Source organism: Flavobacterium sp. (assembly GCF_044360715.1).
Classification (GTDB): domain Bacteria; phylum Bacteroidota; class Bacteroidia; order Flavobacteriales; family Flavobacteriaceae; genus Flavobacterium.
In genome coordinates, this window is sequence record NZ_JBIKJY010000001.1 from 1 (window position 1) to 57,671 (window position 57,671).

At 32.5% G+C, this 57,671-nt stretch carries 46 protein-coding genes (1 of these 46 running past the window's edge); 8 read left to right on the forward strand and 38 right to left on the reverse strand.

Annotation, left to right across the window (positions count from 1 at the left end; translation table 11 throughout):
* A partial coding sequence (locus ACIQ16_RS00005; RefSeq protein WP_396147969.1) for a choice-of-anchor L domain-containing protein occupies nt 1-2,730 on the reverse strand: 2,730 nt, incomplete at its 3' end.
* 98 nt (nt 2,731-2,828) lie between these two features.
* On the opposite strand from ACIQ16_RS00005, the gene ACIQ16_RS00010 reads away from it, so the two are divergent.
* Nucleotides 2,829-3,725, forward strand: a complete 897-nt coding sequence (locus tag ACIQ16_RS00010) for a NifU family protein (RefSeq protein ID WP_396147970.1) — start codon at nt 2,829-2,831, stop codon at nt 3,723-3,725.
* A gap of 66 nt (nt 3,726-3,791) precedes the next feature.
* Here ACIQ16_RS00010 and tsaB read toward each other — a convergent pair whose 3' ends face one another.
* From tsaB to ACIQ16_RS00025, 3 genes are all read right to left on the reverse strand, one after another.
* Nucleotides 3,792-4,457, reverse strand: coding sequence for a tRNA (adenosine(37)-N6)-threonylcarbamoyltransferase complex dimerization subunit type 1 TsaB (tsaB, locus tag ACIQ16_RS00015; RefSeq protein ID WP_396147971.1), 666 nt, complete (start codon nt 4,455-4,457; stop codon nt 3,792-3,794).
* 80 nt (nt 4,458-4,537) lie between these two features.
* Nucleotides 4,538-5,863, reverse strand: a complete 1,326-nt coding sequence (locus ACIQ16_RS00020; RefSeq protein ID WP_291242272.1) for an efflux RND transporter periplasmic adaptor subunit — start codon at nt 5,861-5,863, stop codon at nt 4,538-4,540.
* Nucleotides 5,864-5,867: 4 nt separating this feature from the next.
* Entirely contained in the window at nt 5,868-7,229 is a 1,362-nt protein-coding gene (locus ACIQ16_RS00025) for a TolC family protein (RefSeq protein WP_396147972.1), read from the reverse strand.
* Between the two features lie 156 nt (nt 7,230-7,385).
* On the opposite strand from ACIQ16_RS00025, the gene ACIQ16_RS00030 reads away from it, so the two are divergent.
* Nucleotides 7,386-8,777: a DUF4403 family protein gene (locus tag ACIQ16_RS00030; protein WP_396147973.1), complete on the forward strand. Its 1,392-nt coding sequence runs from the start codon at nt 7,386-7,388 to the stop codon at nt 8,775-8,777.
* A gap of 179 nt (nt 8,778-8,956) precedes the next feature.
* Here ACIQ16_RS00030 and ACIQ16_RS00035 read toward each other — a convergent pair whose 3' ends face one another.
* The 14 genes from ACIQ16_RS00035 to ACIQ16_RS00100 all read right to left on the reverse strand — a co-directional run bounded on the left by ACIQ16_RS00035 (nt 8,957) and on the right by ACIQ16_RS00100 (nt 26,108).
* The gene (locus tag ACIQ16_RS00035; protein ID WP_396147974.1) at nt 8,957-9,115 is read right to left on the reverse strand and encodes a hypothetical protein; all 159 of its coding nucleotides are present in this window, start codon (nt 9,113-9,115) and stop codon (nt 8,957-8,959) included.
* A gap of 109 nt (nt 9,116-9,224) precedes the next feature.
* Nucleotides 9,225-9,806 carry a DUF420 domain-containing protein gene (locus ACIQ16_RS00040; protein WP_396147975.1) on the reverse strand — a complete coding sequence of 194 codons (582 nt, stop codon included), beginning with the start codon at nt 9,804-9,806 and terminating at the stop codon, nt 9,225-9,227.
* A gap of 81 nt (nt 9,807-9,887) precedes the next feature.
* On the reverse strand, nt 9,888-10,514 hold the full coding sequence (locus ACIQ16_RS00045) for an SCO family protein (protein WP_396147976.1): 627 nt from the start codon (nt 10,512-10,514) through the stop codon (nt 9,888-9,890).
* Nucleotides 10,515-10,547: 33 nt separating this feature from the next.
* Nucleotides 10,548-11,240, reverse strand: a complete 693-nt coding sequence (locus ACIQ16_RS00050) for a hypothetical protein (protein ID WP_396147977.1) — start codon at nt 11,238-11,240, stop codon at nt 10,548-10,550.
* A gap of 86 nt (nt 11,241-11,326) precedes the next feature.
* Nucleotides 11,327-11,677, reverse strand: coding sequence for a cytochrome C oxidase subunit IV family protein (locus tag ACIQ16_RS00055; RefSeq protein ID WP_396147978.1), 351 nt, complete (start codon nt 11,675-11,677; stop codon nt 11,327-11,329).
* 22 nt (nt 11,678-11,699) lie between these two features.
* Nucleotides 11,700-12,686 (reverse strand): cytochrome c oxidase subunit 3, encoded by a 987-nt coding sequence (locus ACIQ16_RS00060; protein WP_353078300.1) that lies wholly within the window; start codon nt 12,684-12,686, stop codon nt 11,700-11,702.
* Nucleotides 12,687-12,730: 44 nt separating this feature from the next.
* A complete protein-coding gene (locus tag ACIQ16_RS00065) occupies nt 12,731-13,315 on the reverse strand; it encodes a cytochrome c oxidase subunit 3 (protein WP_353078298.1) in 585 nt (194 codons plus the stop codon).
* A gap of 64 nt (nt 13,316-13,379) precedes the next feature.
* On the reverse strand, nt 13,380-14,273 hold the full coding sequence (gene cyoE, locus ACIQ16_RS00070) for a heme o synthase (protein ID WP_396147979.1): 894 nt from the start codon (nt 14,271-14,273) through the stop codon (nt 13,380-13,382).
* Between the two features lie 84 nt (nt 14,274-14,357).
* The gene (gene deoC / locus ACIQ16_RS00075) at nt 14,358-15,101 is read right to left on the reverse strand and encodes a deoxyribose-phosphate aldolase (RefSeq protein WP_396147980.1); all 744 of its coding nucleotides are present in this window, start codon (nt 15,099-15,101) and stop codon (nt 14,358-14,360) included.
* Nucleotides 15,102-15,137: 36 nt separating this feature from the next.
* Nucleotides 15,138-15,560 carry a VanZ family protein gene (locus ACIQ16_RS00080; RefSeq protein ID WP_396147981.1) on the reverse strand — a complete coding sequence of 141 codons (423 nt, stop codon included), beginning with the start codon at nt 15,558-15,560 and terminating at the stop codon, nt 15,138-15,140.
* The gene (gene gcvH, locus ACIQ16_RS00085) at nt 15,499-15,879 is read right to left on the reverse strand and encodes a glycine cleavage system protein GcvH (RefSeq protein WP_396147982.1); all 381 of its coding nucleotides are present in this window, start codon (nt 15,877-15,879) and stop codon (nt 15,499-15,501) included. The genes ACIQ16_RS00080 and gcvH overlap by 62 nt, the downstream gene beginning before the upstream one ends.
* Before the next feature lie 147 nt (nt 15,880-16,026).
* On the reverse strand, nt 16,027-23,166 hold the full coding sequence (gene sprA, locus ACIQ16_RS00090; RefSeq protein WP_396148099.1) for a cell surface protein SprA: 7,140 nt from the start codon (nt 23,164-23,166) through the stop codon (nt 16,027-16,029).
* A 55-nt stretch (nt 23,167-23,221) separates the two neighbouring features.
* Nucleotides 23,222-23,803, reverse strand: coding sequence for a Holliday junction branch migration protein RuvA (gene ruvA, locus ACIQ16_RS00095; protein WP_396147983.1), 582 nt, complete (start codon nt 23,801-23,803; stop codon nt 23,222-23,224).
* A gap of 4 nt (nt 23,804-23,807) precedes the next feature.
* Nucleotides 23,808-26,108, reverse strand: coding sequence for an NADP-dependent malic enzyme (locus tag ACIQ16_RS00100; protein ID WP_396147984.1), 2,301 nt, complete (start codon nt 26,106-26,108; stop codon nt 23,808-23,810).
* A 298-nt stretch (nt 26,109-26,406) separates the two neighbouring features.
* Here ACIQ16_RS00100 and ACIQ16_RS00105 point away from each other — a divergent pair, with 298 nt between their 5' ends.
* Nucleotides 26,407-27,171 (forward strand): prohibitin family protein, encoded by a 765-nt coding sequence (locus ACIQ16_RS00105; RefSeq protein ID WP_396147985.1) that lies wholly within the window; start codon nt 26,407-26,409, stop codon nt 27,169-27,171.
* A gap of 162 nt (nt 27,172-27,333) precedes the next feature.
* On the opposite strand, the gene ruvB is transcribed toward ACIQ16_RS00105, so the two are convergent.
* Nucleotides 27,334-28,356 (reverse strand): Holliday junction branch migration DNA helicase RuvB, encoded by a 1,023-nt coding sequence (ruvB, locus tag ACIQ16_RS00110; RefSeq protein WP_353078414.1) that lies wholly within the window; start codon nt 28,354-28,356, stop codon nt 27,334-27,336.
* 299 nt (nt 28,357-28,655) lie between these two features.
* Here ruvB and ACIQ16_RS00115 point away from each other — a divergent pair, with 299 nt between their 5' ends.
* From ACIQ16_RS00115 to mgtE, 3 genes are read left to right on the forward strand one after another with little or no spacing between them, the layout of a single operon-like run.
* The gene (locus ACIQ16_RS00115) at nt 28,656-28,982 is read left to right on the forward strand and encodes a DUF4286 family protein (protein ID WP_396147986.1); all 327 of its coding nucleotides are present in this window, start codon (nt 28,656-28,658) and stop codon (nt 28,980-28,982) included.
* Between the two features lie 54 nt (nt 28,983-29,036).
* The gene (gene rsmA / locus ACIQ16_RS00120; RefSeq protein ID WP_396147987.1) at nt 29,037-29,813 is read left to right on the forward strand and encodes a 16S rRNA (adenine(1518)-N(6)/adenine(1519)-N(6))-dimethyltransferase RsmA; all 777 of its coding nucleotides are present in this window, start codon (nt 29,037-29,039) and stop codon (nt 29,811-29,813) included.
* Nucleotides 29,803-31,155: a magnesium transporter gene (mgtE, locus tag ACIQ16_RS00125; RefSeq protein WP_353078408.1), complete on the forward strand. Its 1,353-nt coding sequence runs from the start codon at nt 29,803-29,805 to the stop codon at nt 31,153-31,155. The genes rsmA and mgtE overlap by 11 nt, the downstream gene beginning before the upstream one ends.
* 341 nt (nt 31,156-31,496) lie before the next feature.
* On the opposite strand, the gene ACIQ16_RS00130 is transcribed toward mgtE, so the two are convergent.
* The 8 genes from ACIQ16_RS00130 to ACIQ16_RS00165 are packed head-to-tail and all read right to left on the reverse strand — an operon-like array spanning nt 31,497 to nt 43,045.
* Nucleotides 31,497-33,263, reverse strand: a complete 1,767-nt coding sequence (locus ACIQ16_RS00130) for a cbb3-type cytochrome c oxidase subunit I (protein ID WP_396147988.1) — start codon at nt 33,261-33,263, stop codon at nt 31,497-31,499.
* Between the two features lie 29 nt (nt 33,264-33,292).
* Complete coding sequence (locus ACIQ16_RS00135; protein ID WP_396147989.1) at nt 33,293-34,453, reverse strand: cytochrome c oxidase subunit II; 1,161 nt, start codon at nt 34,451-34,453, stop codon at nt 33,293-33,295.
* 23 nt (nt 34,454-34,476) lie between these two features.
* Nucleotides 34,477-36,024, reverse strand: coding sequence for a quinol:cytochrome C oxidoreductase (locus ACIQ16_RS00140; protein WP_396147990.1), 1,548 nt, complete (start codon nt 36,022-36,024; stop codon nt 34,477-34,479).
* Nucleotides 36,025-36,050: 26 nt separating this feature from the next.
* A complete protein-coding gene (locus ACIQ16_RS00145) occupies nt 36,051-36,611 on the reverse strand; it encodes a c-type cytochrome (RefSeq protein ID WP_396147991.1) in 561 nt (186 codons plus the stop codon).
* A 5-nt stretch (nt 36,612-36,616) separates the two neighbouring features.
* A complete protein-coding gene (locus tag ACIQ16_RS00150; RefSeq protein WP_396147992.1) occupies nt 36,617-37,141 on the reverse strand; it encodes a DUF3341 domain-containing protein in 525 nt (174 codons plus the stop codon).
* A gap of 11 nt (nt 37,142-37,152) precedes the next feature.
* Entirely contained in the window at nt 37,153-38,592 is a 1,440-nt protein-coding gene (nrfD, locus tag ACIQ16_RS00155; RefSeq protein ID WP_396148100.1) for an NrfD/PsrC family molybdoenzyme membrane anchor subunit, read from the reverse strand.
* Between the two features lie 24 nt (nt 38,593-38,616).
* Nucleotides 38,617-41,682, reverse strand: coding sequence for a TAT-variant-translocated molybdopterin oxidoreductase (locus ACIQ16_RS00160; RefSeq protein WP_396147993.1), 3,066 nt, complete (start codon nt 41,680-41,682; stop codon nt 38,617-38,619).
* A gap of 31 nt (nt 41,683-41,713) precedes the next feature.
* Nucleotides 41,714-43,045: a cytochrome c3 family protein gene (locus tag ACIQ16_RS00165; RefSeq protein WP_396147994.1), complete on the reverse strand. Its 1,332-nt coding sequence runs from the start codon at nt 43,043-43,045 to the stop codon at nt 41,714-41,716.
* Between the two features lie 208 nt (nt 43,046-43,253).
* Between ACIQ16_RS00165 and ACIQ16_RS00170 the strand changes: the two genes are divergently transcribed.
* The gene (locus ACIQ16_RS00170; RefSeq protein WP_396147995.1) at nt 43,254-43,646 is read left to right on the forward strand and encodes an SPOR domain-containing protein; all 393 of its coding nucleotides are present in this window, start codon (nt 43,254-43,256) and stop codon (nt 43,644-43,646) included.
* 51 nt (nt 43,647-43,697) lie between these two features.
* Nucleotides 43,698-45,896 (forward strand): TonB-dependent receptor plug domain-containing protein, encoded by a 2,199-nt coding sequence (locus ACIQ16_RS00175; RefSeq protein ID WP_396147996.1) that lies wholly within the window; start codon nt 43,698-43,700, stop codon nt 45,894-45,896.
* 71 nt (nt 45,897-45,967) lie between these two features.
* Here the strand turns inward: ACIQ16_RS00175 and ACIQ16_RS00180 are convergent, their stop codons facing one another.
* From ACIQ16_RS00180 to infB, 11 genes are all read right to left on the reverse strand, one after another.
* Entirely contained in the window at nt 45,968-46,717 is a 750-nt protein-coding gene (locus ACIQ16_RS00180; protein WP_396147997.1) for an Asp/Glu racemase, read from the reverse strand.
* 106 nt (nt 46,718-46,823) lie between these two features.
* Nucleotides 46,824-47,732, reverse strand: a complete 909-nt coding sequence (locus ACIQ16_RS00185) for a fumarylacetoacetate hydrolase family protein (RefSeq protein ID WP_396147998.1) — start codon at nt 47,730-47,732, stop codon at nt 46,824-46,826.
* 236 nt (nt 47,733-47,968) lie between these two features.
* Complete coding sequence (locus ACIQ16_RS00190) at nt 47,969-49,144, reverse strand: retropepsin-like aspartic protease (protein ID WP_396147999.1); 1,176 nt, start codon at nt 49,142-49,144, stop codon at nt 47,969-47,971.
* 15 nt (nt 49,145-49,159) lie between these two features.
* Nucleotides 49,160-50,269, reverse strand: a complete 1,110-nt coding sequence (locus ACIQ16_RS00195; RefSeq protein WP_396148000.1) for a cupin domain-containing protein — start codon at nt 50,267-50,269, stop codon at nt 49,160-49,162.
* 48 nt (nt 50,270-50,317) lie between these two features.
* The gene (locus ACIQ16_RS00200; protein ID WP_396148001.1) at nt 50,318-51,298 is read right to left on the reverse strand and encodes a carbon-nitrogen hydrolase family protein; all 981 of its coding nucleotides are present in this window, start codon (nt 51,296-51,298) and stop codon (nt 50,318-50,320) included.
* A 124-nt stretch (nt 51,299-51,422) separates the two neighbouring features.
* A complete protein-coding gene (locus ACIQ16_RS00205; protein WP_396148002.1) occupies nt 51,423-51,785 on the reverse strand; it encodes a WG repeat-containing protein in 363 nt (120 codons plus the stop codon).
* A 10-nt stretch (nt 51,786-51,795) separates the two neighbouring features.
* Entirely contained in the window at nt 51,796-52,212 is a 417-nt protein-coding gene (locus tag ACIQ16_RS00210; protein WP_396148003.1) for an acyl-CoA thioesterase, read from the reverse strand.
* A 23-nt stretch (nt 52,213-52,235) separates the two neighbouring features.
* The gene (locus ACIQ16_RS00215; RefSeq protein ID WP_396148004.1) at nt 52,236-53,813 is read right to left on the reverse strand and encodes an AMP-binding protein; all 1,578 of its coding nucleotides are present in this window, start codon (nt 53,811-53,813) and stop codon (nt 52,236-52,238) included.
* A 76-nt stretch (nt 53,814-53,889) separates the two neighbouring features.
* On the reverse strand, nt 53,890-56,226 hold the full coding sequence (locus ACIQ16_RS00220; protein ID WP_396148005.1) for a bifunctional salicylyl-CoA 5-hydroxylase/oxidoreductase: 2,337 nt from the start codon (nt 56,224-56,226) through the stop codon (nt 53,890-53,892).
* Nucleotides 56,227-56,266: 40 nt separating this feature from the next.
* Nucleotides 56,267-56,869 carry a flavin reductase family protein gene (locus ACIQ16_RS00225; protein WP_396148006.1) on the reverse strand — a complete coding sequence of 201 codons (603 nt, stop codon included), beginning with the start codon at nt 56,867-56,869 and terminating at the stop codon, nt 56,267-56,269.
* Nucleotides 56,870-57,060: 191 nt separating this feature from the next.
* Nucleotides 57,061-57,671: the 3' end of a translation initiation factor IF-2 gene (infB, locus tag ACIQ16_RS00230; RefSeq protein ID WP_396148007.1), read on the reverse strand. 2,215 nt of this gene lie beyond the right edge of the window; only the last 611 of its 2,826 coding nucleotides appear in the window; the start codon falls outside the window, past its right edge; it ends in the stop codon at nt 57,061-57,063.

Below are 57,671 nucleotides of genomic sequence, written 5' to 3' on the forward strand. Positions count from 1 at the left end.
TAAATTTGTTGAACTTCCTGAACAAATAGATGTAGTACCCGTGAAACTAGTTACGGTTGGTTGCTGATTAACCGTGATTGTTCCTGTAGCAATTCCACCACATCCTCCAGTTAATGGGATACTATAATTAAATGGACTTCCTAAAGTAGTAGTTGGTGTACCACTAATAGTAATAGTATCTGCTGACCAACTAGCAGTAACTCCTGGTGGTAAACCATAATTATTAGTTGTACTTGCTATACCTGTTGCTCCTGTAGTAGTATGAGATATTGGTGTAAAAGTAGAACTTAAACATAATGTTGGTGAAGAAGTTGCAGCAGTAACAGTATTAGCTGTTGTTACTGTAATCGTACCAGTAGCATTTATCGAACCACAACCTCCCGTTAACGGAATGCTATAGTTAAAATTTCCTGAAGCGGTTGGTGTGCCACTAATCGTAATAGTATTAGCTGCCCAAGTAGCCGTAACACCTGCTGGAAGTCCTGTTGGAGTTCCTATACCTGTAGCGCCTGTAGTGGTGTGAGTTATAGGGATTAATGCAACATTAGTACATAATGAAGGCAAAGAAGAGGCGATGGTAACTGTATTATCCATATTGACAACCAAAGTTCCTGTAGCATTAATAGTTCCACATCCTCCTGTTAATGGAATTGAATAAATAAAAGTACCAGATACAGTTGGTGTTCCACTTATTGTAATTGTGTCTGCTGCCCAATTAGCCGTAACTCCTGCTGGAAGTCCTGTTGCAGTTCCAATTCCTGTAGCGCCTCCTGTGGTATGTGTTATTGGCAATATAGGTGAATTTAAGCAAAATGACGGATTGGTAGTGCCCGGAGCAACAGTATTAATAGAAATAACTGTGATTGTTCCAGTAGCGCTAATTGTACCACAACCACCAGTTAAAGGAATAGAATAATTAAAAGTTCCAGTTACAGATGGCGTTCCGCTTATTGTAATAATATTAGATGCCCAAGTCGCCGTAACACCCGCAGGTAATCCTGTTGGAGTACCAATATTTGTAGCGCCTGTTGTAGTATGAGTAATTGGTATTAAAGTAGTTGTTGAACATAATGTTGGAGTCGATGATGCAGGTGAAACTGTATAACCAGGTGTTACAGTTATCGTACCGGTGGCAGTAATTGTCCCGCAACCTCCAGTTAAAGGAATGGAATAATTGAAAGTACCTGATGCGGTTGGCATACCACTAATAGTAATGGTATTTGAGGCCCATGCTGCCGTTACACCAGCTGGTAAACCCGTAGCTGTTCCTATTCCGGTTGCACCTGTAGTGGCATGAGTGATTGCTGTTAAAGGTGTATTCTGACATATAGTAGGTGTTGAAGATGCTGAAGCTACCGTATTATTATTAATATAAGTAACATTAAAAGTAGCATATTCCGGACAAGCTGCAAAAATATTTGTAACTCTAGCAACTATTGGAATAGTAGCACCTAAAGTTATTGCAATCGGAGCTGTAATTGGATTATTCTCAGCTTGTGCATCACCCATTGAAAAATAATATTCCACATCATGCATTGTAGGATCTAAACCAGCTAAAATAATGCTATTTTGTGCTGTTAAATTTGCAGGTGAGCTACAAACAACCAAATTTTGTGGTGTTTGATTAATTGGAAAACCCGTAAAATACTCCACTATAATACAGTCTGTTTGTGAACAAGCACCACCACCTGTAACACTCGCGCTTACGCAATAAGTACCAGGCGAACTAACCGTAATAGAAGGGGCATCTATATTCATATCTACTCCGTTTTTTTTCCAAACAAAATCAAAATTAGCGGCATTTAAACCTGTGCTAATAACTCTAGTTTGACCTGGACAAATAGCTTGCCCATTAGAAACCAACATGTTTTGCGTATATGCGCCCCCTAAGCCAATTGGATATGTTATATTAGCTACCCCAACATTAAAACTCCCTCCTTCAATAAAAACTGCAGAATCGAAAGCCGTATCATTATAATCTCCAATTACTAATTTTATGGTATAAATATGATTTGGTATAACGGTTGCAGAAGCTGTCATAGGAACTGTATATCCTCTCATATTCATCACTGTGTTAGAAGCAGGCGTTATAATTGGGGTAAACACTGAAAAGTAAGTAGGATTTACAGAAGCACATGTAGCATTATAAGCACTATTTCTAATATTCGTAACAGAAACAGGCGTAGTAGTTCCTGGAATTACCGCTAAATTTTGTGGTGCAGTTCCAGCAGTAACATCCGTAAGTATAAAGGCAAAAACATCACTAAAACCACATTGGTAAGTACCGTATTCATTAGAAGCAAAAATAAAATTAAAGCTAAAATTATCTGTAAAAGGTGTAAAATTAAATTTAACATAAGAAACGTCATTGATAGGGCCAGCATTTCCGTTTGCAACGCTAATTGCTGAAAGTTGTGCGTCTCCAGCTCCAGAACAGACACTAGTGTCTGTGGTACCATTAAAACTACCTGAAGAAAGTCCAGCATTTCCACATCTTATAATTACACCATCTTGAAAGGGAAAATTTGCAGGAGAGCCTCCATAAGAAAAATAACCAATTCCACAATTCCCTTGAGAAGTAAAATTACTTACTTGAGCACACGGTGAATCAATTAATACATCCTGAACCAACTGAGAAACAGAATAAGTAGTAGTATTAACATTTATTGATTGTGAGAATAATATCCCACTAAAAAATAATAAAAAAATAGATATTGTAATTTTCTTCATTTTGAATATATCGTAATTGTGTTAACAAAATTATAATCTTCAAATATATAACTTTACTTTAATGAATGTTTATATCTTTGTAAAAAAATTGAAATAAAATGAGTAAAATATCGATAAAAAGCACAAATAACCTATCAATTGTAAAATTTGAATTAGAAGAATTTATCACTAGAAATCAAAATTTCGAATTTAAAAACATAGATGAAACTACAAATTCACCTTTAGCCAAGCAATTATTTTTTCTTCCTTTTGTAAAGTCCGTTTACATTTCAGGAAATTTTATTGCAATAGAAAAATTTTCAATAGTAGAATGGGAAGACGTTCAAGAAGAAGTAGCAAAACAAATTGAAGATTTTATAGCAAAAGGAGAACAAATTCTTATAGAAGATACAATTGCGAAAAAAAATCCAATTACGATTTATGCTGAATCTACACCAAACCCTGCGGTTACTAAATTTGTAGCAAATAAAAAACTTACAAATACTGCAGTTGAATGTAAAAACATTGATGAAACAAAAGCATCTCCTTTAGCTAAAGATTTATTTAGTTTCCCATTTGTTAAAGAAGTTTTTATTGATGAAAATTACATTTCAATTACAAAATATGATATTGCCGAATGGAATGATATTACATTAGAATTAAGAACTTTTTTAAAACAATATCTAGAGCAAACCGATTTAGTTGTAGACGAAAGTTTAATTGAAAAAACAGATAATTTCAAAATTAAACAAGAAGAATTTTTTGATAATTTAGATGTTACCTCTCAACAAATCATCAATATTTTAGAAGAATATGTAAAACCTGCTGTTCAAAGCGATGGTGGAAATATTACTTTTAACTCGTATGACGAAAGCACAAATGTAGTAAAAGTGACGCTTCAAGGCGCTTGTAGTGGTTGTCCGTCTTCAACATTTACTTTGAAAAACGGAATTGAAAATATGTTACGCGATATGTTAAAAAATAATTCAATTATAGTAGAAGCTATGAATGGCTAATTTTTTCTTACAATAAAAAAAGGGCTGTTTATATTATGTAAATAGCCCTTTTTTAATGTTTAAAATTTATTTTTTTGTAATTAAAACAAAATCTTTTAAATAAAAAGGTTCGAAATAGGCCACATCTTCAAATTGTTTATTTTGAAATTTTTGAAAAGAAATTAAACTCATTTCTTCAGAAGAAGGAAATTGAATTTTTGGATAATATTTAAATTTTTCATCCGTTAAAATTTCTTTAAATTTCATCGCGCCATCGCCAATTAAATGTAATATTTCGGATGTTTCTTGAAACGAATTTTCATCAATAATTTCCGCTTTTGTTTCTCTAATTTTAGCATAATTACTATCAAAAAACGCACTGTATACTTCTAATCTTCTGGCGTCAATCATAGGTAAAATAGTTCCGTTTGATATATTTATTTTTCTCGCCAAAATTTCTAAAGTATCAATAGCTATTAACGGAATAGATAATGCATAGCACAAACCTTTTGCTGCAGAAACTCCAATTCGTAAACCTGTATAAGAACCTGGTCCTTGACTAACAGCAATAGCTTTTACTTCTTTTAATGTTACATTGGTTTCTAAAAGGAGCTCCTCAATAAAAACATGTAATTTTTCAGCATGTGAAAAATTTTGTTCTGCTATTTCTCTTATTGCAAGCGTTTTACCGTCTTTTGACAAAGCAACTGAGCAATTTTTTGTAGCGGTTTCTATATTCAGAATTAATGCCATTTTTATTTTAAATTTAATACACAAAGAAACAAAAAAAGACACAATTTCTTGTGTCTTTTCTAAAATCAAAACTATATTAACTAACTTTTTTGTTCTTTAGCTTTTTTATCTTGGTCAGATTTGGTTTCTAATCTTACTTTATCATTTGGCAGTAAGTCTTTTGAAACTAAAGTGTACGGTCCAATTATAATTTCATCTCCTTTTTTCAAGCCAGATAAAATTTCAATATTGGTATCATCTTGAATCCCGGTTTTTACGACTCTAATTTTGGCTTTATCACCAACTTTTACAAAAACACATTCAAATTTAATATCTTTTTTAGGCGCATTTCCTTTTTTCTCTGCTTCTTCTTTTTCAATTTCGGCTACAATATCTTTTTTGGTTGATGTAGTATCATCTTTAATTACGATAGCACTAATTGGAACTGCTAAAACATTTGTACTTCTTTTTGTTTCGATATCAACAGTAGCCGTCATTCCTGGTCTAAAAGGAGAATAACTAACTGGTTTCCCTTCTAACAAATCTTGGTACGATTCTTTTACTAATCGAACTTTTACTTTAAAATTCGTTACTTGATCTGCTGTTAAACCTGTTGTAGCTGAGTTAGAAATACTTGTAACTACACCATCAAATTTTCTTTTTAAATAAGCATCAACTTCAATTTTTGCCGAATCGCCAATACTTACTTTTACAATGTCATTTTCATTTACATCAACTTCAACTTCCATATTATTTAAGTTGGCAATACGCATCATTTCTGTACCAGCCATTTGTTGTTGTCCCAAAACTCTTTCGCCTAACTCTATATCTAATTTAGAAATGGTTCCGTCAGCAGGTGCAAAAATGGTTGTTCTTTTTAAATTATCACTTGCTTCTGTAACGTTTGCCGAAGCCGATTTCATTTGGTAATATGCCGATTGCTTACTGGCAACTGCCACTTCATAAGCAGAAACAATTCTGTCCCATTCTGCACGAGAAATTACGCCTTTATCGTACAGTTTTTTGTTTCTGTCGTAATTGGCTTTTGCTTCTTTAACTTGAGCATCAGCTTGACTTACACCAGCTTTTGAAGTTGATAAAGACGCGACAGTTCGGTCAACTCCAGAAGTATAAATATCTGGATTTATTTTTACCAATAATTGTCCTTTTTTAACTTCCTGCCCTTCTTTTACGTTTAAGGCAATAATTTCACCTGAAACTTCTGGCATAATTTTAATTTCAACTTCTGGTTGAATTTTACCAGTTGCCGAAACGGTTTCAATAATCGTCATCGTTTCTGCTTTAGAAACTTCTACAATTTTACTGTCGTCGTTATTTCCAATTTTTCCTGATTTTTTAAGAATAATTAATAGTACAATCACTGCAACTACACTTCCTAAAATGATAAATAATTTTTTTCTTGACATAGCTTTATTGTTTTTCTATAAGTGGAATTCCGAAATAAAATTCTAAAATTTTAATTCTAAAAATATAATCATACTTGGTTCTTAATACTTCTGATTGTGCGTTTACGAAAGCAGTTTGAGATTGGTTGTAATCAAAAACATTCATCATACCAATTTCGTATCTGTCTTTAGCGTATTGCATCGCTAATTCGCGCGCTTTTACAATTTGTAATGCCGCTTCATAACTTTCTTTTGCGGCTTTTGTATCGGTATACGCTGTAAATACATTGCGCTCAATATCTAATTCTTGTTGATCTTTGGCTAACTGACTTTTCGCTAATGCAATTTTGGTACGAGCTACATTATTTTTCACAGCAAAACCATTAAAAATTGGAATATTTAGTGAAAAACCAAAATTTTGACCTTTATTAGTACTAAACTGATCAAACAAAGGTTTTGGACTCGTTACTATCGGTACACCATTAATTATTTCAAATCCGTTGGAATTTGATGCTCTGGTATTGAAACCATAAAAAGCGGTTAAACTTGGTAAATAAGCTCCTTTAGCGATAGAAATATCTTTTTCTGCTACTGCCACATTGGTTTCAGCAATTTTTAATTCCGTTCTGTTTTCTTTAGCTTTAGCAATTACCGCTTCTGGTGTTTCGTTTAAAACTGTTGATAACATCGAAGGCATATCGTCTTCCGAAATATCAAAATTTTGAAAATCTTTAATCTGTAATAATTGTGCCAAACTTAATTTAGATAATAACAAGGTGTTTTCTGCCACAATTACACGCTGATTTCCTGTAGCCATAGTAGCTTGGATGTCTAACAAATCGCCTTTTGGAACATTTCCTGCTTCCACTAATTCAACAGTTCTGTTATATTGTTTTGTATTAAGTAACTTTTGTTGGGTTTGAACTTTTAAATTTTCTTTATTAAATAAAATCTGTAAGTAAGCATTGGCAACGTTTAACGCAATATCTTCTTGCATTTTCGTTAACTGATATTGAGAAGCAATGATAGCTAAATTGGCTTTTCTTAACTGATTTACATTTTGCAATCCTTTAAAAATATCCACATTTGCATTTAAATTGGCAGAGGTAAATTGCGTCGTTTGATTTTCTAATAAACCCGTTGTAATGTTTTGATTTAAACCAATATTCCAAGAATGCGATGAAGATGCGTTTACGTTTGGTAAAAAATTACCAATAGCATCTTTTTTAGCGATAGCTGTAGTTTGCGTATCTAATTCCGATTGTTTAATGGAAATATTATTTTTTATGGCATAATAAATACATTCTTTTAATGTCCATTTTTTTTCTTGGGCAAAAGAAGTAACACTCACAAAAAATAGTATCAAAACGATTTGTACTGACTTCATTATAATAATTGTTTTACTATTTGACCATTGTTTATTAAAAATGTTACACTTTACAATTAAAAATTTTACTTTTATACCAGAAATAAATTAAAACAGAATACAATATTTTCTTATATTTTTTGTTTTTCTTAAAATCGTTTTACAGAATCGTTAATTATGAATATAAAAATTAAAATTTTGCTTTTTAGCATTATAAGCTTAGGAATCTTTAGTTGCGGTTCTTCAAAAAAAATAGAAGCACTAAAACCAGAACCCAGCAACAATGCTCCAATTGTGTATAGCAATAAAACATCGCTAATTGCAATGCCTATGGAAGTGAGTTTAAAGGAAGTGGAATATCATTTAAATAAAAATGTAAAAGGGTTAATTTATGCTGATACCATTTTAAACGATGATAAAACAGAAATGAAAATTTGGAAAACTTCTGATATCAAATTGGTAGAACAAAACGGTGAAATTGTTTCGGTAATTCCTTTAAAAATTTGGGCAAAAATAAAATACGGCACCGAATTTATGGGTCTAAACGACACTCGAGAAATAAATTTAAACGGAACCATAACTTTAAGTAGTAAAGCCAATTTCGCCAACTGGAAACTAAACACCACTTCTAAAATTGAAGATTTTGAATGGAACGAAAGTCCAAGTATCGTAGTAGCTGGAAAAAATGTACCAATTACCTATATCGTTAATCCCACTTTATCTATTTTTAAAGGGAAAATAGCCAAGATGATTGATGAGGCAATAAATAAAAGTTGTGATTTTAAAACGCAAGTTATGCAAGTTTTAGAAACACTTTCTACACCTTTTATGGCAAATGAAACGTATGAAACTTGGTTCAAATTAGTTCCAAATGAAATGTATAGTACAAATGCAGTTTTGAGTAATTCTAAAATTACAATGAATTTAGGATTAAAATGTCAGATGCAAACTTTAATTGGCCAAAAACCAAAAAGCGGATTTGACAAAACTAAAATCGTTTCTAAAGCGGTTGCTAAAATTCCATCCGATTTTAATGCTTCAGTTGCGGCTGTTTCTTCATACGAAAGCGCAAGTAGAATTATGACTAAAAATTTTGCTGGTCAAGAATTTGGTTCTGGGAAAAGAAAAATCACCGTTCAAAAAGTAGCATTATGGTATAAAGATGGAAAAATGATTATTGCTTTAGATATGATTGGATCGGTAAATGGAACAATATATTTAGCTGGAATTCCGAAATACAATATTGAAACTAAAGAAATTTATTTTGAAGAAATGGATTACGTTTTAAACACAAAAGGCGTGTTAACAAAAACTGCAAATTGGTTGTTACAAGGCGTAATCTTAAAGAAAATTAAAGAAAGTTGCAAGTTTTCTATTCAACCTAATTTAGAGGAAGGAAAGAAAAGTATGCTTCCTTATTTAACAAATTACTCACCAATGAAAGGTGTTTTTGTAAACGGAAAATTAAACGATTTTGTGTTTGAAAAAATGGAACTTACCGAAAGTGGCATTGTTGCCTTTATTACTTCATCAGGTTCAATGAAAATTACAATTGATGGAATGGAATAGTGAAAAGTAAAAAGTAAAATGGCAAAAGTAAAAAGGCAAAAGCAAAAATACTAAAGACGCAATTAGCCATAAAGTTTGTCATGCTGTAAGCATCTCTTATTAGTTGAATTGAACAACGTTAAGTGAGACCCTTTCATGGAGACAAGTTTGCAAGAAATTTTGGTTTGGTTTTTGAAAAATTATTCTGCGACTACTTTTTTCTTTTGTTTTAATCGCCAAACTGCGAAAAAAACGCCCGCTACTAAAATATAAGGTATTGCCATTAAATACACAATTCCGTCATTAACACCTTCGGCAACTGCTTTGTTAGCTTCATTTTGTAATGAAGCTCTGCACATAGCACATTGTGCGTTTCCTTCAAGTAAAAAGAAACAATTAAAAAGTAAAAAATAAATCTTTTTTAGTGTATACTTTCGACCTTTGACTTTTAACTTTTGACTTTTGACTTTACTTAACATAATAAGGCGAAATCATTACATAAACCACCACACCCGTAATAGCAACATATAACCAAATTGGGAATGTAATTCTTGCTAATTTTTTATGCTTATCAAATCGATACGCTAAAGCTCGAACATACGTAATTAATACTAAAGGAATAATAATTACTGAAAGTGAAATATGTGTAATAAGAATAAACAAATAATTATATCTTTCAAAACCAATTGCTATTCTTTCTGATTCTTCTAAGATAGAATTATGGTTTGTATCACCAAACACAGCGGAAATTGAAGTCATATGGTACGCCACATACATTAATAAAAAGGCTAAGGAACAAGCAATAGCTGTTTTCATTAAATATTCGTGCAGTTTTCTTTTACCGTTTTTTATAGCTAACACGGCTATAACTAATAAAACCGCGGTAATTCCGTTTATAGTTGCATAGATAGGTGGTAAAAAGTTTAAAGGTTCCACATCGTACCCTAATTTTCTTATATTCACACCAAATAAAGCAGCTACAGCAATTGGAATAATAATAGATACAGCTGTTATTAGTTTATTGTATTTTGTTTCGATGTTGTTTTCCATTTTAATTATTTTTTTCGAACACAGATTGAAGAAATTATATTAATTTCTAAAATTCATATAATAAGTTATTAATTTTTATAATCACTCTTTTAATAATAATTTAATATCTTCTTTAATGGCATCAATTCCTGATTGTTCAAGGCCATCGTAATACATAATTGGGTTACCAAATTTATCTTTTCGACATCTGATATTTCCTTCTTTATCAATTAGAGCAAAAAGTCCTGAATGTTCGAAACCACCTTGTACTTTATCATTTTTACCTGCAAATATATTAAACCCTTTATTTGCAATACTCATAATATACTCATAATCACCTGTTAAAAAATGCCAATTCGAATGTTTTACACCTAATGATTTAGCGTGCTCTTTTAAGGCGGCGGCTGTATCATTTTCGGGATCTATAGTGATTGAAGCAATTCCGAAATTTAAGTCGCCATAAAAAGTTTCTTGCAATAGCAACATATTTTGATTCATTTTCGGGCATATTGTTGGACAAGATGAAAAGAAAAATTCAACCACATAGACTTTTCCCAAATATGATTTATCTGATATTTTCTTACCGTTTTGGTCTGTAAGTTCAAAAGAAGGTACTTTAGCTAATTTTTCTAAACCGCTATCTTTAAATCTTTCAGTTAATTCTTTTACTGTCCAAATTCCGAACAATAAAACAATAAATGATATTCCTATATATGAGTTTTTTTTCATGAATCAATTAATTTATTCTAAGCATTAAGTTATCTATTTTTTAATTACCTCTTGTTCAATTTTATCTCTAAAATCATCTTTACGTTTGTTCTTTTTTAAAGCCAAACGGTATTCGCGAAGTAATATTTTAACATCATCTGACATTTCATTATGTAACTCTGCAGCAGAAATGGTGTTATAACATTCTCTATATTCTACTTTCCCTTTAATTTTCTGACCTTTTCTTCCTCTTAACCTTTTTTCTTTATCTAAAATATACACAAAAGGAGAGCCTGTAAATGCATCTAATTTATTTTTAAATTTAAAGGTATTATAGTACGTTTCAATAGCTTCAGGTTTTCCGAAAAGAAAATGCCAATTATTTAAATCATTTGAGAGTCTTCTAAACTCCAACATTATGGCTTTAATTTTATCTTGATTTCCTTCTGGCAAAATCATCACCATTTGAAAATCTTTAAAACCGCCATATTTATTATAAATTTTCTGATTTAAGTTAAATAAATTGGCTTTTACTTCTTCAATATTACTTCCTGGAAAACCTAAAACAGTAATATTTTTATCTAAAACCACTTTCTCACCATTTAATGAAACAAATTCATTTGAAAGTTCAGTATGATTTTTTGAAATAACGGGTAGGAATAAGGAATTGTGCGAGGCTGTTGCGAAAAACATATAAGCCACTATTGGCAAAATGAAGAGTACAGTTAATACGATATATTTTTTCACTACAGAAAAGTTAAATATTGATATACAAAGATAAAAAAAATCCCGTTCCAATATAAATCGGAACGGGATTATTATTATTTATTTTATTAAAACATCCATTTGTAATGAGAATTTTCAAATACTTCAAAAATATAATCTGCTTCAATTAAAATAATAAAACATAAATATAAAATTAAGAATACTAATGGAGCTACAACAGACCAGCGTAAACTTTTCTTTTCACCTTCTAAGTGCATAAAAGCCCACATAATATAATATGCTTTTACGATTGTTAAAATGATAAACAACCAGTTAAGTAAACTCATTTTAATAAAAGTTCCAAAAAATAAAGCATCTGGTTTTGTAATACCAAAATAAACTTCAACTGTTGTAATGATAGATAAGATTCCGAATACTGTCCAGATTCTTTTCATATTAGATTCGTGTGCGTGTGCCATAATATTTTATTTTTACTAAAAATTAAACTAAATAGAAGAATGTAAATACAAACACCCATACTAAATCGACAAAGTGCCAATATAAACCAACTTTCTCAACCATTTCATAACTTTTTCTTCTTTCATATGTACCTAATAATACATTAAAGAAAACTAAGATATTTAACATTACACCAGAGAATACGTGGAAACCGTGGAAACCTGTAATGAAAAAGAAGAAATCTGCGAATAATTTATGACCGTACTCGTTTCTAATTAAACTTGCACCTTCAACTACTAAAATTGCGTCTTTCAATTTAGTTTCTGATTCAGCACGAGAAAGTACTGTTTTTTCTTTTTTCTTTGTAATGAATTCTGTTCTTACCAAAATTTCAGGATGTGATTTAAATCCAGCCATTACTTCATTAACAGAGTATTGTGGTAATTCGTGGTCTTCTTCCATAAACCAAACCCCTTTATCTCTTGTTAACTGCTCTCTTTCTTCAGGTAAAGTAGCTGCAAATTCTTCTAATTTGACTCTTTTGTATCCTGTTTTTTCAGATTTATCTACTTTCACAAATTGTAAAATAGAACCTCCAGCCGTTTCTACAGCACCATACTCACCTTTGATGAAATTTTTCCATTCCCAAGCTTGAGAACCTAAGAACATAAAACCACCAATTACTGTAAGTAACATATAAACAGCAACTTTTGTTTTTTGTAATTTATGACCCGCATCAACAGCGATAACCATTGTTACTGATGAAAAGATAAGGATAAACGTCATCAATGCCACATAGTACATAGGTGCGTTTACACCGTGTAAGAATGGAAAGTGGGTAAATACCTCATCGGCAATTGGCCAAGTTTCGATAAATTTAAATCTAGAAAATCCGTAAGCAGCGATAAAACCTGAAAAGGTTAAAGCATCTGATACGATGAAAAACCACATCATCATTTTACCATAAGTGGCTCCCATTGGTCCTGGACCTCCGTCTAAAGCGTGTTCATTATTAACCGTAGCGCTCATATAATAGTTATTGTTAAAAAGTTCCCAAATTTATTGATTTTTTTCTATTTGAAAAAATAGAAAAATAAAAACAAGTAAACCCAAATAAAATCCATAAAGTGCCAATAGATGCCACTTAGCTCAATACCAAGGCATTGCGATGAATTGTATTTTTGTTTATAATGATTATAAATTACATAAATTAATGAAATCATACCTCCAAATAAATGTGCTACGTGTACAAACACAAAAGCATACAAAAAAGAGACCGTTACTTTACTTGAAGAACCAAAAGGAACTAACCCTTGATTAAACAACAAATCAAATCCTTTAAATTGAAGATAGACAAATGATATTCCTAAAGCTAACGTAAGTAATAAATATACTTTTGTTAAAGAATGATTATTAGATTTAATGGCTCTTTTTGCCAAATAAAAAGTAACGCTGCTTATTAGCAATATTATTGTACTGTACGTAAATGTTGTAGGAATAACTAACTCTTTCAACCAATCTGGGCGTTGTTTGCTCACCACAAATGCACTGGTTAATCCTGCAAAAATCATTATTATGCTTATCATTGCAAAATACAACAGCATTTTATATGTTTTTGCTTTTTTATCGTAAGCTTCTTGTTCTGAACTACTTTTCATTTTTATTTATTTAAACACATTTTAAATATAGACATTTTGTGTTTTTTATTGTTTATTTATTGGATTATACAAATTTATCAATTACATATATAATTTGCAACAAAGTTATGTAAGTTACGCTTACTAACATTAATTTTTTTGCAGTTTTTGCATCTCTATTTTTATATAATTTTATGGCATAAAATAGCATCCAGCAACCTAACAAAAAAACCACAATTGCTGCTGCAACAGACAATTGTAAAGCACCGGTAAAACCAAATACTGGCAAAATAGATGCAACCATTAACCAAAAAGTATATAAAATAATTTGTATGGCTGTTTTATTATCTCGTTTTCCTGTTGGCAACATAAAAAAACCGGCTTTTTCATAGTCTTCAAATAAAAACCAACCTATTGCCCAAAAATGTGGAAATTGCCAAAAAAACTGAATTAAAAATAAAGTCCCCGCTTCGATTCCGAAACTTCCTGTAGCAGCTACCCAACCTAACATAAAAGGTATAGCACCTGGAAAAGCACCTACAAAAACAGATAAAGGAGTTAATGTTTTTAATGGCGTATACAAACTTACATACATAAATATAGAAATAGCCCCAAACATTGCCGTTTTTGGATTGATAAAATACAATACAACCAAACCAATACACGTTAATACAAAACCTAAAGTTAATGCATTATTTAAAGACATTCGACCTGATGGGACTGGACGGTTTTTAGTTCTATCCATTTTTGCATCCAAATCTTTTTCTATAACTTGATTAAAAAGATTAGAAGCACCCACCATACAATAGCCGCCAATGGCTAATAATATTAATGTGGTAATACTAAAAGGATGTTTATCTGAAAAACCTAACAAATACCCCACAATAGAAGAAAACACTACACTTATTGCTAAGCCAGCTTTTGTAATTTCTTTAAAATCTAAGAAAATCGATTTTAATGTGATGGTAGTTGTTTTCAAAAGTGAATTTTTAATCGAGTGCAAAGATAGTAAGAAGATTTTGGTTTTCGCAATACTTAGTAAAGCAAATTCAAAATTTATAATTTAATAATTTCCAGAATCTAATACCCCGTCTGAAATGGATTTTGCTGCAGAAGTTCCAATTCGTTTTACACCTAATTGTATCATTTGAAGCGCTTCTTCTTTTGTTTTGATACCACCAGACGCTTTCACTTGAAGTGGAAATGCATTTTCCAACATGGCAATAATTGAAGGAACCGTAGCGCCATTTGGCAATCCGTTTGTTGTTTTATAAAATCCCGTAGACGATTTTACAAAAACCGAATCGAAGTCTTTTTCAGTAAAGTTTGCAACTACTACATTTTTTATTAATGATGTCAATTGAATAATTTGTGAGCCATTTAAAGCTGCAACTTCAATAATCCACTTAATTTTTTTACGATGCGCTAACGCTAATTTTGTTCCTTGCAGTATTTCTTGTTTTACTAAATCAATTTTACCTAATTTAAAGGCTTCAAAATTAATTACAAAATCCAATTCATCTACTCCGTTTTCAATGGCAGTTTTGGCTTCACTTATTTTTTCATCAATAGAAAAAGCGCCTTCTGGAAATCCAATTACGGTGCCAATTAACACTTTTGAAGCGGCATCTACCAATTGCTTCTTAGCGTCAACAATTTTATCTGGACGAAGCATAACTAACAAAAACTTTTCTTCAATTGCTTCACGTATAAAATCAGAGACAATTTGATTGTTTTCTTTTTCAGAAACGCCAGCTTGTTTGGCTGTTTTTAAATACGTTGAATCTAAGTAATGTTTTATATTCATTATATGAATTTATTGATTAAACAAAAAACATCTCAACTAATGTGAGATGTTTTTGTTTTGTATTACGTGGTAAGATTTTACTAATATAAAACTGGTGATAGCGCCTAAGGCATTAGCAACAATATCATACCAATCAAAAGCTCTATTTTTTGTATATTTTTCTTGTAAAAATTCAATACTAATTCCTAACAAAAATGCTATGAAAAGCACGATTAAAAAATATCGTAATGAAATGTGTTTTAAACTCATAATCCATAAGAAAACAAATACAAAATAGAATACAAAATGTATAATTTTATCTATATTTTCAAAGGGAATTGTTGGCAAACTAGGCGCGTCATTTAAACACAAATAAACAATTAGAAGTGTCCAAAAAATGGCACAAATTTTAAAAAAATTATGCCCCAATAAGTGCCGTGTAATCTTCACTTGATAGTAATTGAGTTGCTTCAGAAGCATCAGATATTTTTACTTTTACCATCCATCCTGCACCATATGGATCAGAATTTACAGCTTCTGGATTACTTTCTAAGTTGTCATTAAACTCGATAATTTCTCCACTTAATGGTAAAAATAAATCTGAAACCGTTTTAACTGCTTCAACAGTTCCAAAAACTTCATCTTTATCTAAAGTTTGGTCTAATGTTTCTACTTCAACGTAAACGATATCTCCTAATTCTTTTTGAGCAAAATCAGTAATTCCTACAGTTGCTACATCGCCATCAATTGAAACCCACTCGTGGTCTTTTGTGTACTTTAAATTCGCTGGTATATTCATCTTATTAATTGTGTTTTTATATTTGACAAATGTAAATTATATTCTTTAAAGTCGCAAGTGATAAAGTCATAATGTCGTAAAGTCGAAAGTCAAAAGTCTTAAAGTGATTGACATGATGACTTTCAGACATTCAACTTTCGACTAATATTAATTTCCGAAATTATATCGTAAAGTAAATCCAGAACGGATATTTGTTAACGGAAAAGCTGTTGATATAACCGCTTTAGAAAACTGATGATCGTAAAAGAAAATAGCTGTAAAATTCTTGCTAAATGAATAATCTGCAGTTAGCTTTAACGACCAAATATTCTGTCCACCACCTAATTGATTGTTATTATAATCTAAATATCGAACAATTGTCATGTTTTCTCGTAATGTAAAATCGGCTTTTAAATTGATATCACTCTTTATCATCCCTTGCGCGTTGTCTGCTAATTTCGAGTTAATTTGAACGCCTTTAATTCTGTATCCTAAACGAACGGTATAATCATTTCCTTGCACTTCGGTTAATAGATTGTTGTCAAAACTCATATTCAAACTTCTGTCTTTTTTAACTTCTGCCATTACATTAAATGAGTTTTTTAACTCAAAACTTACGTTAATTAACGGATTAAATTGCTCTGTTAAATTAACATTAGATGTTATAATATCTGGAAATAAATTCCCTTTTGTATCCGTAGGACTTGGATTTAAGTTACTTCTAAATGCGTTTACACTATAACTTGAACGATATCCGTGTTGTATCGAGAATTTTTTGAAATTATCTTTAAACCAAGCCATCTTCATAAATCCTGTATATTTCAATGTCCAGTTTGGCAATGGAAAATTAGAAAATAAACCGTTTTGTACTTTATCCGTTTTGACACCAGTATAAGCAGATAAAAAAGCCGGCACTAAAACACGTTGGCTATTTTTACCAAATTTGGTAGGAAAACCATCTAATTCTCTTGGAAAATTTGCTGTTCCATAATAATCTTCAGCTAAACGAATTGCTATTGCATATCTGTTTTTTCGGAATCTATCGAAAATTTCAGATTCATTTTCATCACTTGCTTTGAAAGCTGTTTTTATCATCACGGTAGAAATACTAAAATTCCCTGTACTAAAAGGTGCTCTTGATTGATAATTACCTCCAACAGCATCAAATTGTTCCGAATAATTTTCAGTGATATTTCTTTCTGCATTAATATCGATTCCTAAGTCGGGTATCAATTCTAATCTAGCAGTGTAATCTAATTTTTTAGTTTTAATTTGAGAAAAACTTTGGTTAAACTCAGGATAATTGGTTAAGTAACCCATTTTTGCTGCTTCGTATCGAATATCAGCTTGATCTCCAAAGACAAATCCTAAAGTAGGTCTTGAACTTCCAAAAAATCCTAAACCTGGTAAATAACCTGGCAATAAAGTCCCACCTGATTCGGAATAATTAACCTGAATATTTTTTATAGAAGTTAATAATCCAATTCCAAATCTAGCAAACGCATTTCTTTCTTCCGTTTGAGGTTGCTTTGGTACCGTATTGGTTACTTTTTCACCTGGTTTTGGCGGCGCTTTTTTAGTATTTGCAGGTTGTTTTTTCTGTTTTTTAACTGTTAAACCTATATATTTATAAAACATATTCATATCTAATCCGGCATTTATTTTATGCGAATTAGCATTCTGAATAGTGTTTCCTAATTGATAGATTGTTCCATCTAACGCTTGAAAAGTTGAAAACGCATCTGAAGATCGTTGCCAACTGTAATCCCCTGTATACACATAAGAAGTTTTAACAAAACTTAAAGCTGGAATTTTATTAATTGGTAAATCGTAATTCGCTGTTATTTGTTGGTTGTGTGTGTTTGCTGTACCAAAATTCCAGTAATCATTCCAAATATCTAAATCGTTTATTGGATTATTTTGTGTATCAAAATAATTACGTACGATATTATTATTCGCAGCTGTATAATTTAATTTTAATGATTTAGTTATTGGAAAATTTACGCCATATTGATAATTGAAAAAATAATTTCTTCTATATAATGGATCCAAACCAATACCTTGAACATCAATTAATCTGAATTGTTGACGATTAAATTGTCTGGTAATATTTGAATTAAACGTTACATTACTTGGCAAAAAGTTAAAATTAAAATCGCTTATTGCTTTATAATATCCGTTTTTCTTGAAAAATTTATTCTTCTTAAATGGTTCAATAGATTTTGCTTTAAATGAATACGCATAATCTAAAGAAGTTTTTTGTTGTTGATCAACCAAATTTTCTACTTGGAAATCGTGATGTAACATTTCGTTGAAAGAATATGAGAGCGTAACGTTTTCTACATCATAAAAATGTTGTTTTTGTTTGTCGCCTCTTTCTTTTTTAACACCAATGAAATTTACACTCGTACGCTTAGTATAATCTGTGGCACGATTTTGTATTTCTGCTTTTTTATCTTGATTTGATTCTGCGGCAATTACTTCTTTTAATTCTAAATCTTGAAATGACGGATCATACTTTGGTGTAATTATTTGCTCGCCTACTGCATAGTTAAATGGTAAATTTAATTTCCATTTTTTTGGTAAAATTTGTCCTACATTAAAATTTGATACGATGTCATATTGTTTCACATCTTCTCGACTTCTTTCATTTGGTCCTTGTTCTAAAGCACCAAAACCAATCGTGCTAATTCTACCTGTTGCAGAAAAAGTAGCAAAATCAGCTATGTTTGTATCTAAATTTGCCACTGCGGCATAACCACCTTTGTTGTCCATTTCAGACATACGCAATTCGTTGAACCAAACTTCTCCTCTTAACGGACCTGTAGCAGATGGGTTTGGGTTTTTTACCCCAATCATTAAGGTTCTTACTTGCCCGAAATTAGGATTTCCTTTAATACCAATATTTAATCTGCTTTTTGATGACCCCAAAGCACTTTCATTTAAAAATGCAATTCCGTTGGCATCCGGAACAATTGAACCGTCACCAGCGATATTTAGACTTTTAATTTTAGATAATAAGGCCAAAGGCAATTCAATCTCGTTATCTGCTAACCAAACATCTTCTGCTGTTCTTGCACTTAAAGAGCTTACTCTTAACGGCATTTCAATTTGATAGAAGTTATCTGTAAAGTCATTACCTAAACGAATGAACGCTACTAATTCGTCGTCTTTTAAATCAGTTCCATTTCCTAAATCTGCTTTTAAAGGCTCGGCGTGTAAAAACATACGTAATTTTTTGTATTGGCGCATGTCTACGTCTACATTTTTAAATACAGCTCTTGAATCATTTTCTTCTAAACCCCCTAAACCTATATTTGATGCATCTTTCTTATAAATTCGTAAAGATAAAGATTGTTCATTTTGATTAATAACCGTATTGTTATTAAACAATTGTTCTCTATCTACTCCAGGAGGTGCTACATATGGGATAGGGCTTCTGTTTGCATTTTCCTGAATATTTATAGCTACTACATCAAAACCTGTATCGTCGTTAGACACATCGGCATCTAAGGCATCTAAAGTATACACGTAACGTCTCCATTCGCCTCTAACTAAATCTAAAGATCCTAAACGAAGTGTTACTTCATCATTAAAGCCAGATAAAAACATTCTCATAAATCGAATGGTTCTAAAATCAGTAATTGGTCCTTCAATATTTGCAGCAGTTGCCTCTAAAATTGGAATTTTATATTGTACCCATCTAACAGGAATGGCATTCCCGTTAGGTACAGAACCGGTTGTAGTAAGAACATCAGCCACATAATTTTGTCCTACAACTGGATTTGGAGAAATTGGAATATTAAATTTATAATACGCATTTATCGTATTCATAGTATTGTCTCTATTCAAATCTTCCACATCGGGAATTGTTGAATTTCCTCTATTCGTATCGGTTACTGTGATTGGTGAATTTCCTTCAAAACCATTATAATTTTTATAGCGATCTAAAATAGTTCCTGTAGTATTTAAATAATATTGATAATTATCTGCAGAAGCATCATTAAAAGCGGCAAAAGCTGGGTGTTTAATCCTTTCTTCCACATCATTCAATCCATTTAAACCCACATCCTGAACCCCTCTATTGGCATCGTTTGTGTCAAATGCATAAATTAAAGATTGAGATGCGGGTACTTTACCCCAGTTTGTAGAATACGTTGGCTGTGTACCTCCATTTTCTGGCAAACCGTTTTCATATAATTTTCTTCCATCTTTTAATATATCTTCACTAATTTCTCCTAAATTCAAGGTTAATGTTCCTGTATTTGAAGGATTTGTAACATCTGATGTAATACCAAAATAAGGGTCCATCATCCAAAACTGCACATATTCTACATTAGATTGTTCAAAATTTGTAGTATTAATGGCGCGCATAATTCCTCCCCAATTATTAGGTGCATCTATAGCAGGAAATTGATTGTTTGATGCAGCAACTGGATTGTAATTGTATGGCCCACGTTCTCTTGGATAATAGGTTAAATCTAAAGTATTAATTACATTAGTTTGTCCCTGAGGGATATCGATATTTGGAAATAATTCCTGACTAAAAATTCTTCTGGTTTTATTGGTAGAAATATCGTTATCAGTAATTCCTGCTGGCTTGTTTACATAAAAAATTGGATCAATATTATACCAAGACAATTTAGCTCTTTTGTATCCATATACTTGATTATCTTCATTTAATTCACCACCAAAACCTATTGGCGTACTCGCTAACGACCAGGCTAAAGGTGATTTTAAATCAATATTAGATTGAGTCCCTTCGAAATCATCAATGTACGAAGTTGGTTCACCATTAAAATCTGCAGCTTTTGGTGCATTTGGAAACAAATATGCAAACTCTCCTCTGAAAGACAGATTAGAAGGCGCTTCAGTTTCAATGTTTGGTAATTTGTTTACCAACCTTGTTAAAAAAGGCACTTCAGTTGAAAAATTAGTATTTAAACCAACTATTGTATTATTTACAGATTCTTGATTGTAATCTGCTTTTTGCGTAAATGGTCTTTCTGTTACTTTCAAGAAAGTCGCACCTAATAAAAACTTCTCATTAAATTTATGCTCTACATTTAAACCATAAAATCTTTTGGTTTGTTGTCCGAAAACTGAATTGTTTTCTAAGGAAACATTAATTGGTGTATTTGATGCCAACAAAGATGGGTCTAAAATATTAACACGACCTGCTTGATAGTTTACGGTATAATCTACCCCTTCAACTAAAACTCTTCCGCCTGCAGTAACTACAACACTTCCTTGCGGTACATTAAACGCGTTTAAAGAAATTCCATCGCCACCAGCAGATTTGAAACTACCTTTTAATTTGAATTTATTTTTTGAACTTTCTTGTAAAGCAGCAGCTTGTGTAGATTTATATAAAGTCCTGAAAACGTATTTTGCTTGGTTTGAATTGTATGATAATGGCGTGTCGTAATCTTCCGTTAAGGTAGTAACATCTAATTTATTAAATAAGTGTTTACCAAATGGTTCAACCGTAGTGAAAATAATTCTTCCGTATTGAGAATCTACAGTAATTCCAGGATAAAAATCAAAAAATCCATCTCCATTTGGTTGTGGGTCGTTCGTGAAATTTAACTTATCTAAATTAAATACTTTTAATAAAGGTGTATTGGCAACATTAGAAGGCAAAGCGTCAATACCCGCTTGTGTAATATAATTTAAAGGTGAAGGATCTTGGTATAAAATATTAAATTTAAAATCTTGTTGTTGCAATTGATTTCCACCAGGAATTTGATAGATGTTTTTCATCATTAAATCCCAACTTGGCTCACTTACATTGATTAAACTTCCTTTTAACATTTTTAAAACTAATGCTTGTGTGCTTGGTACACCCGCAGGATCAACTGTTGTTGATTCTAAGCCATCATTAGCAAATTCCCCTACTTGGTATACTTCTCCACCAATGGTGTATTGATACGCTACCGCTAAAACCTCGTCATTTTGCAATTTCTGATTTAAGGAAATATAACCTAATTGCGGATGAAACGTATATTCGGTAGTGGCTAATTTTCTGGCGTTTTCTAATTTTGAGTAATCAATACCTTCAGAAAAGGTACTTGTGGGATTAGAAACCAAATTAAAACCTTGAGATGCTGTTGCGATTTCTCTAATTGCCGGTGTTAAAAAACTACCTGCTTGTCCAATAGTTCCAGGATTGAACTTATTGTTTTTATTGTCTGTTGGTGTATCTGCTGCTACATTAAAAAATGTTGGATTTAAAGATAAATCAGTACCCACAACTTCATTATCTGGGGTATTAGTTAATTTTGATTCTCCTAAATCTTGCAAAGCCAATACATTTCTTAAGTTGTTATCTGTATTTGCAACTCTGTTTTGTCTGTTGGTAATCCAAACTTCAATTCTGGTAATTCTTGCACGAGAATCAATTACTGGATAATTTCTTAAGGCATTATCATAATTATTTCTGAAATATTGTGATAAGAAATAGTGCTTATCAGAATCATAATCTAATGCAAAAAAGTCAAACTCCTGAATAGTTCCACCGCCTTGACTCGTTATGGATCTTGATTGTGATTTTTGTTCCGAGAAAACCCCTGTAAAAGTGGTTTTTCCAAATTGAAATTGGGCTTTTACTCCAAATAAACTTTGCGCTCCACGAATTAAAGAATTTGAAATAGGAAAACTCACGTTACCTACTTCTATTTTTTGTAAAATATCGTCTTCAGTTGGTGCGTAATCTAATTTTATTAAATTTTGAAAAGCAAATGTCGATTGCGTGTCATAATTAATATTAACATTCAATCTTGTTCCTACTTTTCCTTGTAACCCCATTGAAATTCGTTGATTGAAATCAAAGGCGGTAGTTCTTCTATTTCTTGGCGAAAAAGAAGGATTGTCTTGTTTAGTAAATCGGATACCTAAATCTACTTCAACAGAACCACTTGGTTTTACATCAATCGTATTTCCTCCAAAAATAGCTTCAAAAAATTTATTATTTACATAAAATCTAGGTAATAAGTTTTTTCTTGCTTCTTCAGAACCTGCTCTTTTCCCATCAACTGCATTTTGTTTTTCTTGGAAATACTTTCTCATAGTTTCTTTTAAAACCAATTTTTCGTATTCTTCTGGAGTTAAAATTAAGGGATAATTAATATTAAAACCATCTACTGAAGCCGTGTAAATGTATTTATTTGTTACAGGATCATAGGTATAGCCATCAATAATACTTTTAGGATTAGGCAAAGAAATTTGTCCCAAACTATATCCCGTTTTTATTGAATCTTGTTCTTTAACTGGCGTTGTCTGAGCATAATTACACACATTCATAAACATTATAAAAATTACAATGCTTGTTCTTGAAACTATATTTTTAAGTAATTTTTTCAAATTATAATACTTTTAATGCTTGTTTAATTAATTCTTCCACAGTGGCTGCTGGCGAATTAATAATAATTTTTTCTACTACTTTTTCGGCATTTTTTCTAATATATCCTAAGACTTCCAAAGCAGATAACGCTTCTTCTTTGTTTGTATTGTATGAACTTCCAGAAATTTCTTCAATTGCATAGATTTTTAGTACTTTGTCTTTTAAATCTAAAATAACACGTTGTGCTGTTTTTAATCCAATACCTTTAATCGATTGAACCGTTCCTACATCATTTGAAGCAATGGCTTGAATAATTTGTTCTGGATTTAATGAGGAAAGCATCGTTCTTGCTGTACTGGCACCAATTCCTGAAACAGAAATTAATAATTTAAATAATTCTCGTTCTTTTTTGTCTGCGAAGCCAAATAATGAATGTGAATCTTCTTTCACTTGTAAATAGGTGTACAATTTCACATTTTCAGAATCTGGAATTTGAGAATAGGTGTTCAATGAAATATGAATTTCATACCCTACACCATGGCATTCTATAACTACTTCAGTTGGTGTTTTTTCTACTAATTTTCCTTGAATATGTGATATCATAAATTTATTTTTTGGCTTTTATTTTCAACTTATTTTTCAACTTTTCTTGCGCATCAACAACTGCAACTGCTGCCATATTTACCATTTCTTCTACACTGGCACCTAATTGAAAAATATGTACTGGTTTTTCTAATCCCATCATAATTGGACCAATTGAAACTACTTTATCTAATTCTTTTAGCATTTTGTAAGTAATATTTGCAGCATCTAAATTTGGGAAAATCAAAGTGTTTACTTTTTTATTAGCTAATTTAGAAAATGGAAATTTACTTTTTAGCATATCTGCATTTAATGCAAAATCAGTTTGGATTTCACCATCTACTATTAAATCAGGATAGTTTTCATGTAAAATTTTAACTGCTTGTCTAACTTTTATTGGACTATCACTTGAAGAAGATCCAAAATTAGAAAATGATATCATAGCAATAACTGGCTCAATGCCAAACAATCTTACTGTTTTAGCTGTCATCAAAGCAATTTTCGCTAATTCTTCTGCAGATGGATTTGGATTAATTGCGGTATCAGATAAAAATAAAGGACCTCGTTTGGTGTTCATTATATTTGTTGTAGCAATTCTTGACACACCTTGTTGTTTGTCAATTAATTCCATAACCGGTTTTACTACATTTGGATAACTACGAGAGTATCCTGTAACCATACAATCTGCATCACCTGCATTTATCATCATAGCAGCAAAATAATTTCGCTCACGCATCCATTTTTGAGCATCTAACAAAGAAGTTCCTCTACGTTGTCTGGCTTTCCAAAAATATTGCGCGTATTTTTCTCTGGTTTTATTTTCATCTTTAGATTTTGGATCGATGATTTTTAAATCCGCATCAAATCCAATTTCTTCTTTTAATTCTTGAATAATTTCTACGTTCCCTAATAAAATTGGAATCCCAATTCCTTCTTCATGAACAATTTGAGCAGCTTTTAGTACATCTAACTGATCTGCTTCGGCAAAAACAATAGTTTTAGGTTCTGTTTTGGCTCTATTTGTAAGTAATTTTACAATTTTATTATCGCCACCTAATCGTTCTTGTAAGTCACTTGCGTATTTATCCCAATCTGTAATTTCTATATCCGCTACGCCACTTTCCATAGCTGCTTTTGCAACAGCTGGAGAAATGGTTGAAATCAATCTTGGATCAAAAGGTTTTGGAATAATATAATCTTTTCCAAACACCAATTTCTTTTCACCGTAAGCTATATTCACTTGTTCTGGAACGGGTGATTTGGCTAATTCAGCCAATGCTCTAACGGCAGCCATTTTCATAGCTTCGTTAATTTTTCTGGCTCTAACATCTAAAGCACCTCTAAAAATATAAGGAAATCCTAATACATTATTTACTTGATTTGGATAATCAGAACGACCTGTGGCCATAATGATATCTTCACGAGTATTTATCGCTACATTATAATCTATTTCAGGAACTGGATTTGCCATAGCAAACACAATTGGATTGGCTGCCATAGATAGTAACATTTCTGGTTTTAATATATTACCTACGGATAATCCTAAAAACATATCGGCACCTTTTATTATTTCCGATAAAGAAGCCGGTTCACAAGATTTTGCATAACGCATTTGCAATTCGGAAACATCTTCTCTGCAAGTGGTTAATAACCCATTTACATCAAACATGTAAAGATTTTCTGGTTTTACGCCTAATAATACATATAAATTCGCACAAGCCAATGCCGCTGAACCCGCACCAGAAACAACTACTTTTATTTTAGAAATGTCTTTTTCTGCAATTTCTAAAGCGTTTAAAAGTGCTGCCGATGAAATTATAGCAGTTCCATGTTGGTCGTCATGCATTACTGGAATGTTTAATTCCTCCACCAATCTTCGTTCAATTTCAAACGATTCTGGTGCTTTTATATCTTCTAAATTAATTCCTCCGAAAGTAGGCGCAATGGCTTTTACAGTTTCTACAAATTTATCAATATCTGTTGCATCTACCTCTATATCAAAAACATCAATATCCGAAAATATTTTAAACAATAATGCCTTACCCTCCATTACTGGTTTAGAGGCTTCTGGACCAATATCGCCTAAACCTAAAACGGCAGTTCCATTGGTAATTACAGCAACTAAATTTCCTTTAGCCGTATATTTATAAACGTTATTTACATCTTTTGCTATTTCCAAACACGGTTCTGCCACTCCTGGCGAATAAGCCAAAGACAAATCACGTTGTGTAGCATATTTTTTTGTAGGAACTACCTGAATTTTTCCAGGTGTAGGTTTGGCGTGGTATAGTAAAGCTTCTCTTCTTTTATTGTTATTTGTAGACATATATAATCATTTGCATCAACTCACAAAGATAAAATAAGCATTGAAATAACAATAACGATTGTTTAAAAAATTGCAATTTCTTTTAGATATAAAAATTAGAAAACATTTGATTTCAAACAAAGTGCCTAAAGCGCCTATTTTATTGATAATGTCAAAATTTTTAAATCGAAATGTTGTTTTTATTTTTGACTAATTAAATTAAAATAATAAATACGCATAAATTTTATTTATACTTTATATTCAAAATATAAATAAAAATATATGAATTAAATTACTGAAATTTGAAAAAAATAAAGTTATGAAAAAACATTTTTTAATTTTAATGATAAGTTTCGCGCTTACTAGTTGTGTAACTATAAAACCGGGTGAAGTAGGTTTAAAACAAAAGCTAGGCAGATTATCCGATCAAGTATACAGTCAGGGGCCCGTTTTTTTTAATCCAATTACTTCAAAAATCGTAATAACTTCCATTCAAACAAGAAATTTAGAATTAAGCTTAAATTTACCTAGTAAAGAGGGTTTAAGTATTACTTCTCAAATTTCAATTCTTTACAGGTTAGAAAAGACTGAAGTGGTAAAAATTGTAAATGACTTAGGACTTAATTACGAGGGAATTATTGCCAATGTATTTAGATCTGCATCGGCAGACATCTGTTCTCAATATTATGCAAAAGATATGCATTCTGGAAAAAGATCTGAAATTGAGGCTGACATATTAAAGAAAATGGCTGACAATTTGCTTAACAAAGGAATAGCGATTGAATCTGTATTAATGAAAAGTATTCAACTTCCTATTGGATTGTCTCAATCTATTGAAAGTAAATTAAGAGCGGAACAAGATGCTATGAGAATGGAATTTGTTTTGCAACAAGAAAAATTTGAAGCAGAAAGAAAAATCATAGAAGCCAAAGGAACTAGAGATGCTCAAAAAATTCTATCAGAAGGGTTGACAAATGAGATTATCAAGTTGAGAAGTATTGATGCATTTAATGAGTTGTCTAAATCGCCAAATGCTAAAATTATTGTTACAGACGGCAAAACACCATTCCTCATAAACCAATAAAGTTATAACCAATTGTGCGGATTAATATCCGTGCTCAAGTAAAATTATATTTTTAAAGTTAGTTTTTTTGAAAAGTCCCAAATTATATTTGGGGCTTTTTCTGTTTTATATTTTCTCCCGCTGCGCAAAGTCTCCCGACTTTGAGCTACGCTCTCAAAATAACTAAAATAATTCCCCTTGGTTTAGGCCTTTTATTCTTCCTAAATGTTTGTAGGCTTTTTCTGTTGCTTCTCGGCCTCTGGGTGTTCGCATTAAAAAGCCTTCTTGGATTAAAAAAGGTTCGTACACTTCTTCAATGGTTTCTCCGTTTTCTGACACGGCTGTGGCTAAAGTGGTTAATCCTACAGGCCCACCTTTGAATTTGTCAATTAAAGTAGTTAAAATTTTATTATCCATTTCGTCTAAACCATTGGCATCAACATTTAGGGCTTTTAGGGCGTAACGCGCTATTTCTATATCGATACTTCCGTTTCCTTTTATTTGTGCAAAATCTCTAACTCTTCGTAATAAAGCATTGGCGATACGAGGTGTTCCTCTACTTCTTCCAGCGATTTCAATAGCGGCTTCTAAGTCGATAGGCACGTTAAGAATTCCAGAACTTCTTTCGATAATTGTGGCTAATAATTCGGTATTATAATAATGTAAACGACTTTGAATTCCGAAACGGGCACGCATTGGAGCGGTTAACAAACCAGAACGTGTAGTGGCACCCACTAACGTAAACGGATTTAAATTAATTTGAACCGAACGGGCATTCGGACCCGATTCAATCATAATATCAATTTTATAGTCTTCCATAGCAGAATACAAATATTCTTCTACTATGGGAGATAACCGATGAATTTCGTCAATGAATAACACATCGCGTTCTTCTAAATTGGTTAACAAACCTGCTAAATCGCCTGGTTTATCCAATACTGGACCTGATGTGATTTTGATTCCAACACCCAATTCATTCGCTAAAATACTCGCTAAAGTAGTTTTTCCTAATCCTGGAGGACCGTGAAACAGGGCGTGATCAAGCGCTTCACCACGTTGGTTTGCAGCTGCCACAAATACTTTTAAATTTTCAAGCACGTGGTCTTGTCCTGCAAAATCATCAAAACTTAATGGTCGCAGTGCTTTTTCAATATCTAATTCTTGTGGCGTAAAACGCTCTTTGTTAGGATCTAAATTTTCATTCATTTTACAAATATAATATTTAGTTGGGAGTTTTTTTATTTTTAAACACAGATTGAAGAAATTATTAAAATTTAGAAATCTCTTGACATACAAAGTATTATAATAGCAGGTTTATGCGTGAGGGATTGCAGTGGAGCTCTTTTTTGTTCCGATTTTTCTTCGGTACAAAAAAAGCGGGAACGGAAAGCCCGACCCATAGGGGCACGCCCAAATAAAAAGAAAAAGAATTGTTGCTATTTTTGAAATTAGCATTGCCATTGAACTTTGATATTTAAAAAGTATCTTTGTAAAAAATTAAGCATATGATTATTTATAATGTTACCATAAATATAGACGACAGTGTTCACGACCAATGGTTAAATTGGTTAAAGACCAAACATATTGGAGACGTTTTGGCTACTGGCTGTTTTTATAAAGCGAAACTTTCAAAAGTTTTAGTTGAAGAAGAAATGGGAGGAACTACGTATTCCATTCAATATTCTGCAGAAAGTAAAGAAAAACTTCAACAATATTATAAAACTTTCGCGCCAGCTTTGCGAGAGGAAGGTCTTCGTTTATTTGGTGATAAAATGTTAGCTTTTAGAACCGAATTAGAAGTATTAAACGAGTTTTTCAGTAATGAAAACTAATTCATTTACGAATTACGAATTGGGATTTACGAATTTGAAATTTAAATAAAATATATGTCAGTTAAAGCAAAAAAACATTTAGGGCAACATTTTCTTACAGATGAAGGCATTGCACAGCAAATTGCCGATTCGTTGGTAGGTACTAACTACAAAAAAGTGTTAGAAATTGGTCCGGGGATGGGTGTTTTAACAAAATATTTATTAGAAAAACCTTACGAAACGTTTGTTGTTGAAATTGACACCGAATCCGTTGCATATTTACAAGCGCATTATTTAAAATTAGCGAATAACATTTTCTCATTAGATTTTTTACGTCACGATTGGCAAACCGCTTTTAAAGACGAACAATTTGCAATAATTGGTAACTTTCCTTATAATATTTCCACACAAATTGTTTTTAAAACGTTAGAAATACGTCAATTTATTCCAGAATTTTCAGGAATGTTCCAAAAAGAAGTGGCAGAACGAATTTGTAGTAAAAAAGGAAGTAAAGTGTATGGCATTTTATCCGTTTTAGCACAAGCCTTTTACGATGTAGAATACTTATTTACGGTACCACCAACGGTTTTTAATCCACCACCGAAAGTCGATTCAGGTGTGATGCGTATGACTCGAAAAGAAAATTACGAATTGCCTTGCGATGAAAAATTATTATTTAAAGTGGTAAAAACCGCATTTCAGCAAAGAAGAAAAACCTTAAGAAATAGTTTAAAAAGTTTAAATTTATCCGATAAATTACAAGAAGATACTATCTTTGCACAACGACCTGAACAATTATCTGTAGAAGAATTTATTTCTTTAACACAAAAAATAGCGGCAGATGGAATTTAAAATCAGTAAAGAACTTATCACGCAAATTGAAAATTTAATTCAGCAAAATAACATTGTTGAGTTGGAAACTATTTTGCACGAAATTCACTTTGCTGATATTGCTGAAATTATGAATGATTTGGATACGTCCGAAGCCATTTATATTTTCAATTTATTAGATTCTGAAATTACTGCTGAAATTCTTCTTGAACTTGATGAAGAAGTTCGTGAAACAATTTTAAGCACCTTATCTGCAAAAGAAATTGCCGAAGAACTTGATGAATTAGACACCGATGATGCGGCAGATATTATTGCCGAGTTACCTCAATCTAAAAAAGCACAAGTAATTTCGGAGCTTGAAGATGTGGAACACGCAAAAGATATTGTTGACCTGTTACGTTATGACGAAAATACCGCAGGTGGTATTATGGCAAAAGAATTAGTACGAGTAAACGAAAATTGGAACGTATTAACCTGCGTGAAAGAAATGCGTCATCAGGCAGAAAATGTTACTCGAGTACATTCAATTTATGTTGTAGATGACGAAGACCGTTTAAAAGGACGTTTGTCGTTAAAAGATTTATTGACGACTTCTACCAAAACACAAATAAGCGATATTTACATAAAAAAAGTAGATTACGTTAGAGTGGAAACTAAAGACGTAGAAGTAGCCCGAATTATGCAGAAATATGACTTAGAAGCCATTCCTGTTGTGGATGAATTAGGCAGATTAGTTGGTCGCGTTACAATTGACGATATTATTGATATTATAAAAGAAGAAGCTGATAAAGATTATCAGTTAGCTGCCGGTATCTCGCAAGACGTTGAGGCAGATGATAGCATTTTGGAACTAACCAAAGCACGTTTACCTTGGTTAGTTTTAGCTTTATTTGGTGGTTTTATTTCCGTAAAAGTATTAGGTATTTTTGAACCTATGATGGAAAGTCACAGAATGTTGTTATTCTTTACGCCACTTATTGCTGCAATGGCAGGAAATGTTGGAGTTCAATCAAGTGCTATTGTGGTGCAAGGTTTGGCAAACAACTCCATCACAGGAAGTTTATGGAACCGATTATTAAAAGAATTATCGTTAAGTTTATTAAACGGAAGTATTTTAGCTGGAATTTTAATTCTTGGTAGTCATTTTCTACTTGGCTACGAATTTATAATTGGCATCACCGTTTCTATAGCATTATTAAGTGTAATTGTTATCGCCTCATTAATTGGAACATTTATTCCGATTGTTTTAGATAAATATGGCGTGGATCCTGCATTAGCCACTGGACCTTTTATTACAACTAGTAATGACATTATAGGAATTATTATTTATTTTACTATCGCTAAATTGGTGTTGGGAATATAATTTATTTTAGACTATACAATATTAAAAAAACCTGGCGCTTGCTGGGTTTTTTGTTTTTAAGTACTACCGCAGGTATTTACTTTTACGAATTTCATTTCAAATTGGAGTGGTGGTGTTTTGATTTAATGGTTTAAAAACATTAAGGTTCAAATTTAGAAAGTACTGCAAGGTACATTATTGGTCAAGAAGAAAATATCTGAGTAGTAAAATAAAAACCCATTTCAGTTATTAGAATTTCAGTACAATTAAATAGCAAATAAATATTGTTTTATGAGCTAAGTTTCAATTTCGTTGTACACAAAAAAAAATCCTAATTTTCATTAGGACTTTTTTTATATATTTTAGTGATGTAATTCTACTTCACCATCTTTCATTGGTACGTTTTGCGGTACAAAATCTTCATCATGGCCTGGTTTACTGTAGTCATATGGCCAACGGTGTACAGCTGGGATTTCTCCAGGCCAGTTACCATGCATATGCTCAACTGGTGCAGTCCATTCTAAAGTATTAGAACGCCATGGATTCATTGGTGCTTTTTTACCTTTGAAAATACTGTAGAAGAAATTCCAGAAGAAAACCAATTGGAACGCTGCTCCAACTAAAGCAAAAACAGTAATTAATACGTTAGTGTCTGCTAACTCGTCAAATAATGGAAAGTTAGAGTTGGTGTAGTATCTTCTTGGTAAACCTGCCATTCCAATAAAGTGCATTGGGAAGAAAACCCCGTAAGCACAAACTGCAGTTACCCAAAAGTGAATATATCCTTGTGTTTTGTTCATCATTCTTCCGAACATTCTTGGGAACCAGTGGTATACACCAGCGAAGAAACCGTATAATGCTGAAATACCCATTACTAAGTGGAAATGCGCTACTACAAAATACGTATCATGTACGTTAATATCCAAAGTACTGTCTCCTAAAATGATTCCTGTTAAACCTCCAGTAATGAAAGTTGAAACCAAACCAATTGAGAATAACATACCTGGGTTTAATTGTAAGTTACCTTTCCATAATGTAGTGATATAGTTAAATGCTTTTACAGCAGAAGGAATTGCAATTAATAAGGTTGTGAATGTAAATACCGAACCTAAGAAAGGATTCATTCCTGAAATAAACATATGGTGACCCCAAACAATTGTTGATAAAAATGCAATTGCGATAATAGATGCAATCATTGCACGGTATCCAAAAATCGGTTTTCTTGAGTTCGTTGCGATAACTTCAGACGTAATTCCTAAAGCTGGTAATAATACGATATATACCTCAGGGTGACCTAAGAACCAAAATAAGTGTTCGAATAAAACTGGCGAACCTCCTTGGTAATGTAATACTTCACCTTTAATAAAAATATCTGATAAGTAAAAAGATGTACCAAAACTTCTATCAAAAATTAACAATAAAGCCGCAGAAAACAATACTGGGAATGAAATAACTCCAATAATTGCAGTTACAAAGAAAGCCCAAACTGTAAGTGGCAATCTTGTCATCGTCATACCTTCTGTTCTTAAATTAATAACGGTTACGATATAATTTAAAGAACCCATTAATGAAGACGCTATGAAAATAGCCATTGAAACTAACCATAAAGTCATTCCCATTCCAGAACCTGGTATCGCTTCTTCAATTGCAGAAAGTGGTGGATAAATTGTCCAACCCGCTGATGCAGGACCCGATTCAACAAATAAAGAGGCAATCATAATCACACAAGAAATAAAGAACATCCAAAAAGACAACATATTCATGAAGCCTGAAGCCATATCTCGAGCACCAATTTGCAATGGAATTAGTAAGTTACTAAACGTCCCCGACAATCCTGCAGTTAATACAAAGAAGACCATGATTGTACCATGTATGGTAACTAAAGCCAAGTAAATATCATTTCTCATAACTCCACCTGGAGCCATTCTTTCCCCTAAGAATACTTTAAAAATTTCAAAAGATTCTTCTGGCCAAGCAATTTGCATTCTGAAGAATAAAGATAATACTACCCCTATAATTCCCATCAACAAACCTGAAATTAAGTATTGCTTAGCAATCATTTTATGATCAATACTAAAAATGTATTTAGTAATGAAAGTATCTTTATGATGACCGTGATCGTGTGACATAATAATTATATTATTTTTTGAATCTTAATTTATTTTTTTGTTACAACTTGTGCTAATGTTTTAGTAGAATCTACAACTACTTTTGCATCAGCAGGATTAATTGCAGGATCTACTTTAGGAGCATTGGCTTCTTTTACTGCAACAGAAATTGTTTTTTGTTCTTTTAACCATTTTTTGTAATCTGCTTCAGACTCTACAATAATTTTTAATTGCATATTGTAATGAGAGGCACCACAAATTTTGTTACACAATAATAAATAGTCAAAAGTATAAGGCTCTAAAGCAGGTTTTCCTTCGGCAACTAATGCTTCTGATTTTTTAGCTCTAATTTTATTAATACCGTCAACTTTTTTCATCATCATAGCTGTTCCACGCATTTCAGCTGTTGTTAATGTTGGAACAAAAGCAAATTCAGTAACCATACCAGGAACACAATTCATTTGCGCTCTAAAGTGAGGCATATAAGCTGAGTGTAATACATCTTGAGAACGCATTCTGAAATGAATTTTCTTACCAACAGGTAAATGAATTTCAGCTACTACTTTATCATCTTGTGATGCTGGATCAGACATATCAACACCAAGTGTATTTACATCTTTAATATAACGAACATTTGCTTTTCCTAACGTATTATCTTCACCTGCATAACGTGCTTCCCAAGCAAATTGTTTCGCGTAAAGCTCTACATTAATTACTTCTTCATCTTCGTTTACATACATAATTTGATTCCAAGTATATAATCCATAAAGAATTAAAACGGCTAATACAATTACAGGAATAATTGTCCAAACTGCCTCTAATTTATTATTATCAGCAAAGTACAAGGCTTTTTGACCTTCTTTACCTCTGTATTTAAAAGCAAAATAATGCAATAAAAATTGTGTTAATGTTTGTACAAAAAAGATAATTGCCATTGAGATATTCATCAAATTATCAACATCTTTACCGTGTAATGATGCTGGCGTATCTAATACAAAACTACCCCATTTAACAAATGAATAAATTGTAAAAATGTATATAAATGCTACGAATGCAAACATTAAATATCCATTTATATTGTTGTCTTTATCTGTAGCTATTGCAGAATCATCTTTTGCAGTACCAATTTGTGTTAGACTAAATATCTTAGATAATTGCCATGCTGCAACACCTAATAAAACTATGATTAAAAGTATCAATAAACCGTTCATTTGTTTATTTCGTTAATTAATTATTAATAATGAAAATGTTTGCTTTCTTCTATGTAAGGATTTCCTTCAGAAGCTAATGGTGCTTTTGTTAATGCCGTGAAAACAACAAAAATAAATAATCCTGCGAAGAAAAGTACCGAACTAATTTCTGATACCCCAATAAACCATTGATCACCAACAGTTGCAGGCATAATCATGTTAAAGAAATCAACATAATGACCTGCTAATATTACGATACCAGCCATAACAACAACCCACTGAAGGCGTTTAAAGTCGGCATTCATTAATATTAATAAAGGGAATACGAAATTCATAACAACCATTCCAAAGAAAGGTAAATTATAGTTCTCTATACGCGTTACAAAATAAGTAACTTCTTCAGGAATATTAGAATACCACATTAACATAAATTGAGAAAACCATAAGTAGGTCCAGAATACACTGATACCAAACATAAATTTAGCTAAATCATGTAAATGCGATTTATTAACTTCTGGTAATAAACCTTTATTTTTCAAATAAATAGTTGTTAAAGTAATCATAGTGATACCACTTACAAAGAAACTTGCAAAAACATACCAACCGAATAACGTACTATACCAGTGAGGATCTACAGACATAATCCAATCCCAAGACATCATAGACTCAGAAATAATGAAGAATACTAAGAACATTGCCGCAGCATTATAATTTTTCTTAAAGAAAGACATATCTTTTGTTTCATCTAATTTGATTGAATTTTTTCTAGAAACATATCTAAATAAATTCCAACCAATTAAGAAAATTGCTGCTCTAATTAAGAAAAAAGGCACATTTAAGAAACCAGATTTACCAGCAATAATATGATCATAATTTGAACTATTAGGGTCTGTAACACCATCTGCCATCCATGTAAACATATGATTAAAATGGAAACCTGCTAAAGCTAATAAAATAAAGAAAATAATTGAACCTGGTAACACATAGGCTGTAATTCCTTCCATTACTCTAAACAACATTGGCGACCAACCTGCTTGTGCCACCCATTGGATTGCATAAAAAGCTAGGGCGCCAACTGCAATTAGCATAAAGAAAATACAAGCTACATATAATGCAGACCATGGTTTATTTTGCAATTGATGTTTTACATGTGCTACATGTTCTTTGTGCTCAGCTTCGTGATCAACAATTTCTTTATGAAACTTACTTACGTAAATATCACTTTTAGAATTAGTCACAACAGGAGCAATAGCTACAATTGTAGAGTCGTGTGTTGAATGTGCAGCAGAATCAACTGCTACATGGGCTACTTCATGGCTAACTGAATCTGCACTTTCAACTTTATGAGTTGAAGCTTCGTGAGAAGTGTGTGCTTCTGCATTAGCATGTTCCTCATGAGAAGCATCAGAATGTGTTGCTTCGGCATGAGTATCGTGGTGTGCACCACCATGATGAGCTTCTTGCTCTTTTAAGATTGCTTCAACATCTTCATCAGTTTTAGGTGCTGACCAGAAACCGTAACCGATTCCTAAAATACCTAAAATCATTAAGGCGAATGAAAAGCTTTTTAATCTACTAGAAAACTGGTACATATTTTTATTTTTTCTAAAAAGTAATACTATTTTAATTCTGATTTAAGTTTCATAACATAATCAGCAACTTGCCATCTTTCTTCTTTTGACAATTGATTTGCATGAGAACCCATTGAGTTCAAACCATAAGTAACAACATGAAATACGCTACCTGTAGTAATTACTCTATCTTTATAACTAGGAACCCCTAGAAATTTCTCTCTCTTTACTAAATTCCCTTTTCCATCTCCACCTTCACCGTGACAAATAGCACAATAAATAGTAAATAATTCTTTTCCTTTTTCTGCATCAACTTGATCAGCAGCTAATGGAGAAACATTATTTTTTGAAGCTATATACCCTTCTGGAGTATTTGGAATTTCATAAGGAACAAACCCTTGTTTAATTGTTCCAGCTGGTGGAATTTGACTTACTTTTCCTTTTTCACCTGTAGGTGAATTGAAAACGTCCGATTCTCCATATGTTTCATAAGAAATTGGCTCGTACATGTTTGGAAAAAGCTGATAATTAGGCGCAGATTTATCAAAACAAGATGTCATTAGCAAAGATGCTCCAACTAATGTCAATATATTTAAAATACTTTTCATACCTATTAATGCTTATCAATTACTTTTACTTCTACTGCTCCGGTGTTTTTGAAGAAAAAAACCAATTCTTCTTCATTATCATGAACACCAACTTCCATTAAGAAATGGTCATCCGTAGTTCTTACATCTGGATTCTCTGCTTTTTTAAATGGCCATAATTTACTTCTCATATAAAAAGTAATAACCATTAAGTGAGCTGCAAAAAATACGGTTCCTTCAAATAAAACAGGTACGAATGCAGGCATATTTTGGATAAATTCAAAAGATGGCTTTCCACCAATATCTTGAGGCCAATCTTTAATCATTATATATCTTAACAGATTAAAATATACAAATAGTCCTGTTATACCATATAGAAATGCACAAATTGCAAGTCGTGTTGCTGGTAAACCCATCGCCTTATCAAGTCCGTGAACTGGAAATGGCGTATAAACTTCTTCAATATGATAGTGTGCCGCTTTAGTTTTATGAACTGCAGCTAACAAAATATCATCGTCGTTATATATAGCGTGTACTACTTTATTACTCATAATTCTTTATATTAATGATGATCGTGTCCTTCGTGAGCATCATGTCCGTGATGATCATGATGTGGTTTACTATCTGCTCTTTCTCTTTTGAAATTATCTCCAGATGATTTTAAGATTGTTTTTACCTCTGCTTGAGCAATTACTGGGAAACTTCTTGAATATAATAAGAACAATACGAAGAAGAATCCAATAGTTCCAATAAATATACCTGCGTCAACAAAAGTTGGTTGGAACATGGTCCAAGATGATGGTAAATAATCTCTGTGTAATGAAGTTACGATAATTACGAAACGTTCAAACCACATACCAATGTTTACTACAATAGAAATAATGAAAGAAAAGGCAATACTTGTTCTTAATTTTTTGAACCACATAAATTGTGGAGAGAACACGTTACAAGTCATCATTAACCAATATGACCACCAGTAAGGTCCAGTAGCTCTATTAAGGAATGCATATTGTTCATACTCTACTCCTGAATACCAAGCTACAAATAACTCTGTAATATAAGCACATCCCACAATTGAACCCGTAATCATAATAATGATGTTCATTAATTCAATGTGTTGTACGGTGATATAATCTTCTAAACCTGATACTTTACGCATTACAATTAATAATGTATTTACCATTGCAAACCCTGAGAATACCGCACCTGCCACAAAATATGGAGGTAAAATAGTAGTATGCCAACCAGGAATAACTGAAGTAGCAAAGTCAAAAGATACAATTGTGTGTACAGAAAGTACAAGAGGAGTTGCTAAACCAGCCAATACTAAAGACACTTCTTCAAAACGTTGCCAGTCTTTTGCTCTTCCACTCCATCCAAAAGAAAGGATAGAATATACTCTTTTATTAAATGGTGTGATTGCTCTATCTCTAAGCATTGCGAAATCTGGTAATAAACCTGTCCACCAGAACACCAATGATACAGATAAATACGTTGAAATTGCAAATACGTCCCATAATAATGGTGAGTTAAAATTCACCCATAATGATCCGAATTGATTTGGAATTGGTAATACCCAATATGCTAACCATGGACGACCCATGTGAATAATTGGGAACAAACCTGCTTGAATTACAGAGAAAATAGTCATCGCTTCTGCTGAACGGTTAATCGCCATTCTCCATTTTTGACGGAATAATAAAAGTACAGCAGAAATAAGTGTTCCTGCGTGACCAATACCTACCCACCAAACGAAGTTGGTAATATCCCAAGCCCATCCAATTGTTTTATTTAAACCCCAAGTACCGATACCTGTTGTAATTGTGTATACCATACAACCAAGTCCCCAAAGGAACGCAGCTAATGCTATTGAAAATACTGTCCACCATAATTTGTTAGCTCTTCCTTCTACTGGACGAGCTACATCTACAGTTATATCGTGATAAGATTTATCACCAATAACCAAAGGTTTTCTAATGGGTGCTTCGTAATGAGACATAATCCTTTATATTGTTTCTATTAATAATTATTTATCGTTTCTTACCTTAACGTGATACATTACGTTTGGTTTTGTTCCAATGCTTTCTAATAAATGATACATTCTGTCGTCTTCTAAAAGTTGCGCAACATCTGATTCTTTATTATTAACATCTCCAAAAATCATAGCTCCTGAAGTACAAGCTGCAGAACAAGCCGTTTGGAAATCATCTTTACCAACTTCATTTCCTTCTTTCTTAGCTTTTAATATGGTAGCTTGAGTCATTTGGATACACATAGAACATTTTTCCATAACCCCACGAGAACGTACATTTACATCTGGATTTAATACCATACGACCTAAATCATCATTCATGTGGTAATCAAACTCGTCATTTTTGTTATATAAGAACCAGTTGAAACGACGTACTTTATACGGACAGTTATTTGCACAGTAACGCGTACCAACACATCTGTTGTATGCCATATGGTTTTGACCTTGACGTGAGTGCGATGTAGCTGCAACTGGACATACAGTCTCACAAGGAGCGTGATTACAGTGCTGACACATTACAGGCTGGAAAACAACTTGTGGATTAGCAGAAGGATCTTCTAATTCTTGGAAAGTTGAAATAGTTCCTGTTAAACCTTCAGAACTGTTTTTAGTAGTAATATCACCTGCAAAAGTTTCTTCAGATGAATAATATCTGTCGATTCTTAACCAATGCATATCACGACTTCTTCTTATTTCAGTTTTTCCAACTACTGGTACATTATTTTCAGCGTGACATGCGATAACACATGCGCCACAACCTGTACAAGCATTTAAATCGATAGATAAGTTAAAATGGTGACCTGTAGTTCTGTCAAAAGAAGCCCATAAATCTACTGATGTAGCAGCAACTTCTTTGTGATCTAATGAAACCACTGGTGTTGGATTATAAATTTCTTTATTACCCGATTCATTCGCTTTATTGAATATAGATAAAGTAGTATCTTTTACGATATCCCCTCTACCCATTAAAGTTCTTTGTAATTGTACGCAAGCAAATTCGTGCTCACCTTCTGTTAAAGTAACCGAAGCCGATTGATTTGCATTACCGTTTGCATATAAAGTATATGCATTAACACCGGTTTGCATTTCGTCTTTTAAAGCTTCTTTTCTACCGTAACCAAAAGCTAAACCAATTGTTCCAGCAGCTTGACCTGGTTGAATAATTACTGGTACATTTTCTAAAGTAGCATTTCCAACTTTTATTGAAACATAACTTCCGTTTAAACCTCCGTTTGCTACATTAAAGTTTTCTAATTTATATTTTTCAGCATCTGCTTTAGATACGGTTACATAGTTATCCCAAGAAACTCTTGTAATTGGATCTGGAAACTCTTGTAACCAAGGGTTGTTGGCTTGTTGCCCGTCTCCCATTCCAACTTTACTATATAAAACTAAGTCTAAACCATTTGATTTTGCAGCAGAAAGTTTTGTAGCTGAAGCTCCAAAGTTACCTGCTTGAACAGATATACTTCCAGCGGCAGTTACAACAAAACCATCGTGAACGGCTTGGTTCCAAGTTTTTCCACCTAAATTAGTAGAAGCAAAACCTTTTAAGAAATCATAATACGGTGTAGCATTATCATTCCAAGCTAATAACGCTTCTTGAAATTGTTTCGTATTGAATAATGGACGAATTGTTGGCTGAGCAATACTATAGTTTGAACGTGTAATTGCAACATCATTCCAAGATTCTAAATAATGACTTGCTGCAGCAGCGATTGTAGTTTTTGTAGCCGTTTCATCTTCTTTTGTAGAAAATGCTACAGATAATTTTACTTTTCCTAAACCTGCAACAAATGCTGCAGAATTGGCTAAAGTATATACTGGATTTACGCCACTCATAATTAATGTGTGCACTTTTCCAGCATTCATATCTGCTACTAATTGAGCAACTGCTTTTGCATCACCTTTTCTGGTTAACTTAGCATCAGAAGGATTAAAAGCTTCAGATTTTAAAGCTAAATTGATACCCAACACTAAATATTGTGCATCAAAATCATCTAAACCTGTAACCACTACTCCTTTTGAACCAGCAGCTTTTAATTGTTGTGCCGCTTTTTCAACTTCTTTATCTAAAGCACCAACACTAGCAACAGAAACATTTGAACCTGTAACAGCATTATATAATTTTACTAAAGCTAATTTTTGATTAGCAATAGTTAAAGGAATTCTTTTATCTGCATTAGCACCAGCTAATGACATATTTGCTTCAATTTGAATATGTTTAGACATTTTTCCGTTTTTCGGAATACGTCCTTTTGCATAACCTGTATCAAAACCACCACCTTGCCAATCTCCTAAGATATCAGCACCAACAGAAACTATTGTATCAGCTGCAGCAAAATTATAATTTGCTAAACCTCTGAAACCATAAACCGCTTGAAAAGCATCTAAAGCATTAGAATCAGAAATTGCATCATATATAATGTGTTTAACATTCGTATATTTAGTTGCTAAATCTGAAATTAATTTATCTGTTGAAGGACTTGCTGTTGTGTTTGTTAAAACTACAACTTGACCGCCTTTGGCTTTAGCGTCAACTAAACTAGCTTTTACCTTTGCATTTACTTCATTCCAAGATGCCTCTTTTTTATCAATTTTAGGATTTTTCAATCTTAAATTATCATATAAAGACAAAACGGAAGCATGAACTCTTGCGTTTGCTCCTGTTACAGCTCCTTCAGTTGTATTGTTTTCAACTTTAATAGGACGACCTTCACGAGTTTTAATTAAAATATTCGCAAAATCATACCCATCCGCTATAGTTGTAGCATAATAATCAGCTACACCAGGGATAATTTCTTCTGGTTGAACCACATAAGGAATTGACTTAATTACCGGCCCTTCACAAGCTGCTAATGATGCTGCGGCTGTACTGAAACCAACGTACTTTAAAAAGTCACGACGTGAAGTAGATGAATTAGAAAGATTTTCTTTATCACCTAAAAACGCATCAACAGGAATTTGCTCTACAAATTCGTTGCTTTGTAACGCCTCAACAATAGAACTATTTTCATTTAGTTCTTCAACACTTTTCCAGTATTTTTTGTTTGATGCCATTGTATATAGATATTAACTTCTTATATTATTATTAGTAGTGACATTTACCACACTCTAAACCACCCATTTGAGCAGCTGTCAACTTAGAAACACCTAATTTTTTAGATAATTGTTCGTGGATTTTTTTGTAATAACCATTGTCTTCAACTTTCACATTTGTCTCTCTGTGACAGTTAATACACCATCCCATAGTTAATGGTTGATCTTGTTTCATTACTTCGAAAGTTTGCACTTCACCATGACATTTTTGACATTCAATACCACCAACAGTTACGTGTTGTGCGTGATTAAAATATACGAAATCTGGTAAATTATGAATTCTTACCCATTTTACAGGTTTTGTTTTTCCTGTGTATTTTTGAGTTGCTTTATCCCATCCAACTGCATCATACAATTTTTGAATTTCACCTGTGTAAAATTCTTTAGTATATTCTACATAAGTTGAATCTTTAGAACCTTGGAATTCAGCAATGTTTTTATGGCAATTCATACACACATTTAATGAAGGAATACCCGCATTTTTAGAAACTCTTGCAGATGAGTGACAGTATTTACAATCAATACCATTTTCACCAGCGTGAATTTTATGTGAATAATGAATAGGTTGAATTGGCTCATATCCTTGATCTACTCCAATTTGCATAAAATAACCATACATATAGTAAGCAGAAATTAAAAGGAATAATATAGCCGTTACCACCATTAAAAACTGATTTTTAACAAATGCTTTCCAAAAAGGTAATCCTTTTGGTGCTTCTGCAACTTCAAGGCCTTTAGACTCTATTACATTTTTCAATAATCGTTTAACAGTAACCAACATAAATACCAAAATACCTAACACAAATGCTAACACACCTAATATTAAGTTATTTGATACACCGCCTTCTGATTTTTCAGCAGTTCCACCTGTTGCTGTTTTTGGAGTTTCCGCTGCCGGAGCCACTTCCATAGTGTATGCTATAATGTTATCAATGTCGCCATTAGATAATTGAGGAAAAGCCGTCATATTTGCTTTCGCATATTCTTCGTACACTTTTACCGCTTTAGCATCACCAGACTTAATTAAGTCTGAACTATTTTTAATCCATTTGTACAACCATTCTTTGTCATACTTATCGCCAACACCTCTCAATGCAGGACCAGTCATTTTTGCATCTAATTTGTGACAAGCGGCACAATTAGTGTTAAACAATTCTTTTCCTTTTACCGGATCACCTGAACCAGTTGCTGGTGCCGCTGCGGTTGCAACAGGCGCAGCAGCTGCAACAGCTTCTTGCGCTGAAACACCTACTGCAAAAAATGCAGAAAGTGCTAAAGAAAAGATAGTTTTTGAAAACGATTTAGGGTTACCCAACTTTTTCATATTAAAAATTAATTATCAAACTTATTTTTTGGTATGGTTTTAGCTAATGCTTCATCATACTTTTTTAAAAACTTGGACAAAAATACAACATTAGAATAATTATAAAAACCCTAAATTTATCTTAAAATGTAATTTATTTTAATTCTAAATAAGATAAAGGGCATTTATTTAATTCTAAGTAATAAATTTGCATTAAATATCATTCATTATGAAGACTTTAAAAAAAATAAACGTATTTTCAATCTTAATTATCACTTTTTTGTTCTCGCAAAATATTTTTTCACAAACCACGAAAACGATTATTGAACAAGATGAAAAAATTGAAAAATTGCTTCAAGAAAAAAGAAAAAACAATTCGGGCATTACTATAAATGACAAGTTTAAGATTCAAATATTTTTTGGAAACATTGAAGAATCGAAAAAAATATTGCTTGCCTTTAAAAAAGAATTTATTTTACTAGACGGAACCATTATTTTTAGTAATCCATCTTATAAAGTTTGGGTAGGTAGCTTTAAAAGTAAAATTGAAGCTGAAAAGTCTTTAATTAATATTAAAAAGAAATATCCAAGTGCCGTAATAATTGAACCTAATAAAAAATAACGACAATCATATGGCATAATTTTTGATGCGTTATTTTTAAATAAATTTAACATGTTAAAAAACTACGCATTTTTTTTCTTTTTTATCCTATTAAATTCACAATTATCTTTTAGTCAAGATGTTACAGATACCATCAAGACTCAAAACATTGAAGAGGTAAAAATCAATTCTAAGAAAATTACAATTGATAAAAATCAAACGCCTTCACAAATTGAAATCTTTTCAAAAGAAAAAATAGAATTTCAAAACTTTCAAAGCACGGCCGATATGTTGGCAAACTCTGGTGCTTTATTTGTTCAAAAATCGCAACAAGGTGGCGGTAGTCCAGTAATTAGAGGATTTGAAGCTAGTCGAATTTTACTTTTAGTAGATGGTGTTAGAATGAACAACCTTATATTTAGATCTGGACACCTACAAAATGTGATTACCGTTGATGAAAATTTCTTAGAAACAGCTTTAGTTCAATACGGACCTACCTCATCCCTATATGGAAGTGACGCACTTGGAGGTTCGGTAAATATGATTACGAAAAACGCAAAGTTAATTGATGGTTTTACTGGAAATTTTAATACCCGTTATTCTTCTGTAAACGAAGAAAAATCAGGGTATTTTGACATTAATTATGGAGGCAAGAATTTTGCATCTTTAACTGCTTTTTCATATAATGATTTTGGTGATTTGAAAATGGGAAAATCTAAAAATCATAACGGTGATTTTTTTGGAGAAAGAACAAAATATGTTGAAACCATAAATGGAGTGGATATTTTAACTAAAAATGACAACAAATATGTACAAATTGGAAGTGCTTTTAAACAGTACAACTTTATGCAAAAATTAGTTTATACATCAAAAAGCGGCTATACTCATAATGCTAATTTTCAATACTCAACCACTTCAAACATCAATAGATACGATAGATTAACCGATCCATCTTCTTCAGGTTTAAAAAGCGCCGAATGGTACTACGGACCACAAAAAAGACTTTTAGGAGTGTACAGTTTAGAAAAAGAAAATGTGTTTGCAAATACAGATTTTAAATTAGATGCGGGTTATCAAAATGTGGAAGAAAGTAGAATGAATAGAAATTTTGGAAATTACAACTTGCAAAACAGAATAGAAAATGTGAATATATATTCATTAGCCGCCAATTTTGAAACCAAATTAAAAAGAGGAAATTTATATTATGGTATTGAAAATTATTATGATGATTTAAAATCGACCGCCTTTAAAAACAATATTAAAACTGGTGTAATCGCACCTTTAGACACAAGATATCCGAATGGAAAAAACAATATGATGCGAAATGATATTTATGTTTCTTATACTTCTAAAAGATATGTGACTACTAACTTTTCTATGGGTGCAAGAGTTGGATATGCTACACTTAATAGTACAATTGCTGATAATTCAATAATGCCTTTGCCTTTTAATGAAATAAAACAACAAAACTTAACCTACAGCGGAAATATAGGTTTGGTGCATAACGCTTCTGAAAATTTTATACTTAAAACTAATGTAAGCTCTGGTTTCAGAGTGCCAAATATTGATGATTTAGCAAAAATATTTGAATCAGGTGCTGGGACTTTAATTGTTCCAAATAAAGATTTGAAACCAGAACAAACTATTACTGGAGATTTTGGATTCGTTTTAAAATCTAAATCGAACAAACATCAATTTGATGCAACTTATTTTTACACGCAATTATACGATGCCATTGTAACAGATAAATTTACTTTTAATGGTCAAAATACCTACGATTTTGGTGGAGGAGATGTAAGAAACGTAATTGCCAATCAAAATTTAGGAAAAGCATTTGTAACTGGAGTAAACGGAAATATAAAAACAACTTTGGCTAAAAACGTTCAATTCAATGGTTCTTATAATATTACTTTAGGAAGAGTTACTACTGATGGAAACAAAAGACCTTTAGATCATATTCCACCTTATTTTGGAAAATTAGGAATTAATTATGCGCCAAAGTGGGCAACTTTTGAAGCTTATATGTTGTTCAACGGAAAAAAACAGTTAAGTGATTATTCTACAAGTGGTGAAGACAACTTAAATTATGCCCCTGCAAATGGAATGCCAGCTTGGGAGACGTATAATTTTAAAGCGGCAACAAAATCAATACAAGGATTTACTTTATTTACAGGTGTAGAAAACCTATTAGATACACAATATAGAAATTTTGCTTCTGGAATTAATGCAGGTGGAAGAAATATATATGGTGGTGCAAAATATAGTTTTTAAACATCCTATTTAAAAAACAAAATGCGTTCTGATTCATATTCCGAACGCATTTTTTTATGATCTTGATTCAATTAATATTTTCCACTTAATAATTCTCCACCAATAGCCGATTTTGGTTCGATACCTATTTTCTTCATCATTTCATAAGTGGTACAAACAGCTGCAGAAGTAACTGGGATACCACATTCTGCTTGAATTAAATCTATTGCTTCTAGCGATGGCATTTGTACACAAGCTGAAGCAACTAAAACATCTACATCTGTCAAATCTAATTGTTTATAGATTTCCAATAAATTCATTGGGTTTTGAGCGGCTACTTCCAAATTATCTGGAATTTCTAAAGCAATACTCTGTTTTACTTTGATGCCTTGATTTTCGATATAATCCACCACCATATCGGTTAATGGTCGCATATAAGGCGTAATAATCGAAATTTGTTTCGCACCTAAAACCTTCAGTCCATTAATTAATGCACCTGCTGAAGTAACAATTGGCGTTGGAAAATCATTAGCCACTGTTTCTTGATGTAAATTTACTTCCGACACACAATGATACCCGCGTCCCATACTCATAATCGCTACCAAACAGGCATATCCCATTACATCTACGTGAGCATCTGACAACTCTTGAGCACATTTCAAACTCATCGCATCCATTGCTTCCAATTCTTCTTTGGTTACTTTTTTCATACGCATTCTACTACTGTGAAACGTAAAACGTTCAGGTAAAATGGTTTCGCGTGAGCGAAAAATGGCTGGTATTTCGGTTTCCATCGTTACGTTTGATGATGGAACTATTTGTCCTATTCTGTATTTTTTCATATTATTATTTGTTTTGTTTCGCAGAGATTCGCAAAGTTTTCACAAAGATTCACAAAAAATTTTGTGTTACTCTGGGCTTTTCTCTGTGGAACTCTGTGTAATAACTTTATATCTCTTTAACTGTATTCGTTATAGTTCCAATGCCTTCCACTGTGGCTTCTACCACATCACCATTATGCATCCATTCTTGTGGGTCACGACCTGCGCCAACGCCTGCTGGAGTTCCTGTTGCTATGATGTCGCCAGCTTCTAAGGTGAAAACAATACTTAAATCTTCAATCAAATCATTAATGTTAAACAACATAAATTTTGTGTTGGAATTTTGTTTTTCCACACCATTAACTTTCAAGGATAGATTCAAATTATGTGGGTTTTCAATTTCGTCTTTCGTAACTAAAAATGGTCCCATTGGTGCAAACGTATCTTGTCCTTTAGATACAATCCATTGTCCTTCTCTACGACAATCGCGAGCAGAAATATCATTAATTACGGTGTAACCAAACACATAATCCATTGCATTTTCTTTGGTTACATATTTCCCTTTTTTAGAAATAACAACTGCTAATTCACATTCCCAATCCAATTGAGAAGTCAATTTTGTGTTTTTGATAATTTCCGTATTCGTAGCCGTTACCGTTGTAGGTGGTTTTGAAAAAATAATTGGCTTAGTTGGTAATTTCCCTGTGGTATCTAATCCACGAGCACTTTCTGCCACATGTTCGGTGTAATTTAATCCAATACCAATAATGTTTTTTCTTGGTTTTTCGATGGGTGCTAAAATCGTAACATCGTTCATTTCATAAGCGATTTCTTCGAAGAAATTTTCTGGTGTTTCCGAAATTAATTCGCTTATTTCAGCAATAATTTCAAAACCCATATCAATTAAATCTAGCATATCATTAGGTAATGGAAAATTAGATATTTCGCCAAAATCTTCCATATCAATGACTTGATTGTTATGAATGAAGCCCAAACGTGGCTCGGTGTCTTGTGTTTTGTAGGTAAGTAGTTTCATATTTTTTATGTTTCAAAGTTGCAAAGTTACAAAGTAGCAAAGTTATTTATTGATTTTTGTGATTATTATAGATATTTATTGAAATAATTAATGACCACCATACAATACTAATATATCCTAAAAATATTGCAAAATCGTCTTTTTGTTGTATTAGATAAATACTAATAATAAAAAATATAATTGTAACAATATTAATTGAATTATAAAATAATTTTAAAAGTTTTATTTGTAAATTTTTAATTTTCAATAGTAATTTCGCTGATTTGACCTTCTTTGTTTTTTATTTTTAAGATATAACTATCTTTATTTTTCCATTCTTTTTTAAGTCTTAAAAAATCACAAAGAGAAATATTAGTAATATCTATTTGATCAACACTAATGACTTCATCACCAGTATTCATTAATGTTTTAAATTTTTCATCCCAGACTATACCAATAACTACTTTGTCATTTTGTACAGAAGTATAAAACTTCGGTGTTTTTTCTTTTACATCAATAATTTTGGTAGATTCGAAATAGAATTTTTTATTTAAAAAATCTAAAGTTACATCTCCATATTTTAGAATATCTAATCCAATTCTTGAGTTATCATCTGAGGTTGTCGAAACCATTATATTATTTATGATCTGTTGGTTTAAGTTAGCGTTTTCAATTTCAAGCAATTTTTGTTCATTGCTATTACCCGCACCAAAAAGTCCCGAATCTCCAATACCTGTAGCAGAATATAATGCCTCAAAAATTTTGCTTTTTTCAAAAATCGTATACGCTCTTTTTGACATATCATAAAGACCATCCATACCCGTATCCACAAGAACCATATCTGAAGCTTTTTCATTATTTTTACCTTCAAATTTTAATTCTACATAGGGTGATTTTTGATTCCCTACTAATTTCATCTTGACTGGTTTTTTATCAATATTTAATGATTTTATTTTATTTGTGATAATTATAGTTTTATTAGCGCCATTTATCTTAATAATTGAATTTCGTAATAAATTACTACCAATAAAACCATCAATTTTATAACAACTAAGTAAATTATGTTCTTCAAAATTATAAATTAAACCCGCTTGATTTTCAAAAATAAGGGTACCAATTTTTACTTGAGGAACCACAGCGAATTTCATTTTTTGATCTTGATTGTTTGCATCATTTACATTTATAGAATCACCTTCTGTAATATTTAATTCTTTCAATAATTCTGGAGAGAATAAATTAGGTGCCCCAGTATCTAACAAAAATCGATATGTTTTGTCATTAATAGTAACCGGAAGTATTATTTTTCCTATTTCTGTTTGATATGGAATAACTTCATAATATTCTTTAAGGTTTATGCTGCCTTGGTTAAAATTAATTTGACCAAAAATTAAAGAATTTATTAATAGAAGAATTAAGACTAGTTTATGTTTCATATTTCTATTTTATTTTTAGGTCATTTGATGACCATTATTTTCTTCCAATTCTCTTGATTGAAAAAGCCCTAAACTTTCAATTACTGGTAAATCGTTGAATTGAAATAGGCAAGCATCTTCGGTTTCGGAAAGGTTGTGGTGTTCGTGCCAAGCCCAACTCGGAACACAGAAAATATCTCTTCCCTTCCAATCGAAGCGTTGGCCGTTGATGATGGAAAAACCTTTTCCTTTCGCACATTGATACACAAACGAACCTGTATGCTTGTGTGCTTTTCCTTTGAAACCTGCTGGTAATAATTGCATCGCGGCTCCCATCGTTTGCATCACGTGTCCGCCTGTTAACGGATTAGAATATTGCATAAAAATGCCATCAAACGGATTAACTTCATTTACTTTTTGAGCTTCTAAAAGTGCTGGATACACATTTTTCCAGGAATATTTGAATAAGGGCGAATAGGGTTTGTCCCACGTTTTATCAGCTGGAATTAATCCTGCACAACCATAGGTAATAGGCGAGTAATTTAAAGGTTTCACCAAAGGTTGCTTGCCATCATAAACTGCATAATCATTCGCCTCTAAAGCATTTACTAAGGGAATGTCCAAACCATCTTGCCAAATACAGGTTTTTCCACCTTCTTCCACACCATGTTCGTGCCAAGTTGAATTTGGGGTGATGACAAAATCATTCACCTCAAGCATAATTTTATTTCCATCTACAACGGTATACCCTTTTTCACCTTCCATAATAAACCGCAAAGCCGAAGCCTTATGACGATGTGCAGAAGTGCTTTCGCCAGGGCGAGTAACTTGAATTCCTGTATATAACCAACCTACCGCTGCTGATACATCTTTACGTTTGTCGTTTACCAAATATACCACTCGACGACCTGCTTGTTCAGGTGTTACTAATTCGGATGATTTTAAAACTAAATCGCGTAAATCATCATATTTCCAAAGCATTGGAACAGACGACGAACGCGGTTCCCAAGGTTCGATGTCATTGGCTACTGTCCATAAAGCGCCTGCGCCTAAAGCTTCAAGTTCTTTGTAATAGGCAACTAATTCTGGCGAATCTTGTACTCTTGCACGACCAATTTGGTCATCTGAAAAGTTATTTTCTTCCATAGTTTTTATTTTAAATTGCTGACTTCGAGTGCCTCAGTCAACAATTATTTATCTCTTATTAAACTCCTCGTGATTATCAATAAATGTAATTTTTCGCGTTGGAGCGGTATTTACTCGTAAATCGAAAATATCAAATCGGTTATAATGTCCTAAAATATCGTGCATTTGTTTCGGTTGAATGCACTTTTCTAAGTCAATTTCAGCATATACAATTCCTTCTTCATCAATTAAAGGTGTACCGATTACAGCTCCGTTAGGACCAATAAATCCAGAAAATGCCGAACTTTTTCTATCTAATAATTCATCTACATTTGGCACATCGGCACGTAATGCATCTTTTATTTCTTGAGAAACTGTTGAACACGAAACAATCGTAAATAATTTACCTTCAAAAGAATGCGCAGCGGCACGAATTTTAATCGCTTCCGCCATATCATAATCTGGTGGAGCAACTGGCAATGAAATATAGTTGGCAATATGTATCAATTCGCCTTGCGAAAGTAGCGTAAAACGTGCCAACGTATTGGTGTTTTCGCCACACGCCAAAGTTCCGATAGGTCCTATTTCGGTATCATATACTTTCAACGAAGAACCATCACCTGAAGTCCATGTCAGTTTTTCTGCCCAAGTTGGCACTAACTTTCTATGTTTTCCGATGATAACGCCTTTGTTATCAATTATTAAATTGGTATTGTAAATTTCGCCATAGCTTGAACCTCTTTCATTGATTCCCATAACAATATGAATATCGTTTTCTTTAGCAGCCAAACATAATTTTTTAATTTCAGGCCCTGCAACATCAACCGAATTTTTATATAATGCTTCGTACCATTTACTGCCTTGAACGGGCGTCATAATCCAATTCCAATACGGATATCCTGAAATAAATACTTCAGGAAAAGCAATAAGTTTTGCTTGATTTGAGGCGGCTTCTTTAATAAAAGAAATCGCTTTATCGACTGTCTTTTCTACGTTTAGAAATACTGGTGACGTTTGAACGGTAGCGGCTTTGAATTTTTTGAATTCCATTTGTGATTTTTTTTTGAACACAGATTGGAGAGATTTTAAAAATTTATATAATTCCTTAAATCTGTGTTACTAGTTTTATAATTTATTTACGAATTGAAAGCAAGATTAAATCGTAATTAAAAATTTATTTTGAATTTATATAATAATTTAGCTTTTGAAACGCTTCTTCTTTCTTCCAATAAATCCCTTCAACAATTTCTTTTCCATTTTCATCGATATAACCGAAAGCACCCGCAACATTTTTAATCATTGCGTATTTTTTTCCATCTTTTTGAATTTCAAAATCATAAATTTTAGAGTAGATGGCTTGTACAACTTCTTTTCCGCTCTTATCTATAAATCCATACGTATTTGCAACTGTTTTAACTTTTGCCCAATCTTGATGATGAGCATCAAATTGATACACTTTTTCATAATTTGATGTTGAATTTTGAGCAAAACTGTTTATTGTCAAAAACAACACTAATGTAAATCCTATACTTTTCATAATTTGTAATTTATAGTTTATAATTTATAATTTTATTTTTCATTTCTTCTGTAAAAGGTTCGGCTTTGATGCCGTTTCTTTCTGGGTTGAAAGCTACATTTACTAAGGTAACTTCGCCTTCTAAAACTAAATTATTGCTTTCGTTTTCAAACTCAAATCCGCAAAGAATAGACGAGTTTTTTAACTCTTTTACCCAAAGTTTTTTAGTTAAGATTTCACCCAAACGTGCAGCATTTTTGAATTGTATTTTTAAATCAACTGTTGGAATACCATTGGTTTCGTGCATTTTTGAAAAAGGTCGGTCTAACGCTTCTTCAAACCAATCTTCAACTAAACCATTGAGCATTTCTAAAAATCTCGGATAGAAAACTATTCCGGCATAATCAATATGTTGAAAACGAACTTTTTCTTGTTTTATAAATTGCATATTTCTGTTATTTTAAACACTAATTATTTTAACTTAAATCGTTGAATTTTCCCTGTCTCAGTTTTTGGCAAACAATCCACAAAATGAATTACTCTAGGATATTTATAAGGTGCTGCCGTGTTTTTAAACCAATTTTGAATCTGAATTTTTAAAGCTTCATTTGCCATTTCTTGTTCTTTTAAAACTATGTGCGCACAAACCAACATCCCTCGTTCTTCATCGGGTAAACCCACAACGGCACATTCTAAAATAGCTTTATGTGTTAAAAGTACGGATTCTACTTCAATTGCTGCAATATTATATCCAGAAGAAATAATCATATCATCGCCACGTGCCACAAAATGAAAATACCCTTCTTCATCTTGTCGGAAAATATCGCCTGTGATGTTCCAGCCGTTTTCAACGTATTCGCGTTGTTTTTCTTCTCGATTCAAATATTTACAACCTGTAATTCCTCGAACCGCTAATCTTCCAGCTTCATTTATTGGTAATTCGTTCCCTAGTTGGTCAATAATTTTTGCTTCGTAACCCGTTATGGCTTTTCCAGTTGCGCCAGGTTTCATATTCTCTTCATTGGAAGAAATAAAAATATGTAGCATTTCGGTAGCGCCAATGCCATCAATAATTTTTAGCCCTGTGGCATCATACCAATCTTGCCAAACTTTTAACGGTAATGTTTCACCTGCCGAAACACATTTTCGTAAACTCGAAATATCGTAGTCTTGAATTTTAGTTGTAATAATTCGCCATGCGGTTGGTGCCGTGAAACAAATCGTGATTTTATACTCTTGAATGGCTTGTAACAACACATCTGGACTTGGTTTTTCGATTAAAAAAGTGGAAGCACCAAAGTACATCGGAAACAACACCAATCCACCTAAACCAAAAGTAAAACCAATGGGCGGACTTCCAATAAAAATATCATTTTCAGTAGGTTGTAATGAATAATTTGGAAATGCTTCGCAAATATTGAGAATATCTTTGTGATAATGTGCCGTCATTTTTGGCAAACCTGTGGTACCCGAAGTAAAACCAATTAGTGCCACATCCTCGGATTTTGCTGGATAATTGTCGAATGTTATTGGTTTAGATGCCATTAACTTTTCTAAATCGGAATTTCTGTAAAAACTTACTTTTTTTAGAAAATTTGATTGGACTAAATTCATTTCTTCAGCTAAATCGCTATCGCAAAAGGCGTGAGAAATTTCAGCACAATCTATAATGGTTGTTATTTCTTTAGCACGCAATAAGGGCATAGTGGCTACTACTATTCCTCCTGCTTTTAAAACTGCAAACCAACACGCGACCATCATTGGGTTATTAGCAGAACGAAGCAATACACGATTTCCAGATACTAATCCTAAATCTTCGACTAAAACATTCGCAATTTGATTGGCTTTTTCATACAAATCTTGATACGTCCAGGTTTCCTCAAAGGTTCGAATGCAAACAGCATTTCCTCGACCTTCTTTGATGTGAGAATCTAATAGTTTATCTACGCAATTCAGCATATCAATTTCGTATAAACCTTTTAAATAATTAGGATGTAAATTGATGCTTGGCAATAAGTTATTTGCGAAATTATCTTTGTACTGATTCATTTGAAAATTCCAATTTGAAAATTCCAAATTCCAAATTTGTGAATCTATTGGAATTTGGCTTTTGTTTTTTTGATATTTATAATTTATTACTCTTCGGTTTCAACGCTTTTTTCATACCTTCCAATTGTTTTCTTTCCGAGACTTTTAACGGATACAAATGTGAAACACCCATTTTATAGGGATTCGGAATGTCATTCGCTTGAAATTGTTCATACGCTTGTGCATTTCTAACGAAATTTGCATCCAATAATAAAGGTCTTCCAAGTGCTACTAAGTCAGCTCTTCCGTTTAAAATTATGGTATTAATTTGATCAATATCTTGAATATATCCAGCAGTTATTGTTGGAATATGAACCGTGTTTCGAACCGCATCTGAGAAAGGCGTTTGCCACATTCTTCCAGTTTGTGGTTTTTGGTTAGCAACTGTATTTCCTGTGGAAACATTAATGATATCCGCACCAGCCTTTTTGAAGGCTTCCGAAATCACCAAAACATCTTGTTCTGAAATTCCGTTTTCAGCCCAATCGGTTGCCGATATTCTAACAGAAATTGGTTTTTCAGTTGGAAATACTTCGCGAATGGCCGTAAAAACTTCCAATGGATATTTTAAACGATTTTCAACGCTTCCACCAAATTCATCTGAACGAATATTGGTTAATGGTGACAAAAAAGAGGCCAATAAAAAGCCGTGATGCGCTTGTAATTCAATCATATCAAAACCAGCTTCATTAGCATTTTTTGTAGCTTGAACAAATTGATTTTTAACCAATTGCATATCTGCTAAAGTCATTTCTTTCGGACAAGATGAATTTTCATTAAACGGAATAGCAGAAGCCGAAAGTAACTCCCATTTTTCACCCTGAAATTTGTCTTCCCAAGGAATTTTTGAACAGCCTTTTCTTCCTGAATGTCCTAATTGAATTCCGATTTTGGTTTGAGTATATTGGTGAATAAAATCAGTAATTCGTTTCCAAGCGTTTACTTGATTTTCGTTATAAATTCCAGCACATCCTTCAGTAATTCTTCCAGTATTAGAAACAGCGGTCATTTCGGTCAGAATTAATCCTAAACCGCCCACAGCTCTTGACGTATAATGCTGAAAATGCCAATCATTTACCAATCCGTTTTCAGCTAAATATTGCCCCATGGACGACATTACGATACGATTTTGCAAGGCTACATTTCTTAGTTTGAAAGTCGTAAATGCGGCACTTTTGACTTCGAGAGCCTCTGGCAACGCTTTTTGATTTGAACTGTTGGCTTCGAGTGCCTCAGCCAACAGTTCTTGATAAAATTCGTTTAAAACTTTATCAGTAAATGAACTATCTCTTAAACGTAAATTTTCGTATGTTACTTTTTTGGAACGCGTCATGCAGCCAAATGCAAATTGCTGAAACGAATGTTGCATATGACGATCCATATTTTCAAACCAATCTAATGAAACGATGGCGGCATACTGAATCATTTCAACCGTATTTCTTCGGGTTTTATCGTATTGAGCAAAAGCGGCTTGAACATTAGTTGGATGAGCAATTACGGCATCGGACAATCCAATAGCAGAATCCATAGCCAATTTTGTTCCTGAACCAATAGAATAATGGGCCGTAGCTTTGGCATCACCTAATAAAACAATGTTATTATGATACCAATTTTCATTCGTTACATGCGGAAACTGACGCCAATGTGATTTATTTGAAATTAAGGGATGACCGTCTAATTCTTCTGCGAATATTTCGGCAATTTTTGCCATCGTATCTGCTTCATTGGTAACTTCAAAACCATGTTTTTTCCAGGTTTCATCGCTACATTCAAAAATCCAAGTACTCATACCTTCTTCGTATTGATACGAATGTGCTACGATGGTTCCGTGAGGCGTACTTCTGAAAAAATAAGTAAAAGCATCTAACGGTTTTGTGGAACCTAACCATACAAATCGGTTTTTCTTTAACTCTATTTTTGTGCCAAATTCCTTTTGATATTTTGTGCGAATAGCACTTCCAATCCCATCTGTTGCCAGAATAATATCTGAATCTGCAAATTGCGATAGATCATCTACATTTTGTTCGAAATGCAAGTTTACACCTTCTTCTAAACAACGTTGTTGCAATAATTGCAAAAGGGTTTTTCTGGAACAACCACAAAAACCATTTCCTGCAATAGTTACGGATTCACCATCTCTCGCAATTATAATATCATCCCAGTAGGCAAATTTACTTCTAATTAATTCATACGATTTCATATCGCGTTTTAGAAATTCGCCTAAGGTTTCATCTGAAAACACAACTCCGAATCCAAAACTATCATGGGGCTTATTGCGTTCGTAAATATCGATTTGGCAATGCGGCATTGCTTTTTTGGTTAATATCGAAAAGTAAAGTCCGCCTGGACCACCACCTATAACTGTTATTTTCATATTTTAATGGATAATTAACAATGAATAATTGATAATTAAATTATCTTTTAATAGAGAATATTTCTCCTAATTTACTGTAATTGGAACCTGCTAATCGTGCGACAGGTTTGTATTTTTCTAAATCTATTTTATGATTTTCCATCAAAATTGAATCGTCAATATGCATCGTAATAATTTTTCCGATAATGATACACGCGCCACCATTTTGATGCTTTTCGATAAAATAATGATGCACCATTTCGCATTCAAATTGCACCAAGCTTTCTTTTACTCGTTTTGGTTTGATGTAAATGGATTCTATTGGAGTTACGTTTGTCAATTCAAATTCATTGACATCAGCGGCTACAGATTGAGAAGTAGTATTCATTTGTTCTACAACATCTTCCGTAACTAAATTGATTACAAATTGCTTGTTTGCTAAAATATTATTTAACGTGTCTTTATTTTTATTTCCCGTTCGAACCGTTGAAAACATAATATGAGGCGGGTCTTCGCTAACTACATTAAAAAACGAAAACGGCGCCAAATTATCAATTCCATTTTCATCGACAGTGGCTACCCAAGCGATAGGTCTTGGTATGACAGTTCCTGTCAATAATTTATATAAAGCCGAAGATTCGGTGTTTTGAATGTCGAATTGCATTTGAAGTATTTTAGTATCTTCAAAAATAAGTTAAAAAAAACAAATTATTATATTTTTTTACGTTTAATGTTTAAAGATTTTCTACTAATTATTGTTTTATTTTTCGTTTAAAAAAATGACTGAAAAAACTATCAACCAAAAAAAAACCCAATTCTAAAATGAGAATTGGGTTTTTATATTTTAAAGAAATTTTATTTTAATTTCTTTTTGATTTCAATTTCGTGGAAACTTTCTATAATATCGTATTCCTTAATATCATTGTAACCTTTAATTTGCATACCACAATCGTATCCTTTAGACACTTCTTTTACGTCGTCTTTGAAACGTTTTAAAGCCACTAATTCACCTGTGAAAATAACAACACCTTCTCTAATTAATCGGATTCTGTTGCTGCGGATTACTTTACCATCTGTAATCATACATCCAGCAATTGTCCCAACTTTTGAAACTTTAAACAATTCTCTAATTTCAGCAGTACCTGTAATTTCTTCTTTCAATTCTGGAGAAAGCATACCTTCCATTGCATCTTTTAAATCGTCGATTGCAGCGTAAATAATAGAATAATTACGAATATCAATTTCTTCTTTATCTGCTAAAGCTTTAGCATTTCCTGCAGGACGAACGTTAAATCCGATAATAATCGCATCAGAAGCAGAAGCTAATAATACGTCAGATTCTGTAATCGCTCCCACTCCTTTATGAATGATGTTAATTTGAATTTCTTCTGTAGATAATTTAGAGAATGAATCAGAAAGTGCTTCTACAGAACCATCCACGTCTCCTTTAAGGATAATGTTTAATT

Excerpts from the sequence above, each read along its gene's own strand:
- ACIQ16_RS00010 (WP_396147970.1), top strand. The coding sequence starts at position 2,829 with ATGAGTAAAATATCGATAAAAAGCACAAATAACCTATCAATTGTAAAA.
- tsaB (WP_396147971.1), bottom strand. The coding sequence starts at position 4,457 with ATGGCATTAATTCTGAATATAGAAACCGCTACAAAAAATTGCTCAGTT.
- ACIQ16_RS00020 (WP_291242272.1), bottom strand. The coding sequence starts at position 5,863 with ATGTCAAGAAAAAAATTATTTATCATTTTAGGAAGTGTAGTTGCAGTG.
- ACIQ16_RS00025 (WP_396147972.1), bottom strand. The coding sequence starts at position 7,229 with ATGAAGTCAGTACAAATCGTTTTGATACTATTTTTTGTGAGTGTTACT.
- ACIQ16_RS00030 (WP_396147973.1), top strand. The coding sequence starts at position 7,386 with ATGAATATAAAAATTAAAATTTTGCTTTTTAGCATTATAAGCTTAGGA.
- ACIQ16_RS00035 (WP_396147974.1), bottom strand. The coding sequence starts at position 9,115 with ATGTGCAGAGCTTCATTACAAAATGAAGCTAACAAAGCAGTTGCCGAA.
- ACIQ16_RS00040 (WP_396147975.1), bottom strand. The coding sequence starts at position 9,806 with ATGGAAAACAACATCGAAACAAAATACAATAAACTAATAACAGCTGTA.
- ACIQ16_RS00045 (WP_396147976.1), bottom strand. The coding sequence starts at position 10,514 with ATGAAAAAAAACTCATATATAGGAATATCATTTATTGTTTTATTGTTC.
- ACIQ16_RS00055 (WP_396147978.1), bottom strand. The coding sequence starts at position 11,677 with ATGGCACACGCACACGAATCTAATATGAAAAGAATCTGGACAGTATTC.
- ACIQ16_RS00060 (WP_353078300.1), bottom strand. The coding sequence starts at position 12,686 with ATGAGCGCTACGGTTAATAATGAACACGCTTTAGACGGAGGTCCAGGA.
- ACIQ16_RS00065 (WP_353078298.1), bottom strand. The coding sequence starts at position 13,315 with ATGAAAAGTAGTTCAGAACAAGAAGCTTACGATAAAAAAGCAAAAACA.
- deoC (WP_396147980.1), bottom strand. The coding sequence starts at position 15,101 with ATGAATATAAAACATTACTTAGATTCAACGTATTTAAAAACAGCCAAA.
- ACIQ16_RS00080 (WP_396147981.1), bottom strand. The coding sequence starts at position 15,560 with ATGCTTCTGAAGCAACTCAATTACTATCAAGTGAAGATTACACGGCAC.
- gcvH (WP_396147982.1), bottom strand. The coding sequence starts at position 15,879 with ATGAATATACCAGCGAATTTAAAGTACACAAAAGACCACGAGTGGGTT.
- sprA (WP_396148099.1), bottom strand. The coding sequence starts at position 23,166 with ATGTTTATGAATGTGTGTAATTATGCTCAGACAACGCCAGTTAAAGAA.
- ruvA (WP_396147983.1), bottom strand. The coding sequence starts at position 23,803 with ATGATATCACATATTCAAGGAAAATTAGTAGAAAAAACACCAACTGAA.
- ACIQ16_RS00100 (WP_396147984.1), bottom strand. The coding sequence starts at position 26,108 with ATGTCTACAAATAACAATAAAAGAAGAGAAGCTTTACTATACCACGCC.
- ACIQ16_RS00105 (WP_396147985.1), top strand. The coding sequence starts at position 26,407 with ATGAAAAAACATTTTTTAATTTTAATGATAAGTTTCGCGCTTACTAGT.
- ruvB (WP_353078414.1), bottom strand. The coding sequence starts at position 28,356 with ATGAATGAAAATTTAGATCCTAACAAAGAGCGTTTTACGCCACAAGAA.
- ACIQ16_RS00115 (WP_396147986.1), top strand. The coding sequence starts at position 28,656 with ATGATTATTTATAATGTTACCATAAATATAGACGACAGTGTTCACGAC.
- rsmA (WP_396147987.1), top strand. The coding sequence starts at position 29,037 with ATGTCAGTTAAAGCAAAAAAACATTTAGGGCAACATTTTCTTACAGAT.
- mgtE (WP_353078408.1), top strand. The coding sequence starts at position 29,803 with ATGGAATTTAAAATCAGTAAAGAACTTATCACGCAAATTGAAAATTTA.
- ACIQ16_RS00130 (WP_396147988.1), bottom strand. The coding sequence starts at position 33,263 with ATGTCACACGATCACGGTCATCATAAAGATACTTTCATTACTAAATAC.
- ACIQ16_RS00135 (WP_396147989.1), bottom strand. The coding sequence starts at position 34,453 with ATGAACGGTTTATTGATACTTTTAATCATAGTTTTATTAGGTGTTGCA.
- ACIQ16_RS00140 (WP_396147990.1), bottom strand. The coding sequence starts at position 36,024 with ATGTACCAGTTTTCTAGTAGATTAAAAAGCTTTTCATTCGCCTTAATG.
- ACIQ16_RS00145 (WP_396147991.1), bottom strand. The coding sequence starts at position 36,611 with ATGAAAAGTATTTTAAATATATTGACATTAGTTGGAGCATCTTTGCTA.
- ACIQ16_RS00150 (WP_396147992.1), bottom strand. The coding sequence starts at position 37,141 with ATGAGTAATAAAGTAGTACACGCTATATATAACGACGATGATATTTTG.
- ACIQ16_RS00160 (WP_396147993.1), bottom strand. The coding sequence starts at position 41,682 with ATGGCATCAAACAAAAAATACTGGAAAAGTGTTGAAGAACTAAATGAA.
- ACIQ16_RS00165 (WP_396147994.1), bottom strand. The coding sequence starts at position 43,045 with ATGAAAAAGTTGGGTAACCCTAAATCGTTTTCAAAAACTATCTTTTCT.
- ACIQ16_RS00170 (WP_396147995.1), top strand. The coding sequence starts at position 43,254 with ATGAAGACTTTAAAAAAAATAAACGTATTTTCAATCTTAATTATCACT.
- ACIQ16_RS00175 (WP_396147996.1), top strand. The coding sequence starts at position 43,698 with ATGTTAAAAAACTACGCATTTTTTTTCTTTTTTATCCTATTAAATTCA.
- ACIQ16_RS00180 (WP_396147997.1), bottom strand. The coding sequence starts at position 46,717 with ATGAAAAAATACAGAATAGGACAAATAGTTCCATCATCAAACGTAACG.
- ACIQ16_RS00185 (WP_396147998.1), bottom strand. The coding sequence starts at position 47,732 with ATGAAACTACTTACCTACAAAACACAAGACACCGAGCCACGTTTGGGC.
- ACIQ16_RS00190 (WP_396147999.1), bottom strand. The coding sequence starts at position 49,144 with ATGAAACATAAACTAGTCTTAATTCTTCTATTAATAAATTCTTTAATT.
- ACIQ16_RS00195 (WP_396148000.1), bottom strand. The coding sequence starts at position 50,269 with ATGGAAGAAAATAACTTTTCAGATGACCAAATTGGTCGTGCAAGAGTA.
- ACIQ16_RS00200 (WP_396148001.1), bottom strand. The coding sequence starts at position 51,298 with ATGGAATTCAAAAAATTCAAAGCCGCTACCGTTCAAACGTCACCAGTA.
- ACIQ16_RS00205 (WP_396148002.1), bottom strand. The coding sequence starts at position 51,785 with ATGAAAAGTATAGGATTTACATTAGTGTTGTTTTTGACAATAAACAGT.
- ACIQ16_RS00210 (WP_396148003.1), bottom strand. The coding sequence starts at position 52,212 with ATGCAATTTATAAAACAAGAAAAAGTTCGTTTTCAACATATTGATTAT.
- ACIQ16_RS00215 (WP_396148004.1), bottom strand. The coding sequence starts at position 53,813 with ATGAATCAGTACAAAGATAATTTCGCAAATAACTTATTGCCAAGCATC.
- ACIQ16_RS00220 (WP_396148005.1), bottom strand. The coding sequence starts at position 56,226 with ATGAAAATAACAGTTATAGGTGGTGGTCCAGGCGGACTTTACTTTTCG.
- ACIQ16_RS00225 (WP_396148006.1), bottom strand. The coding sequence starts at position 56,869 with ATGCAATTCGACATTCAAAACACCGAATCTTCGGCTTTATATAAATTA.